The sequence below is a fragment of the Alkaliflexus imshenetskii DSM 15055 genome (assembly GCF_000517065.1).
Classification (GTDB): domain Bacteria; phylum Bacteroidota; class Bacteroidia; order Bacteroidales; family Marinilabiliaceae; genus Alkaliflexus; species Alkaliflexus imshenetskii.
In genome coordinates, this window is the sequence record NZ_KI912105.1 from 3,591,729 (window position 1) to 3,649,399 (window position 57,671).

Annotated in this window: 41 protein-coding genes (2 of these 41 cut by a window edge); 16 read left to right on the forward strand and 25 right to left on the reverse strand. The window is 43.6% G+C overall.

Annotated elements, in window-relative coordinates; translation table 11 throughout:
• Positions 1 to 1,216: the start of a T9SS type B sorting domain-containing protein gene (locus ALKIM_RS0114880; protein ID WP_026475339.1), read on the reverse strand. The gene continues 3,581 nt to the left of window position 1, outside the view; only the first 1,216 of its 4,797 coding nucleotides appear in the window; the start codon lies at positions 1,214 to 1,216; its stop codon lies beyond the left edge, outside the window.
• Between the two features lie 530 nt (positions 1,217 to 1,746).
• Here ALKIM_RS0114880 and thrA point away from each other — a divergent pair.
• Positions 1,747 to 4,176 carry a bifunctional aspartate kinase/homoserine dehydrogenase I gene (gene thrA / locus ALKIM_RS0114885; RefSeq protein ID WP_026475340.1) on the forward strand — a complete coding sequence of 810 codons (2,430 nt, stop codon included), beginning with the start codon at positions 1,747 to 1,749 and terminating at the stop codon, positions 4,174 to 4,176.
• A gap of 108 nt (positions 4,177 to 4,284) precedes the next feature.
• Here thrA and speA read toward each other — a convergent pair whose 3' ends face one another.
• The 4 genes from speA to ALKIM_RS0114905 form a co-directional block, all read right to left on the reverse strand.
• Positions 4,285 to 6,177, reverse strand: coding sequence for a biosynthetic arginine decarboxylase (speA, locus tag ALKIM_RS0114890; protein ID WP_026475341.1), 1,893 nt, complete (start codon positions 6,175 to 6,177; stop codon positions 4,285 to 4,287).
• 140 nt (positions 6,178 to 6,317) lie between these two features.
• Complete coding sequence (locus tag ALKIM_RS18785) at positions 6,318 to 7,322, reverse strand: glycoside hydrolase family 5 protein (protein WP_052345589.1); 1,005 nt, start codon at positions 7,320 to 7,322, stop codon at positions 6,318 to 6,320.
• Positions 7,323 to 7,343: 21 nt separating this feature from the next.
• Complete coding sequence (locus ALKIM_RS18790) at positions 7,344 to 7,919, reverse strand: membrane lipoprotein lipid attachment site-containing protein (protein WP_052345590.1); 576 nt, start codon at positions 7,917 to 7,919, stop codon at positions 7,344 to 7,346.
• Between the two features lie 319 nt (positions 7,920 to 8,238).
• Positions 8,239 to 10,236, reverse strand: a complete 1,998-nt coding sequence (locus ALKIM_RS0114905; RefSeq protein WP_026475342.1) for a glycoside hydrolase family 97 protein — start codon at positions 10,234 to 10,236, stop codon at positions 8,239 to 8,241.
• A gap of 576 nt (positions 10,237 to 10,812) precedes the next feature.
• On the opposite strand from ALKIM_RS0114905, the gene ALKIM_RS0114910 reads away from it, so the two are divergent.
• The 3 genes from ALKIM_RS0114910 to ALKIM_RS18795 all read left to right on the forward strand — a co-directional run bounded on the left by ALKIM_RS0114910 (position 10,813) and on the right by ALKIM_RS18795 (position 14,322).
• A complete protein-coding gene (locus ALKIM_RS0114910) occupies positions 10,813 to 12,054 on the forward strand; it encodes a DEAD/DEAH box helicase (RefSeq protein WP_026475343.1) in 1,242 nt (413 codons plus the stop codon).
• A 68-nt stretch (positions 12,055 to 12,122) separates the two neighbouring features.
• A complete protein-coding gene (locus ALKIM_RS0114915; RefSeq protein ID WP_026475344.1) occupies positions 12,123 to 13,388 on the forward strand; it encodes an MFS transporter in 1,266 nt (421 codons plus the stop codon).
• 124 nt (positions 13,389 to 13,512) lie between these two features.
• A complete protein-coding gene (locus tag ALKIM_RS18795; protein WP_157363930.1) occupies positions 13,513 to 14,322 on the forward strand; it encodes a murein L,D-transpeptidase catalytic domain family protein in 810 nt (269 codons plus the stop codon).
• A gap of 40 nt (positions 14,323 to 14,362) precedes the next feature.
• Here the strand turns inward: ALKIM_RS18795 and ALKIM_RS18800 are convergent, their stop codons facing one another.
• On the reverse strand, positions 14,363 to 16,036 hold the full coding sequence (locus tag ALKIM_RS18800) for a L,D-transpeptidase family protein (protein ID WP_052345592.1): 1,674 nt from the start codon (positions 16,034 to 16,036) through the stop codon (positions 14,363 to 14,365).
• A 233-nt stretch (positions 16,037 to 16,269) separates the two neighbouring features.
• Positions 16,270 to 18,075, reverse strand: a complete 1,806-nt coding sequence (locus ALKIM_RS18805) for a B12-binding domain-containing radical SAM protein (protein ID WP_044117999.1) — start codon at positions 18,073 to 18,075, stop codon at positions 16,270 to 16,272.
• 396 nt (positions 18,076 to 18,471) lie between these two features.
• On the opposite strand from ALKIM_RS18805, the gene ALKIM_RS0114940 reads away from it, so the two are divergent.
• The 3 genes from ALKIM_RS0114940 (at position 18,472) to ALKIM_RS0114950 (ending at position 21,876) form a co-directional block, all read left to right on the forward strand.
• Complete coding sequence (locus ALKIM_RS0114940) at positions 18,472 to 19,047, forward strand: hypothetical protein (protein ID WP_157363932.1); 576 nt, start codon at positions 18,472 to 18,474, stop codon at positions 19,045 to 19,047.
• A 283-nt stretch (positions 19,048 to 19,330) separates the two neighbouring features.
• The gene (locus ALKIM_RS0114945) at positions 19,331 to 20,056 is read left to right on the forward strand and encodes an SDR family NAD(P)-dependent oxidoreductase (RefSeq protein ID WP_026475346.1); all 726 of its coding nucleotides are present in this window, start codon (positions 19,331 to 19,333) and stop codon (positions 20,054 to 20,056) included.
• Positions 20,057 to 20,154: 98 nt separating this feature from the next.
• Positions 20,155 to 21,876 carry a cellulase family glycosylhydrolase gene (locus ALKIM_RS0114950; protein WP_026475347.1) on the forward strand — a complete coding sequence of 574 codons (1,722 nt, stop codon included), beginning with the start codon at positions 20,155 to 20,157 and terminating at the stop codon, positions 21,874 to 21,876.
• A gap of 103 nt (positions 21,877 to 21,979) precedes the next feature.
• On the opposite strand, the gene ALKIM_RS0114955 is transcribed toward ALKIM_RS0114950, so the two are convergent.
• On the reverse strand, positions 21,980 to 22,561 hold the full coding sequence (locus ALKIM_RS0114955; RefSeq protein ID WP_026475348.1) for a thioredoxin family protein: 582 nt from the start codon (positions 22,559 to 22,561) through the stop codon (positions 21,980 to 21,982).
• Between the two features lie 91 nt (positions 22,562 to 22,652).
• On the opposite strand from ALKIM_RS0114955, the gene hemF reads away from it, so the two are divergent.
• From hemF to ALKIM_RS0114990, 6 genes are all read left to right on the forward strand, one after another.
• Entirely contained in the window at positions 22,653 to 23,552 is a 900-nt protein-coding gene (gene hemF, locus ALKIM_RS0114960) for an oxygen-dependent coproporphyrinogen oxidase (RefSeq protein WP_026475349.1), read from the forward strand.
• Positions 23,553 to 23,727: 175 nt separating this feature from the next.
• A complete protein-coding gene (hemH, locus tag ALKIM_RS0114965) occupies positions 23,728 to 24,747 on the forward strand; it encodes a ferrochelatase (protein ID WP_026475350.1) in 1,020 nt (339 codons plus the stop codon).
• A gap of 75 nt (positions 24,748 to 24,822) precedes the next feature.
• Positions 24,823 to 25,794 carry a hypothetical protein gene (locus ALKIM_RS0114970; protein ID WP_026475351.1) on the forward strand — a complete coding sequence of 324 codons (972 nt, stop codon included), beginning with the start codon at positions 24,823 to 24,825 and terminating at the stop codon, positions 25,792 to 25,794.
• A 50-nt stretch (positions 25,795 to 25,844) separates the two neighbouring features.
• The gene (locus ALKIM_RS0114975) at positions 25,845 to 26,675 is read left to right on the forward strand and encodes a helix-turn-helix domain-containing protein (RefSeq protein WP_026475352.1); all 831 of its coding nucleotides are present in this window, start codon (positions 25,845 to 25,847) and stop codon (positions 26,673 to 26,675) included.
• Positions 26,676 to 26,857: 182 nt separating this feature from the next.
• A complete protein-coding gene (locus tag ALKIM_RS0114980; RefSeq protein ID WP_044118000.1) occupies positions 26,858 to 27,394 on the forward strand; it encodes a YceI family protein in 537 nt (178 codons plus the stop codon).
• Positions 27,395 to 27,766: 372 nt separating this feature from the next.
• Positions 27,767 to 28,486, forward strand: a complete 720-nt coding sequence (locus ALKIM_RS0114990) for a pirin family protein (protein WP_026475354.1) — start codon at positions 27,767 to 27,769, stop codon at positions 28,484 to 28,486.
• A gap of 162 nt (positions 28,487 to 28,648) precedes the next feature.
• Here the strand turns inward: ALKIM_RS0114990 and ALKIM_RS0114995 are convergent, their stop codons facing one another.
• The 13 genes from ALKIM_RS0114995 to ALKIM_RS0115055 form a co-directional block, all read right to left on the reverse strand.
• A complete protein-coding gene (locus tag ALKIM_RS0114995; RefSeq protein WP_026475355.1) occupies positions 28,649 to 30,688 on the reverse strand; it encodes a M13 family metallopeptidase in 2,040 nt (679 codons plus the stop codon).
• Positions 30,689 to 30,905: 217 nt separating this feature from the next.
• Complete coding sequence (locus tag ALKIM_RS19430; RefSeq protein WP_162148828.1) at positions 30,906 to 31,292, reverse strand: FMN-binding protein; 387 nt, start codon at positions 31,290 to 31,292, stop codon at positions 30,906 to 30,908.
• Positions 31,293 to 31,353: 61 nt separating this feature from the next.
• Entirely contained in the window at positions 31,354 to 31,842 is a 489-nt protein-coding gene (locus ALKIM_RS0115005) for a flavodoxin domain-containing protein (protein WP_026475356.1), read from the reverse strand.
• Between the two features lie 105 nt (positions 31,843 to 31,947).
• The gene (locus ALKIM_RS0115010; protein ID WP_026475357.1) at positions 31,948 to 33,084 is read right to left on the reverse strand and encodes a helix-turn-helix domain-containing protein; all 1,137 of its coding nucleotides are present in this window, start codon (positions 33,082 to 33,084) and stop codon (positions 31,948 to 31,950) included.
• A gap of 302 nt (positions 33,085 to 33,386) precedes the next feature.
• The gene (locus ALKIM_RS0115015; RefSeq protein WP_026475358.1) at positions 33,387 to 36,752 is read right to left on the reverse strand and encodes a sensor histidine kinase; all 3,366 of its coding nucleotides are present in this window, start codon (positions 36,750 to 36,752) and stop codon (positions 33,387 to 33,389) included.
• A 348-nt stretch (positions 36,753 to 37,100) separates the two neighbouring features.
• On the reverse strand, positions 37,101 to 38,006 hold the full coding sequence (locus ALKIM_RS0115020) for a diaminopimelate dehydrogenase (RefSeq protein WP_026475359.1): 906 nt from the start codon (positions 38,004 to 38,006) through the stop codon (positions 37,101 to 37,103).
• Between the two features lie 357 nt (positions 38,007 to 38,363).
• On the reverse strand, positions 38,364 to 40,433 hold the full coding sequence (locus ALKIM_RS0115025; protein WP_026475360.1) for a TonB-dependent receptor plug domain-containing protein: 2,070 nt from the start codon (positions 40,431 to 40,433) through the stop codon (positions 38,364 to 38,366).
• Between the two features lie 77 nt (positions 40,434 to 40,510).
• A complete protein-coding gene (locus ALKIM_RS0115030) occupies positions 40,511 to 41,017 on the reverse strand; it encodes a YfiR family protein (protein ID WP_026475361.1) in 507 nt (168 codons plus the stop codon).
• Between the two features lie 373 nt (positions 41,018 to 41,390).
• The gene (locus ALKIM_RS0115035) at positions 41,391 to 42,584 is read right to left on the reverse strand and encodes a saccharopine dehydrogenase family protein (RefSeq protein ID WP_026475362.1); all 1,194 of its coding nucleotides are present in this window, start codon (positions 42,582 to 42,584) and stop codon (positions 41,391 to 41,393) included.
• Between the two features lie 237 nt (positions 42,585 to 42,821).
• Complete coding sequence (locus tag ALKIM_RS0115040; RefSeq protein ID WP_026475363.1) at positions 42,822 to 44,540, reverse strand: DUF5689 domain-containing protein; 1,719 nt, start codon at positions 44,538 to 44,540, stop codon at positions 42,822 to 42,824.
• 564 nt (positions 44,541 to 45,104) lie between these two features.
• Entirely contained in the window at positions 45,105 to 46,757 is a 1,653-nt protein-coding gene (locus ALKIM_RS0115045) for an endonuclease (protein ID WP_026475364.1), read from the reverse strand.
• A 177-nt stretch (positions 46,758 to 46,934) separates the two neighbouring features.
• The gene (locus tag ALKIM_RS18815) at positions 46,935 to 49,601 is read right to left on the reverse strand and encodes a DUF6359 domain-containing protein (RefSeq protein ID WP_157363934.1); all 2,667 of its coding nucleotides are present in this window, start codon (positions 49,599 to 49,601) and stop codon (positions 46,935 to 46,937) included.
• A 56-nt stretch (positions 49,602 to 49,657) separates the two neighbouring features.
• Positions 49,658 to 52,369 (reverse strand): TonB-dependent receptor, encoded by a 2,712-nt coding sequence (locus ALKIM_RS0115055; RefSeq protein ID WP_026475365.1) that lies wholly within the window; start codon positions 52,367 to 52,369, stop codon positions 49,658 to 49,660.
• A gap of 126 nt (positions 52,370 to 52,495) precedes the next feature.
• On the opposite strand from ALKIM_RS0115055, the gene ALKIM_RS20165 reads away from it, so the two are divergent.
• Together ALKIM_RS20165 and ALKIM_RS0115065 are read left to right on the forward strand one after the other, a co-directional pair.
• The gene (locus ALKIM_RS20165; RefSeq protein ID WP_026475366.1) at positions 52,496 to 52,756 is read left to right on the forward strand and encodes a hypothetical protein; all 261 of its coding nucleotides are present in this window, start codon (positions 52,496 to 52,498) and stop codon (positions 52,754 to 52,756) included.
• 52 nt (positions 52,757 to 52,808) lie between these two features.
• Positions 52,809 to 53,870 carry an endonuclease/exonuclease/phosphatase family protein gene (locus ALKIM_RS0115065; RefSeq protein ID WP_026475367.1) on the forward strand — a complete coding sequence of 354 codons (1,062 nt, stop codon included), beginning with the start codon at positions 52,809 to 52,811 and terminating at the stop codon, positions 53,868 to 53,870.
• A gap of 15 nt (positions 53,871 to 53,885) precedes the next feature.
• Here ALKIM_RS0115065 and ALKIM_RS18820 read toward each other — a convergent pair whose 3' ends face one another.
• From ALKIM_RS18820 to ALKIM_RS0115085, 4 genes are read right to left on the reverse strand one after another with little or no spacing between them, the layout of a single operon-like run.
• Positions 53,886 to 54,533, reverse strand: a complete 648-nt coding sequence (locus ALKIM_RS18820) for a DUF2459 domain-containing protein (protein ID WP_052345595.1) — start codon at positions 54,531 to 54,533, stop codon at positions 53,886 to 53,888.
• A gap of 2 nt (positions 54,534 to 54,535) precedes the next feature.
• On the reverse strand, positions 54,536 to 55,129 hold the full coding sequence (nadD, locus tag ALKIM_RS0115075; RefSeq protein ID WP_026475368.1) for a nicotinate (nicotinamide) nucleotide adenylyltransferase: 594 nt from the start codon (positions 55,127 to 55,129) through the stop codon (positions 54,536 to 54,538).
• 5 nt (positions 55,130 to 55,134) lie between these two features.
• Entirely contained in the window at positions 55,135 to 55,701 is a 567-nt protein-coding gene (gene gmk / locus ALKIM_RS0115080) for a guanylate kinase (protein ID WP_026475369.1), read from the reverse strand.
• A 2-nt stretch (positions 55,702 to 55,703) separates the two neighbouring features.
• Positions 55,704 to 56,579: a YicC/YloC family endoribonuclease gene (locus tag ALKIM_RS0115085; protein WP_026475370.1), complete on the reverse strand. Its 876-nt coding sequence runs from the start codon at positions 56,577 to 56,579 to the stop codon at positions 55,704 to 55,706.
• Between the two features lie 293 nt (positions 56,580 to 56,872).
• On the opposite strand from ALKIM_RS0115085, the gene ALKIM_RS0115090 reads away from it, so the two are divergent.
• Positions 56,873 to 57,671, forward strand: the 5' portion of a protein-coding gene (locus ALKIM_RS0115090; protein ID WP_026475371.1) for a fasciclin domain-containing protein. It continues 539 nt past the right edge of the window; only the first 799 of its 1,338 coding nucleotides appear in the window; the start codon lies at positions 56,873 to 56,875; its stop codon lies beyond the right edge, outside the window.

Genomic DNA, 57,671 nt, shown 5'->3' on the forward strand with positions numbered 1-57,671 from the left:
TTTGATAATCAAACATCTGGAAGCTATTGATGTTCTTATATTGCGTCATTATCTGCATAAAGAACCGCTGGGTTAGCGTTCGCGTAATGGCAACACTGGTTGAGCCGGTACACGTAACTGGCGGCAGAATGGCGCTGCCTAGCTCGTTTCCTGAATTGGCATTGTTCGGATGGTTGATGCCTGATACCTGATAGGCATAGATGGGTTTGTCAGAACTGATGTGGATGGCATTTATCATCTGTCCGGTAGTCGGATTAGCAATATTCACGGCATACATCTCCCTTCTGTTGAGCGTTCGCGAATAGATGCCATTGATGTGGATGATAGTATTATCCTGTGTTGCAAGAATATATACTTTTTGGATGCTTTTGGTGATAGGATTTCCGTTAGGTTCATTTTGGTTGAATGCTGTGTGCATGGCAATGTACTCTGTCCCAATTATGTGGACGGGAATCAATTGATCCCCAATCAGGTCATAAGCTCCTAGAATGTTACTGCCGTTTGTGGTTTCGGCAATGGAGTCATCAGAAATTGTAACAGCAATCGGCTTATTGGAACGGATGTAAGTGCCTCCCAAGTGTCGCTGGGTTTGCCAGGCATCGGCTTCGAGGCCAAAAGACTGACCCCTGTTGAGGGTAATGGTGAAAACATCATTGGCCGGTCGACCTTTCACATTGTCAATATTACTCAGGTCGATAAATATTTCGGTGTTGTCTTCAGTGGCCACAATGTCAATACGCTCCCGGTCAGGCACCGTGAGGTTTCTGTTTCTAAAATCGTTTTGTGAAGGCACGTAAAACTCGTATCCCAGAGCATTCGAGCCTTTCAAAGTAAACTTATCCGGGTTCACACCGTTTGCTACTTCATAGTAAACCGAAACATGCTCTGTAGAAGTAATCAGTATGCCTTTGTTGTTAATGGTGTTATATGGGCGATTTTCAACCAGATTGAGGTTGGTAAATTGATATCGCTCTTGCGAATTGGCCGGAATAGACAATGTTACCGGCGTAAAGGCCGGATTTGCAGGTATCGAAATGGTAACCGTAGCCGGTTGATTAAAGGTTGTTACCCGCAAATAAACCGGATTATCTCCGTGTGTTGAACTTACTTCGGGTGCCACAAACCAAAAAGTTCGGTCTATTTGTGCATTGGCTCCAAATGTACCAAGTAGCAACAGGGTGTATATGGTGATAACCAACCATCTGTAATTTTTCATATCAGTAAAATAGGTAAGGTTCGATATTTGTTTTACTCTTTTATCTCCTTAGATTGATAAAACAATAATTCACGTTTGATAACAGTTTTTAGGTGCTATAATCAGTTAACCGACAAACATAGAAAAATACTATGATTTGAGTCCGTTTTCTGTAGAATTTTTTACGCTGGCATTTTAATTTTTGTTGCATATAAACACCTCTTTTTTTACAAAACATATAAAAATGTGACACTAATCATGATTTAATATACATTATGGATTAATTTTTAATGGATATTGAACAGGATGGGTAGCAAGTTAAATTGTTTTCTATCATGTTGTTAATTCTTCATTTCCATTATTGCATCAAAATGCTTTGTAACTTGTGTTTTTTGTGTATTTTTGTGTTTTACGCATAATTAGATGCCTGATATGAGACTTTGTGCATATTTATACAAAAAATTAGGTTTCTTTCTCACCACCCCTTAGGGGGGAATTTTAATCTTTCAGGCGTATCTTAAAACTATGATTAATCCATCCAATCTGTTTGTATGAGAGTATTGAAATTTGGCGGGACTTCTGTAGGTTCAGCTGAAACCATAATCCGTGTAAAGGAAATTGTATCATCCATCGACGAACAGGTGATCGTTGTAGTGTCGGCGGTAGGCGGAGTTACTGACCGACTGATTCGGGCGGCCAAGCTGGCTGGCGAAGGGGATCGCGCATGTTTTGACCAACTGGATGCAATTATAGAAACCCATCTGGAAATTATCAGCAAACTTTTTGATTCTCCGGCGCGACCCGAAGTTGAAAGGCTTATTGAACCTGATATTGACGAACTGCGGGTCATTCTCAGAGGCGTTTTTATGATTCGGGAACTAAGTCGTAAAAGCTTTGAAAGCCTCTCAGGTATTGGCGAACGGTTGTCGTCTAAAATTATTGCTATCTATTTGAATGCGCAGTGGTTCGATAGCCGTGAGTTCATCAAAACAAACTATGAATATGGTCGCAATCAGGTTATTGTAGATGAAACCAATCATCTGCTCCAAGCGGTTAGCGGGCATCTTGGTAAGCTTTCCCTCTTTCCCGGATTTATAAGCTCCAACAACAGAGACGAAAACACTACGCTCGGAAGAGGGGGCTCTGACTATACGGCTGCATTGCTGGCAGCTGCTTTTGGCGCCAATGTGCTGGAGATTTGGACCGATGTGGATGGTTTTATGACTGCCGACCCCCGCGTGATTTCCCGTGCCTACTGCATCGATAAACTGAGTTATTCCGAGGCCATGGAGTTGTCTCATTTTGGTGCCAAAGTGATTTATCCGCCAACCATTTTACCGGTTTATCAAAAGCATATTCCCATAAAAATTAAAAATACGTTTAATCCCGATGCCCCGGGTACTTTAATTTCCACCGAATCGGGTACCACCGGTTCGCGCCAGATTAAAGGGATATCCTCAATAAAGAATGTCTCTTTGGTTACAGTGCAAGGGATTGGGATGGTAGGTGTTACCGGAATCTCTATGCGGCTGTTCTCCTCATTGGCAGCACGTGAGGTGAATGTGATTCTTATTTCGCAGGCATCATCCGAAAACAGCATTTCCATCGTAATTGATTCAGAGCAAACTGCCATAGCCCAATCGGCCATTGAGCACGAGTTTCGTCGGGAAATAGCACACAAGCAGATTAACAACATCACAATAGACGATGAGATGGCAGTGGTGGCTATTGTGGGCGAAAACATGAAACATACCACCGGAATTGCCGGATTGCTGTTTAACAGCGTAGGGAAAAACGGGGTCAATGTTTATGCTATCGCACAGGGAGCTTCGGAACTTAATATCTCTTTTGTAATTAAGGAGCGGGACATTCGTAAAGCGCTTAACGTGATACATGAGTCCTTTTTCTTGTCGGATTATTTCAGACTAAATCTGTTCCTTGCAGGAAAAGGCACAGTGGGAAGCAAACTTTTGAAGAAGGTAAGTAGCCTGGCCGATAAGCTGATGAAAGAGAATCGATTAAAGATTCGTCTGGTAGGTGTTGCAGGCAGCCGTTCGATGCTTCTTGAGCGTGAGGGTCTGAACCCTGATACGGTTGTATCGCAGCTGGAGAAGGATGGTATTGCGGGTTCTATTAACGATTTTAAGAATAGAATTATTGAAATGAATGTGGCCAACAGCGTGTTTGTAGATTGCACAGCAAGCGAAGATGTGGCTGCAATATATCAGTCTCTACTCGACGCCAACGTGTCTGTGGTTACGGCAAATAAAATAGCCAGCTCCTCCAGTTATGCTGCATACAACCGGTTGAAGTCCACCGCGCGTGAAAAGGGTGTGAAATTCTATTTCGAAACCAATGTGGGTGCAGGTCTGCCAATCATTGCACCCATTAACGATCTGGTTCGTAGCGGCGATAAAATTGTGCGTCTGGAAGCGGTTGTATCCGGAACCCTTAACTATATAGTGAACACTCTTTCACAGGAACGTCCTTTGTCGGCTGTTATTGCCGAGGCTCGTGAAAAAGGTTTTAGCGAACCCGACCCACGTGTTGATCTCAGCGGAACCGATGTGGTGCGTAAACTGCTCATTCTTGCCCGTGAATCTGGTTATGTGCTCGAGAAGGACGATGTGGAGGTTGAACCTTTTGTGCCTGCCGAATACATAAAGCTTCCTTCACTGGAAGCATTTATGGAGCGCGTTTCGGAACTGAATGCTTCATTTGAGGAGCGACGTAAAAAACTCGAAGCTGAAGGTAAGCGTTTGCGTTATGCGGCACGTCTTTCTGATGGGAAGGCCCGGGTTGGCCTGATAGAAGTGGAGAAGAACCACCCATTTTATGATTTGGAAGGTAGCAACAACATTATTCTTATATGGTCGGAGAACTATTTTGAACATCCGATGCAAATCAAAGGATATGGTGCCGGTGCTGATGTAACGGCTGCCGGTGTGTTTGCCGACATCATTAAAGTGGCTAACGTGTAAACCTGATTCTCTACGAATCACAGGCATCAATAAATACTAATCCCGCCATCCTGAAGATAATTCCAGATGGCGGGATTATTTTTTTTAATACCCTGTTAGTTTGAAAAGCTACTCCAGGTAAGTGTATCCATAGAGACCAGACCGGTAATTTGAGAGGAACTCTTTTCCTTCTTCGGCTGATATTTTTCCGTTTTTGACAGAACTTGTAACCCAGGTTTCAACAGTGCGAACAAGCTTTTTGGGATTGTATTGCACATATTCGAGTACCTCAGCTACCGATTCGCCATCAATGATTTGTTCAATTTCGTAGCCGGCTTTGGTTACGCTCACGTGAACGGCGTTGGTATCGCCAAACAAATTGTGCAAATCACCTAGTATCTCCTGATAAGCTCCCACAAGGAACACGCCAATATAGTAGGTTTCCCTTGATTTTAAAGAGTGAACTGGCAGATAGTGCGAGATGTTGCGTGTGGCAATGAAATTGTCAATTTTCCCATCCGAGTCGCAGGTGATGTCCTGAAGTGTGGCATTTCTCGTTGGTTTTTCATCGAGCCTATGAATAGGCATGATGGGGAAAATCTGATCGATTGCCCACGAGTCAGGTAGTGACTGAAACAGCGAGAAGTTGCAGAAGTATTTGTCAGACAATATTTTAGACATGTTTCTGAACTCGTCAGGTGCATGTTTGGTGGCCACAGCCATTTGGTGAATGTCATTGGCTACGGACCAGAACAGCCGCTCAACTTTGGCTCGGGTAACCAGATCGAGCACGCCAAGGCTGTAGCGATCCAACACCTCCTCGCGTATTTGGAGTGCATCGTGCCAGGTCTCGAGCATACGGGTTTGGTTGAGTTTGTCCCACAAATCATAAAGCTCGTGAACCAACTCATGATCATCTTCCTGTATTTCGTCTTCATCCTTCCACATGGGAGGAGAAGTGGCTTCGAGTACTTCAAATATCAGTACAGAGTGGTGCGCTGTTAACGACCGCCCCGATTCGGTAATCACGTTGGGGTGGGGGATGTCCTCTTTGTCTGCCGCATCTACAAAGTGAGAAATAGAGTCGTTCACATACTCTTGAATCGTGTAGTTTACGCTACTCTCACTCATCGACGATTTGGTGCCGTCGTAGTCAACGCCAAGTCCACCGCCTATGTCCACAAAATCGATTTTGAAGCCCAGTTTATGCAATTGCACGTAAAACTGAGCCGCTTCGCGCAACGCAGTTTTAATGCGTCGTATTTTGGTAACCTGACTGCCTATGTGAAAATGGATGAGTCGCAAACATTCCTCCATTTTGTTCTTTTCCAAAATTTCGAGTGCTTCCAGAAGTTCGCTCGAGGTAAGTCCGAACTTACTGCTGTCACCACCTGACTCTTCCCACTTGCCGCTGCCGCTGCTTGCCAGTTTGATGCGCACACCAATGTTTGGTCTTATTTTGAGTCGTTTGGCTACTGATGCAATGAGGCGCAGTTCATTAAGTTTTTCAACTACAATGAAAATTCGTTTCCCCATTTTTTGAGCCAATAGAGCCAACTCAATATAATCTTCGTCTTTATATCCGTTACAGATAATGAGGGAGTCGGTTTCGGTATTGATGGCCAATACGGCATGCAATTCGGGCTTTGAACCGGCTTCCAGTCCGATATTAAACTTTTTTCCGTGACTCACAATCTCTTCCACCACCTGTCGCATTTGGTTTACTTTGATGGGGTAGATGATGAAGTTTTGCGCTTTGTACTGGTACTCTTCAGCTGCCAATTTAAAACAGTTGGATATGGTTTCAATCCGGTTGTCAAGAATATCCGGGAAACGGATAAGTACCGGGTTTGAGACGTCACGAATCATCAGTTCGTCCATGAGTTCTTTCAGATCAACCCCGCCGTTACCGGCTTTGGGCGTCACTGTTACATTTCCCTTCTCGTTGATGGAAAAGTAATCGACTCCCCAACCGTTGATGTTGTAGAGTTCAGCAGAATCTTCAATACGCCATTTTCTCACTTTCTGTCAGTCGATTTTAAAGTTTATAATAATGTGCGAAATAACCACTTTTTTATGAGAAAAGAAAACTTGCTGACCGATGTTTGGTTTTATCCATTAACATATATGGAGCACAGTTTATTAATATGGAATGTTCAGATTTATTTTATCCTTGGTTTTGCCGCGGTATTTTGTATCGAAAAGGGATGGGTTACGGCAACCTCTAACCCCCAGTCGGTAAGGCCTTCGAACATGCCTCTGTGTTCACCTTGCGTCATATCCATTTCAGGGCAGTCGCCGTTGCGTACTTTTCCCCATGACCATGCCAGCCATCCGATTTGATGTTTTTCGCATTGTTCCATGATGGTTTCGTAGTCGATGCTTCTGGCGCAGCCAACACCCATCGGGGCAAATTCTCCTACGATTATTGGCAAATCGAGTGCTACCGAACGTTCAATGCCTTCTACTATGCGTTGCGTAGAGCCGTCATCGGAAACCCACCACATGTGCACTGAGAAGATAAGGTTTTGCAACGGGTCGTGAGCCAGTAACTTTGGCCCTGTGGCAAGAAGTATCTCCAAATCCTGCCCCCAGCCCGAGGCATCAATCACCAGCGGACACCGTAACCCAGTGGCTCTAATCCTGTCAATGGCATGTTTGTATCCTTCTGTAAATGTTTCGGCATCTATGCCGTGGTCGCCACATTCGTTGGCAATGTTCAGTAGCAGATAGGATTCATGTTTTTTGAGAACAGCTACAATGGCTGAATCTGTCCAATAATCAACCTGCTCATTCAACTTTTCCCACTTTCCGGTTGCGCCATGCAGTTCAGGCATTGGAAACATGCCGTTGTCTGCAGTGTTTTGAATTATCCGATCTAAGTTTTCGGGTGTTGCTTTGCCGTTCTCATTGTTGCTTAGCCAAACAATGCGCAGCGTATTCGACCCCGTTTTTGCTATTTGGGGTATAGTTATTTCTCCGGTTGTGTCATCAGACCAGATAAACATCTCGTTTACACCGCGCATCACAAGCTGCTCGCCAAAAACTGTGTATATGTTCTTTCCGTTAACCCGAATTACATCCGAAGAAGGGTCACTTGTTTGTGTTGATATGCATGCCGATAGCCATACTGATAATATGGTTATCAGAATAGAGTTTTTTATCATAGATTGGATGGTTTAGATGGTTTATTCCAATGGCGTAGTAAGGTCAAATTCGGCACGAAATACAATCTCGCCTAAATATCCGAGTTCATAAGTCATGGTTGATAAGTCCTCGGAAAGGATGACATTCCACTGACGATCCAATTCATCGTTTAGCAGTGTATTTGTGTATTCATCGGCAGGAAACGATTGATTAAAAGCCGTGCCATTGCCATCAGCATATCCGCCATAAAGTGTGAGATCCTCGGGTGTGCCGTCGTCGAGGCGGTGATCGTGACGAAACCTGAGTTTACCATGGTCATTGATGAACATCCATGTGCGCGACTGGTCGTCATCAATATGAAATGGTATATGCACCTCGTCGTGTTCACAAGTGGTAATATAGATTACCATGCTGCGATGTGCCCATCTGTCGCGCCCTTCTTTGGTGTATGTCTCCTTACCTGCAAAGGATTTTCCACAAAGTGAGGCCAGATTATTCATAAAAGCCTGCTCTACTTCGGTGAGGGCTGGTGATTCAAGAACCTGTGACTGCTGCGGTTGATTGCCACAGGCAGATAATGCCAATGCGAGTACCAATGAAAAAAAGATTCGTCTCATTTCGGTAATGGTTTAATTGTGAATAATTAATAATGGTTCGTTAAATTATTGTATGATGAATGCATAAGAGTCAATAAGTCGACGATTAAGGGATTTGGTGCGGGGTTTGTGAAATTTAGCATTCATTTTCGTTTCCAAAATTGAGTAAATATCACACGCCCTTATTTTTACTCATTTTTCAAAGATATGGTCATTTATTAAGATGGTCATCGTTTTTTAGGGAAAACCATTGTGAAGAAGATTAAAAAGGGGATGCCTGTTAAGACACCCCCTTGGCTTAGGTCTAAAATAGTGTTCCGAAAGATTTATTCAAGCGGTATTAGTTGACAGGGACAAATCGAATGGCCTGTCCACCGCCTGCGGCCAGTTCCAGATTCAGAATAGTGTTGTTGTCCACTTCCATCTCGGTGATGCTAACGGGGGTTGGATTTGATTCCCAATCGGCATCCGCCCCATCGGCGTAAATCTGCGCTTTGTATTTTTTGCCGGCATCAAGAAATGAGAGTTTCACCTCTAAATTGCGTGGTTTTTCGTTTGTTAAACTGCCCAAATACCAGTCATTGCTGTGTCTGTCTTTCCTTACCATTGTAATGTATTGGCCAATTTCAGCATTCAGCACTTGCGTATCGAACCAGTCAACCGGCACATCTAACAAAAACTGGAAGGCAGGATGGCCGTCGTAGTTTTCGGGTAAATCGGCTAACATTTGAGTGGGTGAATGGATAATCACGTATAGTGCCAACTGTTTGGCAACGGTTGTGTGTACGCGGCGTCCTTCGCGGTATTTAATCATCACATCAAAAATGCCGGGCGTATAATCCATTGGTCCTGCCAAAAGACGGGTAAATGGAATGATGGTTTCGTGATTTGGCGGGTTGCCTTCGCTCCAGGCGTTGTATTCCATGCCACGACCACCTTCAGCTGTCATCAGGTTGGGATAGGTTCTTCTCAAACCTGTTGGCTTAATTGGTTCGTGGAAATTCACTGCCAGACGATTGGCATGGGCCTTCATCAGTACGTCATGGTAATAATTCACACCGAACTGTCCGTGGTGCCACTCTTTCATATTGAGTTTGGTACCAACCTGACCAATTTTAATATCGTTGATGCCCAGTCTTCGATAGAGTTCAAAACCTTCGTCTATTTGGTTGAGGTAGTTGACTAAGTTTGAGCCGGTTTCATGATACCCAATAAGTTTCACGCCTCTTTCATTACCATATTTTACAACCTCTTCGATGTTAAACTCGGGAACGCTTTGTGTGAAGATAAACTCGTGCATGGCATCGAGATACCATTCTGTGGTCCATCCGGGATTCCAACCCTCAATAAGCAGCAGCGGAATATTGTGTTTGGAGGCAAAGTCGATATAGTATTTGGCATTTTCGGTTGTAGCACCTAAATCGGGACCACGCCAGAAGGTGTTTTTGCCAATGTGGAGTGCCCACCAGATACCCATATATTTTGATGGTTTCACGTAGGAGATGTCATCAAGTTTGTTGGGTTCATTGAGGTTTAACCCCATATAGTTGGTGATGAGGTCGCCAGGTTTTTCAGCAATTTGAATGGTACGCCAGGGCGACTCCATTGGAGCCTGTGTTTTAACTTTTGTGCCATCAGCCCAAGGTACCAGGTCTGTTTTGAGTCGGTTACCAGGCAGCGATTCCACAACAAAGCTGGCAAAGTCAACCAAAGCTGCTTCATGTATAGAGAGGAAAAGTCCGTCGTTGGTCTTAAAAGTAACCGGAGTGTGTACAGAACCCATCTCACTCAGTTTGGTTTCGCTGTACAGATATTCGTATCGGTGCTCCTGATAGGCGGGAATCCACCATGCTGTATGATCATCAGCCATCACAAACTCCGTAATCTCGTCCATAATGACAAAATTGTTGAGATTTTCTTGCTGAGGAATAATGTAACGAAAAGCTACCCCATTGTCGAAAATTCTGAATACTACATTCATTTTTCGATTGTCACCCTCTTTTTCCTGGAGTTCGATTAGCAATTCATTGTAATGGTTACGTATAAACTGTTTTTCACCCCATACCTGTTCCCAGGTTTCGTCAAAAGTTGTTTTCGTGCTTTTTAGAATCCTGAAGTTGTCGGTAAGCGGAGCCATTTCCTGCAAATGAAAGCCTAAAGCCGATGGTTTTATCACGGCTTTTCCTTTTTGATTGATACTGTAAAATGGTTTGCCGTTGTCGATTTCAAAACGAACGTTGATACTGCCATCGGGTGATGAAACAGTCAGTACATTCTCATCGCTACAGGAGGTTAGGAATATTCCTGCCAAAGCGAAAAGCAATAATAGTTTTCTCATGTGTTTATGAATTAAAGTTATGCTAATTATTTCTAGCTTGGTAAATTCAAGGAAACTAAACTTTTATTGAAAGTTAAATTTACGTTTCTAAACACAAAACAACAAAATTAATGTTGAATTCATAGGTGCAGAATGTTTTTAAATGGGCTATGATTGTGTCTCAAAGGAGTAATTGGGGTGGTAAAATGTCATCCGGATGGGTTGATAATGTATTGTTATATATGTTTAAGGCTTTATATATAAGTGTGTTAATTTTTAAGTGGTTATTTTAATAGCTGTTTAAATTTAGTTTACGAAACATGAATTAGAGGCAAAGAGTGTTAGATTTTAGACAGATAGCGTAGTTGATAAAGCTGATAGATTCATCTTTTTTCTGTTTTATCTTGTCTATCAGTTTAAATATCTAGCATCTATAACTATAAAGTTGAGCTGTTACAAACTTTAAGCAGTCTCTTATTCCTCCATTTGTACCGGTTTGATTGTACAATGGGTTTTGTCCTTCGCTTTTAATACCTTTGTAGCCTGAAATTTTCATTGACCGCAGGATTCACGTTTTTTGCTTAAGCAGGATAAGTTATGAAGTTTACCAAGTATAATTTTCTCTCGGGATTGACCCGAAATTTAGAGTCTCTGGACTTTAAGCGTCCCACAGATATTCAGTATAAGTGTATTCCGCCGATACTTAAAGGCGAGGATGTTTTGGCCATTGCACAAACGGGAACCGGAAAAACTGCCGCTTTTGCCATACCGGTTATACAGTTGCTTTGTAGCTCCCGCGTCAGCATAGAGTCGGGAAGCATGCGATGCCTGGTGATGGTTCCTACGCACGAACTGGCCATTCAGGTAGCAAAAGTTTTTAAAGATTTGTCTGGAGGTCTTGGTTTTAAGGTTATTGGTTTATACGGTGGTGTGGAACAAGATCCTCAAATTGCCCATTTAAAGAATGGTGTGGATGTGTTGGTGGCTACACCAGGGAGAATGTTCGACCTTGCAGCTCAAGGTCATTTGTCATTCAAATCGGTTGAAATACTTATCCTCGACGAGGCCGATCACATGCTCGAACGTGGTTTTTATAACGACATGCAGCAGCTTGTGCAGCGTTTACCTCGCCGAAGGCAGACACTCTTTTTCTCCGCCACCATCGACGAGAAAATCAAGGATTTGGCCTATGGACTGGTAAAACACGCCGTTCGCATCCAGATATCTCCTAAAGACCCGGTGTCGAAAAACATTGACCATGCAGTTGCATATATCGAGATGGACGATAAGCGCTTCTTTTTGGAGCGTATCATTAAGGAGAATCCTGAAAGCAAGATCCTGGTGTTTGTGCGCACCAAAGTACGTGCCGAACGAGTTACCAAAGCGCTCGAAAGGGTAGGTATTACCAGTCAGACCATTCATGGCGATAAGGATCAAGGGCAACGTTCGCAAGTGATGGAGGATTTTCGCAGTGGTGCCAATAAGATTCTCATTGCCACCGATGTGAGCGCCCGTGGAATTGACATTCCAAGTGTGGAGTTTGTGGTGAACTACGATTTGCCTCAGGAAGCTGAGAATTATGTGCACCGTGTGGGTAGAACGGGAAGAGGGACTAATCGTGGCAAAGCCATATCTTTTTGCAGTAGTGAAGAGCGTGAAGTTTTAGATGAAATAGAATCCTATCTGGATAAACCTGTGGCTGTGATGACCATCAATAAAGATGATTACGAGGCAACCATTGATATTTCTGAGGCTGCTAAGCACGACTGGAAATCGCTTATCGAAGAGGAGCTTGCACTGGAGGAGCAGCCTGCTAAAAAACGGAAGAAAAGAAAGTAAAACATCCTAAATCCTAACCAAAATATTTGAAGAAAGTCATTCTTGTGAAACAGTAGAGGTGTTGGGTCATGTTTAAAATTAATGGATTGCGGTGGTGGATTATTGGATTGATTGGAATAGCTACTGTAATAAATTACATCGACAGGTGGGCGCTGGCTATCATGTGGCCGGGAATTGCCGGTGACCTGGGGCTCGACAAAGGAGATTACGCAATCATTCTCAATACTTTTATGGTGGCGTATGCTTTGGGGCAGATGCTTAGCGGTCGTGTATTCGACAAGGTTGGTACGCGACTGGGTTATGTCCTAAGTCTTTTGGTGTGGAGTACCTCTTCAATGCTTCATAGTTTTGGTCGCGGTTTGGTTTCTTTTTCTATACTGCGCGCCACGCTTGGACTGGGTGAGGCGGGTAACTGGCCCGGTGCTGTGAAAAGTAATGCTGAATGGTTTCCGCTGCGCGAGCGGGCTATCGCACAGGGAATATTCAATGCCGGAGCATCTTTAGGTGCTGTGGTGGCACCGCCTTTAATTGCTTTTCTTTTTGTGGCATTTGGCTGGAAAGTGACTTTTTTGATAGTGGGTTCGCTCGGATTTTTATGGTTGATTCCGTGGTTAATCATAAATAAAAAGCAACCTGCAAATCATCCTTGGATTACCAATGCCGAGAAACATCATATATGCGATGGAAAGGATTTAAGTTTAACAGCTTCAGATACTAAACCAGCACCTGGTGCGTTTGGAGTATTAAAGTACCGGCAGTCGTGGGCAGTGCTTATGGGTCGTTTTTTTACTGAGCCGGTGTGGTTCTTTTTCATGGGCTGGTTGCCGGTCTATTTATACGATGTATATGGTTTTGATGTGAAGCAAATTGGCATGTTTGCATGGATGCCATACGTAGGTGCGGCTTTTGGTAGCATTGCCGGTGGCTGGTTTTCCGGAAGGTTGCTAAAAATTGGACATTCGGTTGGTTTTGCACGCAAAGGCGCTATAATCGCAGGTGCAGTGTTAATGGTTGCAGGATTATCAGGTACCATCTTCTGGGCCGATACACCTTTGAAATTTGTGCCTGTACTGGCTACTGTTCTGTTTGGATTTCAGTTTTCCATAAGCAACATTCAAACCATTCCCAGCGACCTTTTTAGCGGGAAATCAGTAGGCACCCTTGCCGGAATAGGTGGAACCGTAGGTTTATCATCAGTTATTTTAATGAACTTTATTGTTCCCATAGTGACAAGGAATTCATACGTTCCAATTTTTACGCTGATTGCTATCTTTGTGCCTTTGGGTGTATTATCAGTGCTCTTTTTCGGAAAAAATATAAAGGCACTTGATTAGGTTTGTTTTGTGTCCATTCAGGATTGGTTTCAACGTTGGTTTTTTGAAAATGCAAAAAAAAGCAAACCTTTATTCACGCTTGTCCGTATTCAAGGTATTAGTAATCACCATTATTTGTTTTGTTATGATTAGAAAGTTGATGTTGGTTTGTGCGGTATTTTTTTTAGTAACTCCTTTTAGTTTCACCTATACAACTGAATCCACACATGTTGGATCAGAGTTCTCCACCGAATTTGAAAATTATATTGCGTTATTTTACGACAAGCTGCAAGGCGATGAAGGCAGACCTGCTTTCAATGTTTTTAAAAAAGCCATCACAGGATTTTTCCATCTCAAAACCACCAATGCCATCTCAAATAATCTGTTAACCGTCATCGATTTCTCCTTGTCGTCAAACGATGAGCGTCTCTGGATTATTGATGTGGATAAAATGAAAGTGGTGCATCAGAGTCTTGTTTCTCACGGCCAGAACAGTGGTGAGTTGTTTGCCACAAAGTTCTCAAATACACCATCATCTTATCAGAGCAGTCTGGGATTTTATGTTACTGGCAATATATATTATGGCCGTCACGGCATGTCACTGTATTTAGATGGCATGGAGGAAGGGATTAACGATAAGGCGCGTCAGCGTACCATTGTGATGCACAGTGCCGATTATGTGAGTTATGATTTTATTCAACGTCATGGCCGTTTAGGGCGCAGCCACGGCTGTCCTGCCATCCCGCAAGTTGACCATGAACGCATTATTCGCCAGTTGGCTGGCGGCTCTTGCCTCTACATCTATCATCCCGAAAACCAATATCATCAAAAAACCAAATTGCAGGTGCGTGAAAAGGCCATTCAGGGTTTGTCGGCATTTTTCACAGAAACGCCATCATTTCTCGCTTCTAATCCTGAATTAAAGGCGGTTTTGTCTCTTCATGTGCAGTTGTAATCAGTAAATATCAACAACCCATTTCGGATTTGTCGGATGGCTATTCGGTAGTTTCTTCTGAAAGGTGCTTCTTTCTGAGGGCTGTCAACAGCTGATTGTCACGGTCATACACATCTCTCCTGAAATAGGCAGCACCATCTTCAGTTGCCATCGCCGTAAGGTAAATGATGTGTACGTGCACTGGTTTGTTAAGATGCACGGTTCGTTGTCGGCCTTGGTCTAACACTCGCTTAATATTTCCAGGCGTCCACGCTGGATCGCTGCTTAAGAGCCAATGAGTGAGTTCAATTGGCTTGTTAATGCGGATGCAGCCTGAACTAAATGTACGGTCGGTGCGGCTAAAAAGGTTGCGGGTAGGTGTGTCATGGATGTAGACATTGTGCGGGTTCGGAAACATGAATTTGACACGACCAAGGGCATTGTCGGCTCCCGGATCTTGTCTAATCATATAAGGAAATCCCGATTTGTTGGCTCTGCTCCAGTCAATGGTGGATGGATCCACCTCTTTGCCTGCGTTTGTTATCACGCGCATCCTCTTTTCTGTCAGATAGTTTTGATTTTTGGCTACCTCCGGAATCACATCATTTCGCAGTATGGTGGGAGGCACTGTCCAGTCGGGATTCAGAACCAGATAAGTCATTAAACTACTAAACACAGGCGTTTTACGATAAGGTCTGCCCACAATGGCATCGCTCACAAGTACCAGAGTATCATTTTCAAAAGCTTGTAGCTCAAAGTTGGCTATGTTCACAATGATGTAACGCTGTCCCAAGTCTTCGCTGAGCCAACGCCATCGTTCCAGATTAATTTCGATGGTGGCAATGCGTTCTTCAATGGGAATGTTGAGAATTTCGATGGTTTGCCGCCCTATTACTCCGTCACTTGTTAATCCGTTTCGTGTCTGAAAAATTTTCACATGACTCTCCAGGGTTCTGTCAAAATAGTTGGCGTCGGCCGAGTCGGGTCGTATCTCGCCTTGCGTAACAGACAGTCGCTTTCTCAACATGGCCACATCGGGATGCGTCATACCAAATTCCATCTTTTGTAAGTTGGTTTCAATCCGCTGCCATCCGCCATTTTCTGCCAATTGTTGATAAATAGCCAGCGCTTTGCGGAGGTTGTCATATTCATGGTGGTTGGGAGAAAGTTTTCGCAGGTTTTTTGTTACATTTTTAAGTGTAAGTGTGGAATCCAGAAACTGATTCCATTCAATTTGTAAATCCCGGCGTGCGGCATTCCATTGTGGGTCAATTGTTTCAGCATCGGTTTTACCTCTGGCCAAATGCGATGATAACAACAGAAAGGCATCGGTAAGTAAAAGCTCCAGCCGAACGATTTCTTCAGCTTCGGTATTTCGGGTGGAGACCATCTTATTATAGAGTTTCTCAATCTGAGTGAGGTGATAATCCTCGGGGTTCAGACCATCCTGATTTATTGTGCGGATGAAATTGACGAACTGTTCTACGTTCTCTTTACTGTCCCATTTGACAGTTATAGGTTCACCGTCTTTCTGGTAAAGTGATGGCAGAATTTCGGGGCTGTAGAAGTGGTCACGTTCCATCGCCAGTGAATCTTCGTGTAGCGCCTCAATCTTCGATTTGAGTGTTTCCTGTACCTTATTCTTAAGTGCGCGCTGGCTGCAACTGCTGAAACCGAGCAGCAGAATTGCAACCATGCAGGATGTAAGCGGTTTTATGTATTTGGATTTTATCATAGCAGTATTTCGTTTTTATGTTTTAAGCCCGCATTAACGAAGCCCGAAAGCACGAGCCTTCTATATGACCATTCGCCCTTTAAAATAATGGTTTTATGCGTAATTTGTTCAATAAAACGCCGAAAAAATAATACAATTACATTCATACGGCGAGGCGTTTTTCAACGTCTGACAGCAGGTGTGGATTGTATGGAATTTTACATCAAATAAATACAATTGGCAGCTAAACGGGTTTATTTTGCAAACCATTTTTTAGCAGGCCAGTCGAGGCAATGTCCATGCATGAAATTGTATGTAGCTTTTCGCAGTGCTTCTCCTATGTGGTCAAGATCAATATTCTGATGGTCGGTAAAAGCAATCTCATTGTTGGCAAAGTTGTCGGGTTCTTTAACGATGGATTCAGCACCATAATGTTGGGGGTTAAGTCCCGATGGACTATGCACCGTCATGGCATAGCGATGCCAAAAGGCTGACTGGATTACGCCTTCTTCAAACATTTGGCGAACAGACTCAAGGCCTTCAATGGTTTCTTTCAATGTTTGTGTCGGAAAGCCATACATGAGGTAGGCGTGCACCATAATTCCATTTTCACTCAAGTGTCTTGCCGTGTTAAATGCTTGATCTACGGTTACGCCTTTATTTATAAGTTTGAGCAGTCGGTCAGAGGCAACCTCAATTCCACCCGAAACGGCAATGCAACCGGCTCTGGCCATAAGTTGGCATAGGTCAGGTGTAAAGGTCTTTTCAAAACGGATGTTAGTCCACCAGCTGATGGTGAGTTTGCGTTTCAGAATCTCTTCAGAGAGGGATTTTAGCAGGCGCGGAGGGGCTGCTTCATCGGTAAAATGGAAGCCGCTGCATCCGGTTTGTTTCATTACAGCTTCAATGTGGTCACATATTCGTTCTGCCGGAAGCGCTTCATAACAGTTGATGTATGGCAGTGATGTGTCGCAAAAGGCGCATTTAGCCCAATAACAGCCATGTGCCAGTATGAGTTTGTTCCAACGGCCATCGCTCCACATTTTATGCATCGGGTTGGCCACCTCAATGGTTGATATGTAACTGTTGAGCAGCAGGTCGCTGTAGTCGGGAGCAGGCATCTCCACAAAAGGGATGCTAAGTTCTTTCCTGCCGGGATAAAACTCTACTGCTCTGTTTTTGTTTCGCCTAAATGTCTGGTGTAATGCTGAGGTATCTTTTTTTTCTGTAAGATGGGATATTAGGGCTCTTAGTGCCGGTTCGCCATCGTCCAGAACAATGTAGTCTGCATAATCAAACACACGCCCATCTTTTAGCTGCCGCAATTCTGTACTCACAAAGCCACCGCCCCATACGATAGTGGTTTCCGGAGCATTTTTGCGGATGTGTTGGCTGCAACGAAAAGCACCCATTAAATTACCCGGGAAAGGGATTGAGAAACATACCATTTCGGGGTTAAATGTTTCACACTTTTCCTGAATAAGTTCAGACAGCCAAATGTCTGGCAAAGATTCGGGTTGCGACAGGGCAGTTAGCAGTGGATCAAGTTCAGGGAGACGCAGGCACAAATGTTCTGCATAGCGGCTCAATTCAAAGCTTGGTGTGATGGTCTCCTTTATGAAGTCAGCCAAATCTTCGATATAGAGTGTGGCCATGTGCTTGGCCATCTCACTATTTCCCAGCGCGCCAAATGCCCAATCAACATCGGCCATGTGCTCAAAACGCGAACCTTGAGGCAGCCATTCGCCATTGCAGATGCGCATTGCCAGGGTCGGTTCCTTGCCCTGCAGATACCGCATCACCATCTCTATTGTATCAATATATTCATTTTGGCGGATTAGCATTTGCCGGGCACTGCGCGAGGTCTTACGGCTTGTTTTGCAATTTTGAAATATCGAAGTGAGTCCTTGTTTCGAGAATATTCTGTTGATGAGTTCAATGCCCAAATCAGCCTGAAACACAGTATGACCTTCAGATACCAGAAAGCCTTTCAGGTAAGGGGTTGCCGGATACGGGGTGTTCAATTGCGTGAGTGGTGGCGTAATCAGGAGGATTCTCATAGACAGTTACTCTTTTTTGCAAACATAGCTATTTTTGACCATAGCACCGACCTTTAATCACTCACCGGGAGATTATTGGTGGCTGGCAAATCAAGTGAAATCAGGTGTTACAACTGTTGGGGATGTTAAATTGGTTTTTAATTCAATTTACTTGTCATAAAATATTGCTTGTTGGTCAAATATTTCTTAATTTGATGAAAAGATATCTCGTTCCTTGTAACGAACCGATGCCCTCAAGCGTATAATATAATAACAGCAGGGCAAATCAGAGAATAACATTCGTTCTTTGTTTCTGTGTAAAGGAGTTGGTCGTGGCGTATGTGAAAAGTTACATTCAGCCTGCTTATCGGGTTCTCATATCCGGATAATTTTCATCTTTTAAATGGAGGAACGGTCATGAAAACGAGAGCAACTTTCCTAAAACTTTTCGCCGGTGCGATAATGATTACATTCATACACCTCGCCGGTTTGTCGCAGGAGCAAATGGTTTCTGACCACAAAGCGTCAGAGCCGATGTATTTCAGTTACATGTATAATAGTACAATCGCATTTGAGGAGCCGGTTGCTTTGGAAAAATGGATGTTATGCGATTTGGCGTTTGGAAATTTCAGAGATGTCTGTTTTTTCATTGAGGAATGGATGATGGATAACATGGCAGAGGAGTTGTTCATGATTCGAGACATGATGGAACTCTCGGACTGGATGCTACCCACTGATGAGCGTATCGATTTTGAGATTGCATTTATGGAGTGGATGTTTGATTTTGAGCCGGAGGTGGTGGATGAATTACTTCACCGCAATGAACTGCCCGATGTTGAAAAGTGGATGTTTGAATCGGATCAAATCGCTGAACTATCACCCTGGGAAGCATCAATTGATTTAATACCCTGGATGTGGTGTGTTGAGTTTGGTTTTGTGGATCCGGATTCGGAAGTTGAGAATTGGATGTTTAGTGCCTTTTCAATGAATTAACTGCAATTCACATTTTAATCGTTTTTGACCGGGACTTTCATAAAGTGTTGTTAAAGGTTTGAGAAACAGATAAGATTTTGATTCTATGGGGATTGTGATGAGCAGATTGTCTTCGGACAGTCTGCTCTCATAGTTTTGTAGCGTTTAGTATTTCGCTCATTGCACGGAGATGAATTTTATTTAAACAATTTACTGGAAGATGATTGGCTGTTGTGGGTAATCAATGATTTATATATTTTTAGACTCTTTTTAATAAACGTTTTAATTTACCAACAATTCGCAAATGAAAGGTAAAAAGGTAGTGGTTACAGGCGGAGCCAACGGCATCGGGTATGCCATTGCTGAAGCTTTTGCCTCGCTCAGTGCAGAAGTGTGGGTTGTGGATAAGGATGAAGCAGGCATTCGTCCGCTTTTGGCTAGGTATGGCTCATTGCGCTTCACGAAGCTGGATATTTCTAACTCAGATGACATTGTTACTTTTTTTCAACGCCTTCATGACGATTGGGGCTTTTGCGATGTGCTGGTCAACAACGCTGGCGTGAGTTGTTTTTCTGAGTTGGAGGCTTGTTCAACTGCATTCTGGGATGATGTGATTGCGGTAAACCTTCGGGCGCCATTTGTTTTTGCCAGGGAATTTGCACGGTTACATCCCAAGGGTTGTTATGGACGAATCGTCAACATAGCCTCGACCCGTTACATAATGTCAGAACCCGGAGGTGAAGCCTATGGTGCCTCAAAGGGTGGTTTGGTATCGCTCACACACGCATTGGCAAACTCGTTGGCAGGAACCGGCATCACTGTAAATTGTATTGCTCCCGGATGGATACATACGGGAAACAAGGATGAACTTTCGGAGGCAGATCATGCACAGCATCCTTCAGCAAGAGTTGGGACATCCGCCGATGTGGCTCGTATTGTGATGTTTTTATGCCAACCCGATAACGATTTCATCAATGGTGAAGAGATTCGTGCCGATGGCGGAATGACCAGGAAGATGATTTATATTTGATATTCAATTTCCGGGTTCCTGTTTTTCTTGTTTATCAGCTTATATGGTGATTTATGCCAAATCTTTAGTGTTATATTTTACACCTAATTCAAATTTCTATGAAAAGAGTTTTTACACTGTGTTTTTTAAGTATTTACATTTTTTTATCCATGTTTGCTCAAAATCGCGAGAATGCTTTTGAGGTGAATCAGCGATTAGGACGTGGCATCAATATGGGTAATGCATTTGAAGCACCATCTGAAACAGCTTGGAGCAACCCCTGGAAGCCCGAGTATTTTGACATCATGGAAGATCTGGGCTTTAAACACGTGCGCATACCGATTCGCTGGGAGCCGGCCGATCGCAGCATGGCGAATGCGCCCTACACCATTTATCCCGTGTTTCTGCAACGTATAAAGGAGGTGGTTGATAAAGCTCTTGACAATGGTATGATGGCCATCATCAATATGCACCATCACGAAGATTTTTTTGCAGATCCGGCTGGTCAAATGCCGCGTTTTCTGGCTCAGTGGCAACAAATTGCTGATTTCTTTAAAGATTATCCTGAGGATTTACTCTTTGAGGTGTTTAACGAGCCGCATGGCAACATCACACCCGCCATGTGGAATACCATGTTCTCCGATGCGCTGGATGTGATACGCGTGACCAATCCCAACCGGGTAGTACTGATGGGAACAGCCGATTTTGGCGGGTTAAGCGGGGTGCAGCACATTGTTTTGCCTGATGATGAAAACATCATTCTGTCGGTACATTATTACAGTCCGTTTGAGTTTACACATCAGGGCGCAGAGTGGGTAGGTTCACATACCAATGAATGGCTGGGAACAAAATGGAATGATACACGCGCTGAGCGGGAGTTAGTGATAAGCGAGTTTGCCGGAACCATCGCATTTTCAAAAAATCAGAAAATACCCATTCACGTGGGAGAGTTTGGTGCATACAGCAAGGCTGATATGGCATCCAGAGCTCGCTGGACTACCTTTATGGCCAGATGGTTCGAGGAGCAGGGTTTTAGCTGGGCATACTGGGAGTTTAGTGCTGGGTATGGTATTTATAATCCACAAAATGGGTCACTCTACACTCCTCTGGTTGATGCACTTTTAAATAATGAAATGCCCGAACCGGTGGAGGTGGTTTCAACTCCAATATATCAAAGCGACTTTACCTCAGGAAATACAGGCTGGTTCTTGAACATTCAGGGTGGTGCACAAGGCAATTTGTCGAATAACGGGACTAGCCTCGTAGCTGCAGTAAATCTTGCCGGAACTCAAAGCTGGCATGCACAGCTCACCAAAGGCAATATATCATTGCAAAAAGATAAAACATACCGAATTGTAATCAGAGGTTCCTCGCCGCAAGGCCGTGCCTGTACCGTGTACCTCGGTAGAAGTGTTGATCCCTGGGATGCGTATAGCGATTATTACGCGATAAGCTTTGGAACTGAGGAACGCGAATTCTCCTATACTTTTACCATGAGTAAGGCTTCGGATGCGGCCGCCAGATTGGCATTTGATTTGGGCACAGCAGCCGGAACGATCAACCTTAAGGAGGTTAGGGTAGAGCTGATTGAACTTGCAAGCTCTTCACCCGATTATCTTTTGCCCGATGTGCGTGTTTTCCCTAATCCGGTGATTGACAGTTTTTTTGTGACTGATGGAAGCGATAGCGACAGATTGATGCTATATGATGCCGCCGGAAAGGCGCTTTTGTCAGTTTCCGGAACAACCGGAGGAATCAATGTGTCTCACCTGCCAAAAGGGTTTTATTTGGTGGAGTTGGTTCGAAACGGACAGCGATTTGTTTTTAAACTGGTTAAATAACAGAGTCAGATAAAAGTTGAAAACGGATTTATGATATCAAGAAGAGATCATAAATCCGTTTTCTGTTTTAAGTGATTTTTTGCCTTCACAGGCAGTTAATTCGTTATATAAGATCGCAGGCATCGGCTGGCATCCAGTGTGCATCTTTACCATCCCATTTTACGTTACACCCAATGGGGTTTGTCATTGTAAGCGGAGGTTCCTGACCCGATGTGAGTGCCTCAAGCACATTGTCTAAAGTGTTTTCAGTCATTCTTGATGTGTCACGGGGAGAGTCCACTCCACGCCCTGTGTAAACCAGCTCTCTTTCATTATTGAAAACAAAAAAATGTGGCGTACGCAGCGCACCATACTTCAATGCCACTTCCTGACTTTCATCGTGCAGATAAATCCAAGGGAATTTAAACTCATCCATGCGCTTAACCATGTTTGGGAAACTATCCTCTTCGTAAGTGTTTCGGCTGTTTGAGTTTATTCCAACAAATTTCACACTTTTGTCTGAATATTTCAAAGCGGTGCTGCGCGTGACTTCATCTGAGCCCACAACATATGGACAATGGTTGCATGTAAAGAAGATTACAAGCCATTTCGCATCGCTGAAATTGTTGAGCGAATAATTTTTGCCGTCGGTTGCCGGAAGCGTAAAATCCGGCGCTTTCTTTCCTATTTCGATTGTAAATGACATAACTTTTTGGTTTTTGTTGTTTCTAATGGGTAAACAACTTGATGCCAAAATGGTTTTATCTGCATGTTTTCAACTTTAATGTGTTGTATAGATGAATAGCAGGAAAACCGAGTTTTTGGCGTTTATTGGAGATTTGCAGAATAACATTTGTAAAGCATTGGAAGATGAGGATGGAAAAGCCTTGTTCAGGGAAGATCAATGGCACAGACCCGGTGGTGGCGGTGGGCGTACACGCATCCTTACAGAGGGAAAGGTATTTGAGAAAGCTGGTGTAAACACATCTGCTGTGCATGGTGAGTTGCCGCCTTCCATGCAGGCTTATCTCAAAACCAATCATCAGCGATTCTTTGCATGTGGCATCTCTTTGGTGATACATCCTTTTAATCCGTTTGTGCCCACTGTTCATGCCAATTACAGATATTTTGAGCTTTACGATGACAGCGGTGATGTGGTTGATTTGTGGTTTGGTGGCGGAGCGGATCTTACGCCCTACTATCTTTTTGATGAGGATGCCGTGCACTTTCACAGTTTGCATAAGTCAGTTTGCGATAGGTTTTCGCCTGAGCTCTATTCTCAATTAAAAAGAGCCTGTGATGCCTATTTTTTCAACCATCACCGAGGAGAGGCCAGAGGAATTGGCGGTTTGTTTTTTGACCGGATGAATGATGCCGATGACAGAGGTTTTGATGTGGCAACTGCCTTGGGCGATGTTTTTATTCCTGCCTATCTGCCGTTGGTGATGCAACGTAAACCCACCATTTTTACCGATGAGCAGAAACGATGGCAGGAGATTCGCCGGGGCAGGTATGTGGAGTTCAATTTGCTGCATGATAAGGGCACACTGTTTGGATTGAAGACCAATGGCCGGGTAGAATCAATTTTGATGAGTCTGCCGGCAACAGTTAGATGGGAGTATGATCACCATCCGCAACCCGGAAGCCCCGAAGAACGATTGCTTAATGTGTTGAAAGCGCCTGTGGATTGGGTGTAGTTGGCAAATTAATTGTGATGTACTGGTCTTCTCTTTTAAGTTATAACTACCATATTTGTAGATGTTCGCTTTTATCGCATGGTTTTTACCCACAATAATTTGGAGATTATTTCGTAAATTGATGATTATTTGCAGATAAATAATGAGGTTTAAGTTACTATAACCAATTGCATACATGTCAAAAAAAGTAATACTACTAACCAATCTTGGTTCCCCTGATTCTACCGCTGTAAAGGATGTCAGAAAATATTTGAATGAGTTTCTGATGGATGAGCGCGTAATTGATTTGCCCTATCTGGGACGTATGTTGCTCGTGAAGGGTATAATAGTGCCATTCAGAGCCCCACGAAGCGCCGCAAAGTACAAAACCATCTGGACAGAGGAAGGCTCTCCTCTGATTGTTATTACCAACGATTTAGCCGTAAAGGTGGCCCATAAAACCGGGCTTCCGGTATATATCTGTATGCGTTATGCCAATCCTACTCCAAAAGCGGCATTTCAGAGAATAGCGCTGGAGCATCCCGATGTCACTGAAGTGATACTGGTTCCGCTCTATCCGCACTATGCCATGAGTAGTTATGAGACGGCTGTTGAACATGTTCTATCTACACATAAGCGTGGAGGTTATGGTTTTCAGTTAAAAGTAGTGCCGCCGTATTTTAACGATGAGCGATATATCAAAGCACTGGCTGAGTCAATACGACCATTTTTAAACAGTGATTTCGACCATTTGCTGTTTAGCTACCATGGAGTGCCCGAACGACATATTTTTAAAGCCGATGTTACAGGAAATCATTGCCTTAAAACGCACAACTGTTGCGAAACGGCTTCTCCGGCGCACAAAAAGTGCTACCGTCATCAAGTGAAGGAGACCACACGGTTGGTGGCCAATTTGGTGGGGCTTTCGGAGCAAAGGTACAGCATCTCCTTTCAATCACGGTTAGGAACCGACCAATGGCTGGGGCCTTCTACTGCAAATGTGTTGGCTCAATTGCCAAAGGATGGCGTCAAGAAGCTCGTGGTAGTTTGTCCGGCTTTTGTAAGTGACTGCCTAGAAACACTTGAAGAGATACACGAAGAGGGGCGTGAAACCTTTATTAAAGCAGGTGGAGCGTCATACACTGTTATTCCCTGTTTAAATACCAATGACGAATGGGTTGATGCCATCGATGACCTGATTCAAACGGCCGAATAGAAGCCCGTAAACAACCACGCAGATTTTTTTTTGGCAGGATTGTTGTCTGATGTTGTCAGATAAAATTGTAATATTATGACAGTCAGATTGTTTGTTTTGTTTTTGGGGATGTCTGTGTTGTTTGGTTGCAGCAGCAATGACACAGATATAGAGCAGCCCGATTTTTTTCAGATTGGTCTGGAAAAGGGTGTGAATTCTGGATTGGCAGCCGATTATCCCGGCGACAATGGCATTGAGAACAGCTCGTACGTGCTTGCAGTTGAGAATTTTGAGTCGGGTCGTGTAACCATACCCACACAACAAAACCGCTATCGGGATAACGTGGGAGTAGTTGAGCGGCCGGTATTTTCTGGTAAATACGCCGGAGAACATGCCTGGCCTCAAGGATTTCAAGGCCCTACGTGTCGTTACAATATTCCAGCATCAGCACACACTGGCAGTCAGCCCACCTATTTTGTACGCATGTATTTTCGATTCGACAGCAGTTTTCATCCGGGTTCGGGTATGGAACCTGTTGGTGTAAAGGGATTTGGCATCTATAATGAGAGCTCGTCATCGGGACCAAGTGATGGCACCAACTGGTATTCGGTATCTTGTCAGTTTACTGGATGGGGCCCTTCGGTTAAGAAGGAGGCCAACAATGGTTATCTCTGGTTTGGGCACATGTACAGCTATTGCCCCGATGCTGCCAGAGCTGAAGCCGCTGTTGGAACCATAAAACTCACCGACTTTGGCTCGGTGCCTTCGTATCGTTTTTCAATATACAGTGATCCATACTTTTATATTAAGTTTGATGAGTGGTACTGTTACGAAATAGGCCTTTATCTGAATACGCCGGGTAAAAGTGACGGGGAGGCGAGATTTTGGATTAACGGTGTGCTTCAGTCGCGAGCAGTAAATATGCGTTTCAGAGATATTGAATCACTAACGCCCGAGACAGTACATTTAAATCTGCACCGAACCACAGAGCAATTTCCGCACACAATGAAACGGTATGTTGATAATATTGTAATTGCCACCCGATACATTGGGCCAATGAAGCGATAAATCATGTTGCCGCAATTAATTCTATCTTTAAGCAATATTTGAAACATCTTATGAACCATCAGTTTTCGATACATTCCATTGATTCAGCCAAAGTAATTGACACTTTTGATGAGGGTGCCGAAGCAAACAGGCATGAATTTGAGGAACTCCTGATTGGTGTTGAGGGTGGTTTGGAGCACTTTATCGATTTTCGTACGGTAGTTTACGATGCGCCTTACATAAGCTTTGTTTCTGCGGGTAAGTTGCATCGAATCAGGCCAATATTAAAGAATGACAAATGCTTTATATGGGTCATTCGTTTCCAGCCCGGGTTTTTACCTGACTGTGCCTTCAAATTGCAATCTTATTATCCTGTGGCACCAGATCTGAAACTTAACAACGACAGTGCTTTTCGAAGGATGGTCGCGCTTTGCGAAATGATGGATGAAGAGATGAACGCGCTTTCTACAAACATGCGGGTGGTGCAGGATCTGTTGCGTGCGTTGTTTTCGATGATTGAGGCGGCGCGTGATAGCATAGAACAGCTGAGTGGGATGGGAGGCAACAGCAGAAGCACTACTTTTAGCAAGTTCCTGGATTTACTCGAGATGAATTTTCGAAACCAGCCCGGTGTTGAGTTTTACGCCAGTGAGTTGGGGATGACTGCCCGTAATCTCAACAACATTTGCCACGGTATGGTTAATCGTAGCGTTTCAGAATTAATAGAAGAGCGCAGAATGGCCGAAGGCAAAATTTTACTTGTGAACACAGATAAAACTGTGGGTGAAATAGGTTTTGATTTGGGATACAACGAAAAATCATGCTTTACAACCGTTTTTAAAAAGACAAGTGGCCAAACGCCTACATCGTTCCGCAAGCAGATGCGCAAGATGCTTTCCTAAAAACACAACACTCTTTCCGAAAACCATTACCCACTGCCTCTTTTAACCCTATATCTTTGTACCATGAGTTTATTTAAAATCAGACAGATGATACGGATTTTTTTTATGTGATAATTTAAGACAAAAACATCCGAAAAAACAATCTATCGTCAAGTAATTAATAACAACTAAATAGAAGAATCATGGGAACAAGTAAAGTTAAGTGGGTTTCGGACCCATCACACAGCGAGATTCTTTTTAAAGTTAAACACCTTATGATAACCAATGTGAAAGGTGAATTCCGCAATTTCAAAGTAGAGACCGAGTCGGTTGGAAGCGATTTCTCGGTTGGTGCAACCAAAGTTGTAATTGATGCAAGTTCAATTTTTACCAATAATGAGGATCGAGACAATCACCTGAAAAGTGCTGATTTCTTTGATGTTGACAACCATGCTGAACTGGTGTTTGAAAGCACTTCGTTTAAGCAGGAAGACGATGAAGATTTTAAGTTGAAGGGTGTTTTAACCATTAAAGGGGTGAGCAAGGAAGTTGAGCTTGATGTTGAATTTGGTGGTATCAACAAGGATCCATGGGGAAATGAGAAAGCAGGATTCTCGGTTTCAGGCAAGATTAACCGGAAGGAGTGGGGTCTGAATTGGAATGCTGCCCTCGAAACCGGCGGTGTGCTGGTTGGCGATGAGGTAAAATTAAGCGCAGAGATTCAGTTGGTTAAGAGTTGAGCTGCATTGTAAGCCAACAATGTTAACCGCTTGATTACAACACCATATCTCCACATAAAAAGTTTATTATTTCAATAGGTTTTGCTTTGGGCGTAAATTCACCTGATGACTCTGTGTTGATCTGGTTTGATGAGGGGAGTGTTTTCAGGTGAATGGCCCAAAGCATATTTTTTTATCGAGACATAACCTACGTTCCACAAATCCAAAACAGATTTGCAAATGGTGTTGTAGTTATATTTCATCAAATAGAGAGAGTTAAGATATGAAACGAGCCATGTCGAACGCTTCGACACACAGGCGCATGATTATTGGCGAGTTCCATCCCGATATATCGGGACACGCTCAGGCAACTGAAAAACAAAATATAAACAGATGAAAAAGACCGTATTACATACAGCCGATAGCAGAGGTGAAGCAAATCATGGTTGGTTGCATAGCCGTCATACATTCAGCTTTGCCAATTATTACAACCCAGAGCGCATCCATTTTGGTGTGTTGCGGGTTCTCAATGATGATTACATTGCACCAGGCATGGGTTTTGGCACGCATCCGCACGACAATATGGAGATTATCTCAATTCCCTTGGAAGGCGATCTGGAGCACCGGGACAGCATGGGCAATGTGGCCGTGATTCGACATGGCGATGTGCAGGTGATGAGTGCCGGTTCGGGTATTACGCATAGCGAATACAATAAGAATGAGGATGCTCCGGGTAAGTTTTTGCAGATTTGGGTTTTTCCTAATAAGAAGAATGTAACACCACGATACGATCAGATTACGCTTGATTTAAAGGAGCGGCACAACCGATTGCAGCAGATTGTTTCTCCATCTCCTGACGATGATGGGGTTTGGATTCATCAGGATGCATGGTTTCATTTGGGACGATTTGATAAAGGTTTTTCGTTACGTTATGATTTCCAAAAACCTGGCAACGGACTTTATGTTTTTGTGTTAAGTGGCGACGTAACTGTTGATGGCACTGAACTTCACCAGCGCGATGGATTTGGCGTGTGGGATGCCAGTTCAATCGACATTGTTTCTGATTCTGCCGATTCAGAAGTTTTGCTGATGGAGGTGCCGATGCAGGTTTAGTAAAACATGTCCGTTTAACCAGCGTGGGTTGATTAACTTCAGTTATGTAGGGAGGGAAATAAAATTAGGTGGACAGATGAGTCGGGCATCAAGTTGTAATAACTTTTTATCCTTTATGACTCCTCTCTCCACCTAATTGTTTTATCAGGCAGGCAATCTCTGTTACCAGATTTTTGCTCTGCTTTCGGCAGGTATGAAGCGCTGTCCTGTTTCGTTAATGCCAAATGCTTTGTAAAACTCCTCCATATTATAAACGATGCCGTTTACACGTGCTTCGCCGGGTGAGTGTGGCCCTTCATTAAGTTGCTGGCGAAGACGTTGTTCGCGCATGTGGTTACGCCACACCTGAGCATAGGAAATGAAGAAACGCTGTTCGGGTGTAAAACCATCGATGAGTCCGGGGCGTCCATCTTCATTCAATTTGTTTTGCAACGCCTCATAGGCTATGTTCATTCCGCCAAGGTCAGCAATGTTCTCACCCAGACTTAGTTTGCCATTGATGGTTAATGAATCCAACATCACATAATTGTTGTACTGCTCTACCAAAACCTGAGCTCTTTCATCAAATCGCTGGCTGTCATCGAGTGTCCACCAGTCGCGAAGGTTTCCATCCAAAGCATATTGGCGGCCTTTGTCGTCAAATCCATGCGTCATCTCATGACCTATAACCATACCGATGGCACCATAGTTCATGGCGTCGTCACCATCCAGATAGAAGAATGGGGGCTGAAGGATGGCAGCCGGAAACACTATTTCGTTCATGGTAGGGCTGTAATAAGCATTTACCGTTTGGGGGCTCATAAACCACTTTTCGCGATCCACAGGTCCGCCAATCTCTTCCAGGTTGCGACGGATGTTGAATGTTCTGGCAGCTAGTACGTTCAGGAAGTAAGGTTGGTCTTTTATCTCAAGTTCTGAGTAGTCTACCCATTTGTCGGGATAGCCAATTTTTACATTCATAGCCGCCAATTTGCCATAGGCTTCTTCTTTAGTCTCATCGCTCATCCAATCCAGTTGAGCTATGCGCTGATGAAAACCAGTGCGTAAATGCTCCACAAGGTCAATCATTCGTTCTTTGGCCTGTGGTGGAAAATGTAGCGCCACGTATTCTTGCCCTACGGCTTCGCCCATACTGCCGTTGAGAACTGCCAGAGCCCTTTTCCAGCGGTCGCGTTGCACCTGGCTTCCAGTCATCACAGTACCATAAAAGGTAAAATTGGCCTCTTCAAATTCTGGAGACAAAAAGGCCGCAGCGCTATTGAGAACGTTCCATTTCAGATAGGATTTCCAATCGCTGATAGAGACATTCTGCACCATTTCAGATGCATTGCTGAAGAAATTTGGTTGTGATACGTTCAAATCTTCGATGCTTACGCCACGAGTGTCCAAATAGCTGTTCCAATCAATTGCAGGCGCCAGTTTACGGAGTTCCTCCACACTCATTTTGTTGTACGTGGCATAGGGGTCGCGCAAGGTCAGCCTGTCCATTGATGCTTCGGCCAGAGCCGTTTCAATTTGCATTACGGAGGCAACAGCAGCGTTGGCTTCTGATTCTGAGGCTCCGGCCAATGAGAAGAGTTTGTGGATAAATAATTTGTAGTTATCGCGGATTTCTGTGCTTCTGGCGTCATTCTTCAGGTAATAATCGCGATCTGACATGCCCAATCCACCTTGTCCCACCGAGGCAATTATCATTTCGGTGTTTTTGCGATCCTGTCCGGCACCCATTCCAAAAAGCGCGCGGATGCCACTATGATGAAGTTCGGCAATGGTACGTGTGAGTTCATCCTTTGAACCAATGGCATCAATTTTCCCAAGCAACGGCCCAATGGAGCTGATGCCTTCGTCTTGCAGGCGTACTGTGTCCATGGCGCTATTATAGAAATCGCGTATTTTTTGACGATTGCTGCCGGGAGCCGCATTTTGATCGTTGCGGATGGCCGTAAGCAGGTCAAAAAGTTTCTGCTCATTTTCTTCGTTAAGTTGCTCAAAAGCGCCGTAACGGCTATAATCGTCGGGAATGGGGTTGTTGATGAGCCATCCGCCATTTACATAAAGGTAGAAATCGTCAGCAGGGTTTACGGTTGTATCCATGTTGGAGGTGTTGAGTACAGATTTACTGTTATTTACCTGGCAGGAAAATAACATGGCTGCTGTTAGTAATACCAGAGGAATTTGATACAAAGTGGTTTTGTTCTTCATTTTAAGTAAAGGTTTTTATTTAGTTTAATCAGGTTGAAATGGCATTGGTGAGATACACCAACACCCTCAACAGCAAAAGTATATAAAATGAGAAGTTAATTCATGGATATTTGTCAGCAATCGGCGTGAAAAATGGTTAATTATTCTGCTTTGGAAACTACCATCCCAAATTTGCGTCGATTTTGGTATATATTAATGTAATGGATTTTTTAAGGTATCAGTATAGTGCTTTTCGAAGGGCATCAACTGTTGCATTGATGATGGTATTGCTTGCCGAGGTGGCACCACTTACTGCATCCACATAGGGTGTCTGCAATTTTACAATGCGTGCTGGTATAGAGTCGCGTGCCTTTAGGCCTATGGGCGAGGCTTCAAGCGTTAGAATGTTTATGGCCGTAATTTGATTTTCCGATATTATTACTTCAACGCTGGCGCTGTTGATGTGTTTAAAGTAACCTTCATACACACCATCTTTAAGTTGGTGCGTTTCAATCTCGGAATGGTAAACCAGCGTAGGGCGACAGGCTGCAATAACCAACAGAGCTGTAAGGCAATACAGAATCATGAAATTAGGCATACAGATATATACATTTGGAATTCTCATTGTGTTTTGTTTTAGCGTTTGGTAATCAATTTTTTGTTGTCGAATGCTGATAGCTATGTAGTTAAGCGCCATTGGCTTGAAGCATACGGTCAATAAATGCATCAATTTTTTGTTGGCTTATTGTGGATAGGGAATGGTCAATGCCTGAGACTCTCTTCACGATGGCCTTCTCAATAAAATTCATCCTGTTGAAGTTAAATTCACCTCCCGGACATACTGTTGCAATGGCATGATTTCTTAATAGTTGCGGAAAGGCATTGTTGAATTGGCTTTCAGCATGTTTTTCATCCATACAGCAGAGAAACAAACCAATACGCTTTTCTAGCAATGTCACCATTTGTGAGGCCATAAACTTCTTCATCCTGCTCTGGATATTTCCGGCATGGATTGATCCTCCAATGATGATTTGCTCAAATGTTTCAAGATTTTGAACTTTATCTTTTTTGAGGTTGAAAAGCGACACTTCCGTGTCATGAAGCGCATTGGCAATGCACTGAGCCACACTTTCGGTGGTTCCGTGATTAGATGTGTAGATAATTGCAGTTTTCATTGCATTCATTTTTTTTGATGCAAATAAACATACCCTGCAATTGTCAGGAGTCTCACTGTTGTAAAAAGAGGTCTTACTTTCTGAAAAGAGCGATGAAAAGATGTCTCAGTTTTTTGAGACTTCCTTAACGTATTCACCAGGTGTGAGTTTGGTGCTATTCTTAAATACCCGGTTAAAAGTTGCTTTTGAGTTAAAACCACACTCCATAGCCAGCCCCATAAGGGTATAATTGTTGCTGCCCGGTACTTTGCAGCGCTCCTTAAACTCGTTAATGCGATGGTGGTTCACAAAGTCGAAGAAGTTCATGTTTAGCCTACCGTTGAGAATGCTGCTCATATACTCCGGCGTCACCTTTAGCTCTTCACTCAGAATGGCGATGGTAAGCTCCGGGTTGAGGTGCGGTTTGGCTGTTTTCATATAGTGCAGCAGCGAGTGGATAAAAGCCTCTTCGCTATCGGAGACCAGAGCATCATCAAATCGAATGGTATCAGATTTTTCAAGGTCGATACGAGGTTTGCTGCTCGAGGTAAAGATGTTTTCATGCATGAGACCAAAAAAGCCAAGCATCAAGATAAAGATGGTTCCAATGATGTAGGCCAGCAACTGCATGGTGCCATAAGGCATTAAGCCATGAAAGTAGTCGATAATATACGTAAGGCTGTTAATTCCATAAGCCACAATGGCCGTGTAAATCAGAAAATGAAGCCAATTCAGGTTGATGGGTTCTACATTCGAGAAGTATTGTTTTATGCGCTTTCGGTAACGCCTGAGGAGCCACAACCCTGAAATTAGATATGCATGTGAAGAGATAAAAACGCCTGCAACAGTAAATGGATACATCCAGTTGTTTTTAAACGACTGGTGAACATCCATCTCTATTCGTGCTTCTGCCGGTTGCGACAAAATCCCGACTATAAAAAGTCCAAATATCAGCACAAATGGCAACAAATGAATCAGATGGTTGGTTCTGAGCTTGAAATTCTGAGTGGTGAGCGATAAAATATACAACCAAACTGTGGGGCCATGTAAAAACAGAAATGGAGCCGAAAGATGCAGAAACATTGGATAGGGATAACCATTTTGCCGATTATAGATTTCCATCAGACTTATGAAAGTGGTAAGAGATGTAAGCAGACAAAACAAGGCCAGCAAGTAGTCGGCAGCACTTTTTCGCTTCTTGGCAAATAACAGCAGTGCCAAAAAAACGCCTTGAAATACTCCTATTGCCAGTAACGTGTTCATTTGTTTTTGAAAAAAAATGGGTCTGAAGCCGGTGGAATACCCTCTACCTGCAAAGATGATAGAAAAAAGTATTAATTGAAATCACCAACTTTAATTAATTTATTCATTTTTATTATTCTCACATTTTCTCTGTTAGGATAATTTACAAATAATCAGTGTTTTAGGTGTAATTGGCACTTTGTTTTTATCTTATCTTGTAGAAAAGCGATTTATGTTGTTTATCTGTATATATATCAAATACAAAGCCGGAACTACCTGATTGGTGGTTCCGGCTTTTTTGCAGTTTTATTTAACTAAATTCTTTACTCCTCTGGTGTGTTGACATTTATAATGGGTATGGTTACCGAAAATTTGGTCCCTTTGCCCGGTTCCGATGATACCTCAATGGTTCCGCTCATTTGCCCAATAATTTTTTTACTTAATGAGAGCCCTAGTCCTGTACCCCTGTATAGTTTGGAGATGTCGTTTTCTGCTTTGTAAAAGGCTTTGAAAATGTGTGGTAAATCTTTTGGTTGAATGCCTATGCCGCTATCTTCAACCACTATTTTCACCTCATTACCTGTTTTTTTCCACTTAAAATGAACATGGCCTTTTTCGGTGAATTTAATGGCATTGGAAATCAGGTTGGATACAACTTGTTTGATACGAACCTGATCGTTGTATAGCACTAAATCGGGGTTTTGCATGTCATGAAAAGCCTTTATTTCAATATGTTTTTTATTCTGCATATTAAATGACATCTCAAGTTCTTCAAACAGGTTCTTTATATGAAATTCTTGATTATAAAGCTTGAATTGGTCGGTTTCAATAAGTGAAACATCAAGTATGTCATTAATAAGTGTGAGCAGGGTGTTGGTATTTGAATTGATGAATGTGGTATATGTCTCTCGTTCTGTGTTGTCCACATCGGGTTGACAAAGCAGGTTTGAGAAACCTACAATTGCATTCATCGGGGTTCGCAGTTCATGACTCAGGTTGGCCAGAAATGCCGATTTCAGGCGGTCTGAGTTTTCTGCCTGTACTTTGGCTTTTTCCAGCTCCTTGGTACGCTCCCACACCAACTCTTCCAGATGGGTGCGATGCCTTTGTAATTCATGATTCTGACAGGTTATTTCCTCCTGGGTCTCTTCCAAAAGGGTATTGGCTTCTGACAATTCCCGGGTTCGTTCGTCAACCTTTTTTTCCAGCTCTTCGTTGCGCTGTTTAATTATTTTAAATCGTTGCTGAATAGCCAGATAGGTTAAGAGTATTAGTGTAAGGTAAAGGGCAACACGAAAAAGAGTGGTTTGCCACCAGGGGGGCACTATGGTAATAATGAACTCCTTAGGCTCATTGCTCCAAACGCCATCGTTGTTGCTTCCTTTCACTAAAAATGTATATACACCCGGATTTAAATTTGTATAGGTGGCAAAGCGGGCTTCGTTTAATTCGCGCCAGTCAGATTCATGTCCTTTAAGCATGAATTTGTAGCGGTTCTTTTTTGGATTTATGTAATTAATAGCTGTAAAGTGAATTCTGAAATTGTTTTGCTTGTAATTTAACTTTATGTTTTCAATGTTGTTGATGTTCATTGATTTAAGAACGGGAATGGAGTTGTTTCCGCTGCTGCCTATCAGTCTGAAATCAGAGATGACTACAGATGGCGGCACATCGTTATCTTTTATATTATCCGGATGGAATCGCGTGAAACCTCTTGATGTGCCGAGATTGAAAAATCCATCGCTACCTTTATGTGCCGACCTTATTATAAAGTCATTTGATGGCACGCCGTCGTCTTTATCGTATACTCTGAATTCTGGTTGTTGCGGCCTATTAACACCGTTGATAAATTTGACAAATCCCTTGTTTGTGGTTAACCATAGATTCTCATGGTCGTCTTCTAAAATACCTTGAATTGAGTTGTTGGGCAAACCATCTTTGGTAGAGAAGTGTTTAAATGTGCCCTTTTTTTTATCAAATAGGTTTAATCCCATATTTCCGGCAATCCAGATGTTGTTCCGGCTATCTTCAAAAACAGCCGAGGTTTGTCCTCTTCTCAAGCTGGTGGGGTTATCCGGCTCATGCACATAATGGGTGAACACTTCAGTCTCGGGATCAAATATTTCGAAGGCAATGTAATTGGTTAGCAGAATTTTATTGTCTGATGATACGGTAACATGGTTTACCGAATTGTGCCGGATGCTATTTGGGTTATTGGGGTCGTGGGTATAGCTTTTAAATTGTTCTGTTTTTGGGTCAAAGCGGTTTAGTCCTCCGCCGTTTGTGGCTATCCATAAATATCCTTGTTTGTCTTCAACAATAGAAATGATATGCGGACTGTTGATGCTTCCGGGTTTATTGCCAGGCATAAAAGATTTGAAAGTATCTGACGATGGAAGGTAAAGGTTTAGGCCACCATTCCATGTTCCCACCCATAGGTTGTTCTTGCTATCCATAAATAAAGACATCACACCTTGTCCCGACAGGGTGTAATGTTCATCTATTGAGTTTGACATGTAGGTGTATATGTCACCGGTTTCCTTGTCAAGACGATCCAGACCTACGCCTGTCCCAATCCAGAGGTATTTGCCTGCGTCCCAAAAGCATGTAATCAGGTGGTTACTGATGGATTTTCCGGGAACCGGATTAAGTATGTAGTTTCGAAAAGGTTTATTTCTCTGGCTATAGAAACTAACCCCTCCTGCGTAGGTACCTATCCAGATGTCGCCGTACCTGTCTTCAAAAAGGCTTATAATGCTGTTGTCGCTTAATCCCCATTGGTTTTGGGGTAGGTGTTGGTGTGTTGTATATCGTAAACCTGTCGGGTCATCCACCGAAGCCAGCTCCAACACGGTTAAATCTCCTCCTCTGCTTTTGCCAACCCACAAACGATCCTGCTTGTCAACCAATAATCGATTGATAGCACCATCCAAAACAGGGCGAAAAATCCCTTTTTCGGGTTTCTCTTTATAGTTTTCAAAAATTTGAAGTCCACCTCCGCCTGTTCCAACCCAGAGACGTCCCTGCCTATCCTCGGTAATTGTTCGTACCTCATTGCTCAGAATGGCACCTGGCTCTCCTGTATTGGTATATAGTTTAAATGAGTTGCTTTCGGGCATATAAAGCGCCAGTCCAACATAGGTGCCAATCCATAAATTCTCCGACGAGTCCTGATATATTACACGAATTGATTGATTCCCGGATGGACTCTCAATTCTAAATGTGTCAACTTTTTGCTCAAGTGGGTTATACCTGTATAGACCGGTTTGTGAACCAAACCAAAACGCGCCATTTTTCGCTTTAAGGCAGAACTCAATGTTCATGTTACGGAAATACTCGAACGGGTATATCTGGTCGGTACATAAGTCTAAAACCGAGACCCCCAGGTCGGTGCAGATGAATAGCTGCCGGTCGTTTTTGGGTACAATGTGGTTGATAGATGAGTGAATGATGCCTTCTTCGGGGGTGTCGCCGGCAGTGTACACCTTAAATTCGATGCCGTCGTAGCGGTTTAATCCATCCGCTGTGCCAAACCACATATAACCAAAAGCATCCTGATAAATTGCTTTTACCCGGCTTTGCGACAGGCCCGACTGCGTCGTTATTTGAATAAATTGCTTTTCGTGCTCCTGTGGACATACTGTATTAACCACCGATAGCAGGAAAAGTATTAATACGGCTCTATACATAATAAGTGTTTTCAATTACTGTACCTGAGGTTCAGTAGTTGGTTGGGATTGTGCCTGTGTTTGTGATACAGATGGTTGCCTGTGTTGTTGCAATTTGTATGCATCAACTAGCATCTGCATTATTATATTGTTAGCGACTATCTTGTAATCTTTAAGATAATCACCAATTTTCACTTTTCAAAATGGTTAAAGTATTGTGTACGAGGTTTGGCGATTTTGGTTATAAAAGTGACTGCTAAAATTCATTTCTTGTGAGTTTCAGTTTTATCTTCATCAATTCAGGAAAAAGAAACACCCGGACTCAATTACGAGGTCCGGGCGTTTTAAGATATTTAAGTGAATTATGGATTACACCAGTTTTCTGAGCAACGCTTCTTTGTCGCCTGCCAGATAGTCGATAGGAGCAATCTCGGGCATTGTATAGGCTCCGGGCAGCTGCTTTACCACAGCACGAGCGCAGGAGATAAGTATTTGAGCGGTGAGAGCAGGATTGTTGATTTTCATTCTGAACTCAAACAGCTGGTTTTGGCTTTTGCCCGAAACGCCCTTGTGCTCAATCAATACACCATGCCCCATGTCTTTAAGTACATCGATGGAGGGAACCGGAATCACATGGGTTTCATCATTGCAAAAGTAGCTGTCTGCTTTTATTTCAGCGGTTACTTTTGATGCATCGGCGCCATTCTCCAGCTCCACATAAACCATGCGTCGGTGAATACCTGTTCCTGTGGGAATGGTCATCGACAGCGCATCCTTTACGCCAGGTTTACCCTTTGCCACCACGGAGTGTCCCATGCTCATTCCGGGTCCAAAATTGGTGTAAGTCAGTCCTTTGGGAGCCATTGCCAGCATTAATGTCCGAATAACAGAGTCGCTACCGGGATCCCAACCTGCTGAGATAATGGCTGCTGAATTGTGCTTTTTGCCTGTTTCGCCCAGCAATGTGCGCAGTTTCCACATCTCTTCGCCATGAATGTCAAAGCTGTCAACGGTGCATATACCCTTTTCCATGATGGCTTTGGCAACTTCCGGAATACTGCGGGTAGGAGAGCACAACACTGCCACATCCACTTTCCCTAGCTCCGAAATGTCAGAAACTACTTTTACGCCGATGAGTTCAGTTGGAATCTCTCCTGCAGAACTGGCGCGGCGAACTACACCCGCCAATTCCATGTCGGGGGCTGCCTGAATGGCTTCAACCGAGAATTTTCCAATGTTTCCGTAACTTACTACTGCAACTCTGATTTTATTCATTTTTACCTGGTTTTATGTATGAATTCTTTTTTTGATGCCCAAAGTTCATAAAAATGCCTGAGAATAACAAATTGAAAGTTTTTTACTCTCTTTTTTGATATTTTGATTTTTATTTCAGTTGATTTACTCTCTTTTTATTTTGGATGTTGTGCTGTTTTGGATGAGGTGTCGCAAAAATCATCGTTGAACGGAGAGGTTAAATAGTGCCTTCTGTGAGCTTCCACAAATTGGGGTTGCTAAAGCAATTAAGGGCTTCACAATGAGTGAAGCCCTTAATGTAGGTTTGTGGTTTACTGAAAAAATACATGGTTGATATAAACCGGCCTTGCATTGTTTATTTCCCGGCTATGTTCTGTGTCAGAAGCTGTATAATACTTTGATTCGGGTCTCAAAGGGTGCACCCGGATAGGGCGCCTCGGCCATGTTTGCCATTCCAAACGGCTGAATGTAAGCGTAAGTTTCATTCAAAATATTTCTGAAAGAGAGAGTAAAATCAAGGTTTCTGATAATCAGATTTTTTGCCCGAAATGTAATATCTGCCAGTAAGTAGGCATTCATTTTTTCCTGTTCCTCATCTGAGGTTACAAATCCATATTGAGCACTGTGCCACGACAATGATGTGGTAACAAAGAACCGGTTATTGATGTGTGTTGTGCCCTGAAGGTGAAGGATATGGGCCGGCGCACCCTTTAACAAGCGCTTTTTTTCATTCCCATCGATGAATACGCTGTAATAGTCCGTTTTATTGTTACGTGCAGCTGTATAGTATGCGTATGAGAATGCGCCACTCCAACGGTCAAAAACTGTTTTAACCTCCATTTCAACCCCCGATGTGCCTGCCTGGTTATCATTCAGGTAAAATTCCGTTTCCGTATCGTAGTCAAATGAGTAGACAATCGGATCTTTAATTACTATGTCGAAAAGGCTAACATTGGCATATACATTGTTACTCAGGCGATAGCCCAGTTCCAACTCGTTAACGATGGTGCGTTCAGGCTCAATCTCCTCATTGGCATTTATATTCTCGATGGATGGCGATCGGAAAGCATGACTGTAAAGATATTTAAGATTGAAGCGGTTGAATACCTTTGTGTATCCAAGTCTGGGTGCAATATTACTCCCGGTAACCGAGTGGTCTTCAAATCTAAGGCCACCAAAGAAGTTCCCTATTGCTCCTGAATAACTTGCCTGTGTATAAAGAAATACCGTGTTGTGGGTTAGCTCGAACTTGTCGTTGTAAAATTCTTCTCCCACCTGGTTTTGTTCACTTTTGCCAATACGTGCAATGTCTTGTCGTGTACCAACTCCACCCAGCAACTGAAACCCGCCTCCCATCTGCCAAACCATATCTACCGAACCATTGATTTGGCTCACATGGCGTTGGTAAAACCAATTTTCCGATTTAAAGTTGTAGGGAGTCTGTGTTTTGTAAAATAGGCTTGGGGTAATTCTTATGTTATCAGTTGGTTGAAATGCGTAACGGACACGCCCCAGAAGATTTCTGAAACGGTTTGGTACCATCTCATCGTAACCGGTAGGTACAATATAATAGTTGCTGAAAAACAAGTTGCTGTCGAAACCCTTGTGGGCATATTTGAGGTTGAGTTGTAATTGTTCCGTGTCTGACCACCCATTGTGCATGGAGTAGGTGTCGCCATTAAAATCAGTGAAATCACCAGATGTTCGATGACCTTTGTTCCAGGTTGCCAGCAAAGAGAAGTCTGACTGACCAAACAGATTGCCGGTTGCGAAATGGGCGCCGGTATTGCTGATGCCATGAGTAAATGTAGCGGCTGAACCGCCTATTTGGGTACCCTTTAGGTCGTTTCCATTTTTTGTGATTACCCTGATAACGCCCAACTCAGCATAACCTCCATACAATGCCGAACCGGGGCCACGGATAACTTCAATACGGCTTATTTGTTCTGCTGAAATATGTTTGATAAGAGGTACCACAGAGTACATTCCTTCGTTCAGTTCCATGTCATCAATCAGGAATAGTACCTTTCCCTCATGACCCCAGTTGCCACGCATGGTGATGCCAATTACGCCATCCACATCATAACCAAAATAGATCCCCGGTACGGTACGCAAAAGCTCGTATAAGTTACTGGCGCCGCTGTTTTGAATCTGTTCATCGGTTATGATGGAGATAATTCCGGGTGTCTCGCGAGGGGTGAGTGCCGATTTGGTGGAGACGGATACCGAGGCCTCTAACAGCTCATCGATGGAAATTCCAAACTTTCCGGATATGTAAATGATGTCTTCGAAGGATAAGTTGGCAAGTTGCTCACGCGAAAGGGATAATATTTCCCTTTTTTTCAATGAGCGCACGTCAATATCTGAATGGCTTGCTTCCTGGGCTACTGTTGCAAAAGAAAACGTTCCGCACAGTAATAGAAACACCATTAAGGGTTTGAGTTTCATAATATAGTAATGAGTTAATTTATTGAATGTTGATGATTTTCATCCTGATTGTTGGGAATGTATGGAATGCCTCAATTTCACTCAATCTGGACACCGTAGTTTAATATGCTGCTCGATACGCGAAGACCGTTTTGCTCCACATGTTTCCGGCATATTTCGTAGGACAATTTACCTGCATTGGTGATAAAGTTGATGCCGGCTCCTGCACGGCAGCCATTCTTTGTATCGGTCACAATAAGTGATTTTGTGAGATGTTCAGATGACAATAGCTCGGGCAAAAGAGCACTTTTCTCGGTACTTAGATATACCAATTCGTGTGAATGTTGCATGAAAGTTTCGGCGTGTTCAACAACTATGGGGCGGTTGCCTATACTTGTATGTTTGCTAAGTGCTTCAAGCTCTTGAAAAATGGTTTTATCACCTACTATTAATATTTTAAGGGGTTCATTTGCCGGGGCTTCGAGCCAGCGTATGTTTTTGGCAAAGTTGAGTAGAAAAAGCGCTTTGAATTTCTCGTTCTGCGCCAGTGCCGGAACCGTAAACAGCCACAGCAACAATAAGGATACAGTAAAGGTCTTATGCATAGTTAGGGTTGTATATATTCAAAAAATTATGTTCTCTATCTTTATGCTGTGCAAATTATGTTTTTTTTCAACATCTGAAACGCTCTTATTGGTGGCGGGTTATATTTTTTTGACGAATGGAATGTTTGCCCGGCTGAGGGTGTTAAATTGTGGCTATTAGCAATAAGTTTATTATTCTGTAACAGTGTTGATGGTATCCACCCAAGGATGATCTTATTATAATTGGCATTAATAAATCTATCCGCACTGTTCGTAACAGTATTCACTCAGAGGTGATTTAACCTTTAACTGTTGATAGATTTTAAAAAACAACAAAGGGATTGCCCGTCCAGACAATCCCTTTGTGAAGTATTAACGTAAAAACGTTGCAAAACTAGAGTTCCAAATCCACATCGTGCAGTTCTACCCACGGAAGTCCGTGCTTGTTCAGTTCGTCCATAAAGGGATCGGGGTTGAACTCCTCCACATTGTAAACACCCGGTTTTTTCCATAGGCCTTTCAGGTACATCATGGCGCCAATCATACACGGAACACCAGTTGTATAGCTAACTGCCTGTGTGCCGGTTTCTTTAAAGGCTACCTCGTGACTGCAATTGTTATATACATAATATGTTTTCTCTTTGCCGTCTTTAACGCCTTTGATTCGGCAGCCGATGGATGTCCATCCTTTGTAGTTTTCGCCCAAATCGCCCGGATTGGGCAATACGGCTTTCAAAAACTGGATTGGCACAATCTCTACGCCATTGTACATTACCGGCTCAATGCCTGCCATGCCAATGTTTTGAATCACGCGCAAGTGTGTCAGGTACTCCTGCCCAAAGGTCATCCAGAAACGAGCCCGTTTCAGTGTCGGAAAGTTCTTTACCAACGACTCAAGCTCTTCGTGATAGATGAGGTACGACTCTTTTGGTCCAATTTCGGGATAGGTGAGGGGTTTGTGGATTTCGTGCGGTTCGGTATAAACCCACTGGCCGTTTTCCCAGTATTTACCCTTTTGTGTTACCTCGCGGATGTTGATTTCGGGGTTGAAATTGGTGGCAAAAGCCTTTCCGTGATCGCCTGCGTTGCAGTCCACAATGTCGAGATAGTGAATTTCGTCAAAATGGTGTTTGGCAGCGTAGGCCGTGTACACGCTGGTAACGCCCGGGTCGAACCCGCAGCCGAGAATGGCCGTTAGACCGGCTTCCTTGAAGCGATCCTGGTAGGCCCATTGCCATTTGTATTCAAACTTGGCTTCGTCCTTTGGCTCGTAGTTGGCTGTGTCGAGGTAGGCAACGCCGGTTTCCAAACACGCATCCATGATGGTCAAATCCTGATAGGGAAGCGCCACGTTTACCACCAAGTCAGGCTTATAGCTGTTGATGAGTTCAACCAGTTCGGGCACATTGTCGGCATCCACTTGCGCAGTCTTAATGCGGTTTCCACCTATTTGTGCAGCAATTGCATCGCACTTGCTCTTGGTACGGCTGGCCAGCATGATATCGGTAAACACATCCGGCAGTCCGGCCATTTTGTGAACCACTACGGTGCCAACGCCACCGGCTCCAATAACTAATACTTTACCCATTTCGAATTATCTGTTTTTCCGGTTAAAATTCCCCTGCATCGGGAGGCACAAAGGAATAAAAAATATCGTTTCGCTGATTCAAAAAGTAAATCAAATTGGATTAAAGTTACACAATTATCGTGGGAAATGAAAATGAGTGTTTTTAAAAGGAGTATATAACAATTGTATCTCCAACTACTAAATCAAAAGGGGCTGCCATTTCTGACAACCCCTCTTGATTTTGAGCGTTTTCTTTTACTATTGTTTCACGATTCTGCTAATAAAGCTATCACCAGATTCAGTAGTGATTTTCACCAGATATACACCTTGTGGAAGCGCACTGGTGTTGATGGTGTTCTGAACCGGAGCAATTGTACTGACTACATTCCCAACTGTATTCATTATCTCTACAGAAGCGATAGGCTGATCTACTTCAATGTAGAGGATGTCTTTTACAGGGTTGGGATAGATATGCAATGATTTGGAATTAGAAGTTCCTATATTCACTGTACTTGAAGGTTCAAAATCATTCATTGAACGTGGCACTAATTGTATGTCTGATTGATATTGAAGGATGATTCCCGTAATGTCTTGTTTGGTATTTGGGATTGCATTTCCTGTGAGTTCAGCTGAGTTATAATGATTTCTAAGAATTCCTACTCCAGACTCATCCGTAATAGGATAGTTTGTGCTATTGGCAAAATTGCCAACTGCATTTGTAATTGTAACATTGAGTACTTTTACTAATTTGCCTTGATAAGAAGCATCAAGTTCATTAAGAGTAATGATTTCAGGATTTGGAATATAGCCGCTCGTTTGAGTAGGTTCTCCGGGATCGAATGCAGGCACGAACTGTAACATATTGTTGTTATCATTTAGTGTTCCAACCAGACCAGTAAATCCATCTCCTAGAACATAGTTAGTTGTAATCTTTCCTGACAAATCATCGATTTGAATTGCTCCAGATGCATCTTGTATGAATTTCTGATTTCTAAATGATGTTTTAAAGGTTATAATCGCTTCGCCGGTGAGTTTATAAACTGTAGTATTATCAACACTTCCTGAACGTAATTCAGCGATGGTTGAAACATCTGTTATTGTTGGAAATGTATAAGTAGCGCTTGCGATTTCGCTATTATCTAATCCAGTTTTCTGCGCATAAGCCCATATTGAAGTAGTTTCGCTGACAGAAATAGGCTCAGAATATTCCTGCCATTCATAAGGTTCTTCAACAAGACTATAAAAAATAACTGCATCGGTTGTTGAAGTTTGGATTGAGACGTCAATAGGAGAAAAAAGTTGATTGCTAGCAGTTGGTGTGAACTCTGGGGTGTTAACTTGCGTAATATCTGGTAAAGAGGTAATAGTGATTCTATCTATTCTATTTGTTCCGGTACTAGCGACAGTTCCATTATTAATACTGGTATTTGAAGATTTCTTCCATCTAAGAAATAGTTTAGACTGATTATTACAAGTTTCTGGCAAGGTAACATTCAGTATACCTGAAGTGAAATTATTCGCTACAATAATATCTGCAACTTTTGTCCACTCTGTTCCATTAATGCTGTATTCAAAGGAAAAATCTTTTGGACCGGTGTTTGACCCATTTTGAATGGAGTTTACATTTATATTATTGTAGCCTTCAGTAGAGATTTCGATAATCCAATAAGCGATTTCTTGCTCCCAGCCATTTGTGCTTGGGCAAGTTCGGCTACTTCCGTCTGAGCTATTTACCCAGCCTGTAAATGTTGGTTTAGAATCACTTAGTTGAAGTTTGCTAATGTCTTTATTGGCAATAATTCCATCATCTGCTGTATATGGGTTTGCTCTGAATGATGCATCATTTGTTATAAGGCTCTTTTTTGTAACATCAGTAAATTTCCATTCAGCTATAATTGTTTGGGATGTTGACGTTGCACTAAAGATTACTAAACAAACAACTGAAAAGATGATTCTTAGTCGTAAAAAGTGTTTCATGATCGTGTTGGTTTTAGTTAATATTGGTTATTGTTTGAACGATTAATGAGTATTCTAAATTATAAATTCTCAATGGTTAAAAACGTGATTTTAGTTTGTTTCTAACTGATTCACTAAAATATGGTTTATATGTTAATTTTTCAACTTGTTTATGCTAAGATTCTATTATTACTGGATAATGTCTCATTTTAATTCTTGAACAATTAGCACATAGTTCCCGAACATTTTCTTCCCGATTTAATATTGTTTTCAAAACATGCAGCATCTTTCACCCAAAACATGCTGTGATTTCACCTGAAACATGCTGTGGTTTTACTCAAAACATGCTGTGGTTTTGACCAAAACATGCTGTGGTTTTGACCCGAATATGCTGCATGTTTTTGCATGACCATAAAATGCCCCGATTTGCATTTGAAGATTATTAGATACTAGACATTTAGACTGACAGACAAGGTTAAACAGACAATAAGATGCATCTAATCATCTTTCTCAACTACTCAATCTGTCTATTATCTAACACTCTTCTAGTCTCTAACATGTTTTATAAATTAAAACAGTTACTTACTATCTCACCACAATCTTTCGGATATCTCCACCGGCATCTACAAAATAGATACCGGCCGATGGCACCACAAGCGAGGTTCGTCCCGTTAATTCAGGCATCTGCAATAGCATTGTACCCGACACATTGTAAACCGAAACCGGTTCGAAAAAGGCCGCACGGTTTTCGATGTGAATCTCGTTGTTGTTGGTCCACACATCAATGTGCTCTTTTTTGATAACACTGCGGCTGCTGGTGGTGGTGCGCACGGTGATCGAATTTGAGGGAAGGGTGATGATGCCTTTTACCTCACGCTGCACCACATAGATGTATTCGCTGGCACCAGTTAGTCCGGTGACTTCGTAGCTGCCGGTATTAAACAGGTCTTCGATGGTTTGCACCAAACTGGATGAGCCGTTTTCGATGGCGTGAATGCTTAATATGTACGAATCGTTGTTGGATTGTTGTTGCCAGTTGGCCGTGAAGCCCGACGCCGTTACGTTGGTTGCTTCAAGGGCTACGGCTGGCGCCAGATCTGCTTCGGTGATGCTGGTGCCCGAGATGTTTACGGTTACGCTACCCGGTATTCCACCATCGTAAATAATGAGTGTGGCCTTGTGGTTGTTGCTTGCGACCGTAGGTGAGTAGGTTACTTTTAATTCGTAGCCCGATGCGCTGTTGGCAACTGCTGCGTTTATTTTTGTGGTGTTGATGCGAAACATACTGGCATTGTCGCCATAGAGCAACACGGTGAGTTCGCCATTCAGGTTACTTCCGCGAACAAAGAGTGATTGTGTTTGGCTCAATCCGCTAATTACGGTACCATATTGCAGGGTGGTCTGGTTGGTAGGCGTGGTTAATAGAGCCTGATTGTTGCTGGTTTCGATCTCAAAAGCCACATTTTGCATATTGCCCCAGATGTGCTCCACCAAGTCGGGATAGTCGATAAATGGGTTTCTGTTATTCTGAATTCTAAAAACGGCTTCGTTTCGGTTAATCTCTTTTGTGCTCACCGGATCTTGTCTGTGCCATTGCAACAACAGGTTAATGGCCCAACTGTTAAGTGTGGGGTAGGTGGTGGTTGACACCATCGAGAGATTTCGCCAACGGTTGTAGTAGTCCTGATAGCGTGTAACCATATAGAAATAGGCCCGGGCAAAGTCTCCTTTGTACTCGTCGTAGGGTTCAAACACTGTTCCTGAATATCCGGGAAATGCGTTACTGCCCACCTTGGTCATGCCGTTGTTGTAGGTTGGGTTGCTGCCCACCACACCAAGCGGATGGTTCGATTTGGCCGAGTTGGCCGCCGCATCCGACGGATAAATGTGGTTGATATCGGTATAGGGCGGCAGACTTTCGTTGCGTGTACCGTCCCACCAGCTCACGGGAAAGGAGTGTTCGCGATTGAGTCCAGAGGTGGTGTTGAGCGTTCTCACAATGGGCGAATACATGTCCCACACTGTGCCGTCCTGCCGTTCGTCGGTTTGTCTGAAAACCACCCAAAGGGAGCCATAAGTGAGGTTTGTATGGTGGCGAATGATTTCGTGCAGAGATGTTTTGAGTTGTTCTCTTTTTTTGCCACTGGCGCTGTTGTAATACCCATTGGGATTTTGCGACAGAAGAACCGCCGCAACAAGTAAAAATAGAAAGGTAAAATGTAAACGTAAAAAACGCATAAGCCTGGTTGTTTGTGATTGGTGTGCATCAGAGGCATTAACCCTAATTTTTTTAGTGATGTAAACCCGAAGCAGCAAAGCGCACAACTATTTTATGCTGTGTGTTTTTGCTTCTTCGGGTTTTAATCTTAATTCCTGTTTTTCTTTATACCATTAAATTTGGTTAAAGGTTGGAATTTATTCCTGAGTTCCGGTAAGCTTGATGTTGTCAAGACGGAAACCTACGGTATTGCTGCTTCCTGGGGCAATGAATTCAATTTTAAGTGACTCAGATGCCGGAATGTTGTCACCAACAGTAATGGTCGAGAAGGTGTTGGAAGCCACAGTTACCGATGGAACACTCACTTCATTGCCATTTACTTTGATGGTTAAATTGTTGGCATTGGTGCCACCATTTCCTGTAAAATCAAACTGAAGTGCAATGTTCGTATAACCAGATGTGTTAATACCTTCTACAATGACATAAGAATCGTTGTTTGCAGGCATCCAAACATGCGCATTTAATGTTGAAGTGGTTCTAATGGTACACTGGTTGGAAGGGTCTGAATAGGTCACATCCTGATTGTCATAACCCGTGAAGTCTGCAATCTTGGGTCGTGTTTCAAGCGTGGCGTGGGTGCCATTCCCAAATGTCTCCAAAAATATCTGTACCGCTTCCGGGTCTGTTGGATCGGTAGGGTCAGTCGGATCGGTCGGATCTGTTGGGTCGGTGGTGCCGCTGCCTGAGAGTACAAAGTCAGCTTGTTCACCTTCGCTATCTCTCAAGCCCGGGATACCAAAGTAAGTTCTTAGGTTTCCTTTCACTTTAAGTTGTTTGCCCAGGTTGGATGGGTTATCCATCAGGTTAACCTGACTACGCAATGGTTTCCCGGCAGGTAGGTTTACCACCAGAACTTTGGTGAAATCGGTTTCAGTGGGGCTGTCGGCAAGCAACACGTTGGTAGCAAGGGTGAATGGTTGGCTAAATGAGACTTGTGAGGCATTTGTAACGGTTGATACATTTTCTTTTACGGCTCCTACAATGTAGCCTTCCACCCAGGTTACCAGATTTTGATTTTGACTGGTCATGGCTTGGGCAATGGTTAGCGGCGTGTTGAAATTGTCATCGCCGGGATCAGTACCACCGCCATCAATACCGGGACCGCTAATCACTTTAAGGTTTCGAACTTGCCATGTACCGGCGCGACTGTCGGTAGAGAGGTATTTAAAGGCAATGCGTACATTGTTCACACCCGCATATTCAGCCGGAATGTTGAGTTTACCGCTGTTGGTCCAGTCGTTCCATGATGTGCCTGATGAGTAGGTGGTGATAGCAATCTGTGTCCATTCTGCATTGCCGGGATTACCATCGGTATAGTTTTTCGATATCCAGAGAGTGAAATCCTGTGTGTTGTTGGCATATCTGTTTATCTGCTCAAAAGTGATGTGCGCGGCATTGTAGCTGCTTAAATCAATCACCGGAGAGATAAGCCAATCTTCGTTGGCGTAGTTTGCTGAGTTAAAGAAGCCTGTCATGCGGGCACACACATAAGTGCCATCAAATACCCACTGCTGATTTCCTGAAACGCTGATGCCGGTGAATGGCAACAAAGTGTTTGAAAAGGCCACGCTGAGTATCTCTTCGCCCACGCCGCCCAGCTTAAAGTCGGCGGCACTGCCTGATGCCACACGCAATCCAGCAGCCCCCAGCATCTTTTCAACTGCGCCTCTGATGCTTACTTCTACACCTAAAAGGGTTGGATTGTCCTTCAAATTGAGTGAAGTGCGCATTACTGAGCCTGATGGAAGGTTCACAACGAGACATTTCTCCCAGTTGGTTTCATCGGCCGTTTGAGCTATCACAATGTAGTTGTCCATGATGAACGGCGCCTCAAAGGCCAGGTCGCTGTTGCTGTCGATGGGGTTTGTTTCGTTAATACCGGGTTGAACGGCGCCAACAATGTAGCCTTTCACCCAGCCAGAACGCTGCTTGTCCTGGTTTTCCAAAGCCCAGCTCACCGTCCACGGACTGTTTTCCATTCCCCATCCGTCGGGGTTGGGCTCAAAATTCACATCCGGAAGGCTGCGCACCAATATCTGGTTGGTGGTATTGAATTTGGTTAAAATACCGGTTACGCTTCCTATTCCTGAAGGTATAATTTCAGAAGCAAAGTTGGCAGCACTGCTCATACGGGCTGTAATGCCTACACCGGGGTTTGATGAGAAGCGGATGACGCGGTTCAGCGTTTGCACGCTGCCTTCGTTGGATGTGGAGTAAGGCTCGCCGGCGTTTTCAAAATATACGGCATCGAGAATTACCAATCGTCCGAAGTGCTCTTCCTGAATGTTGCCGGGACCAATGGCTGTGGGCACCACTTCATCGGGTTTTGGATAGTCGTGCATAAACAGCTTCTGGCGGGCAGTCTCCCAGGTCATCTGACCAATGGAGAATACGCCATCGTTGTTTCTCGAAAAACGAAAGCCCAACTGGTGCATGCCGCCATATTTGCCCATATAGAGGCCTTTGGCTTCGATGAACACGCGTTGTCCCACCCGTATGTCGTTATAGATGTTGTTACGGTCGATGGCCAGCATCAAACCACCGGTTTCATCCTCAATAAAAATTTGCTTGTATAGGTTTCCCGAAATGTCGTTGGCGGTTACAATACCTGTAATGATATCGTTTTCGGTAATCTGAACCAACTCGCTGTTGTATTTGGCTTTAAAATCGCGAATGGTGATGTTGGCCTGCCCTTGATATTCGGGCTTTTCGTGTGGCGGCGCGTCAAATTTCTCGTCCAGGCAGGCGGTGAGGCCAAATGCCATGGTCAGGATTAAAATTGAGTAAATCCAGAGGGTTCTCATATGGAATGTTTTATGATGTTTTATTACGTACATGGTTCAATTCTTTTATGGTCAGGTTAAAATCTAAGGCCTACGTTCAGGAAGAAGTTTCGTCCTTGCGCATAGTAGTACTTCGGAGGGAAGCTGTCAATGTTGTTGTTAACAAAGTCGTATCGTCCCTGTTCAAATCCTCCGGTGCGCAGGTTGGTATTGTCGAGCACGTTGTTCACGCTCAGGTTCATACTCAGGAAACGTCCGTGTTGTAAGCGCATCGAGCGTCCGATTGACAGGTCGAGGGTGCCGCCAGCCTTGTATTTCTCCTGGTTCACCGTTCTTTTTACCCGTTCTTCGCGTTCCTCCTGGCTGTCGGCAATAAAATTCACTGCTGCTTCGGTACGTCTGATGGGCATTAAATCCACATAGTTTCTATCGTAAAAACTGTAGTTTACTTCAAAGAACCAGTAACGCGGATGGGCATAGTTGAGCGAGATGCTGCCAGCTGTCTGCGGCGAACCGCCTACGAAGAAGTTTTTGAGATAGACTGTTTCTGTGGTATCGGGGCGGCTGGCATTTTCGTATGTCACGTAGCCCAAAGGTCTATTTTTGTATCTGTATTCGGCAATGGTTCCAATGGCTTTGGCCGTGAGGCGTGGCGTCACCGGCACCGAAATGCCCATCTCTACTCCTCGATGCACTTTGCGAATACCGGTCATCACATAGTTAACAAATGTTCGGTAGCTGTCATGGTAAAAACTGGTAAGCTCATTCTGGTCGTAGAAGTTTGTCTGGTAAACCGAGATTCGACCAGTTACATGGCGTGTGGAGAAGTTGTAGTTTAAATCGCCGGCAGCCACTTTCTCGCTCTGCAACTCGGGAATGGCGTTGTCCTTTGTACGTGCCGAAAGATAAGAGTTGAACGGCAGTGGCGCACGGGTTTCGTATATGGCGTTGGCCGAAACCATGTGGCGTCCGGTTATTTTGTAGACACCGCCTGTTTTAATGGCCTGATCAATAAAATGGTGCTCCTTGCCTTTGCCGAATGAGTTTTCGGGTGCACGGCCATTTTTCATGTGACCCTCGCGCTGAAATCCGGTGTAGGATAGCTTGGCTGCATAGTAGAGTTCGGTTCGTGGAAAAACATACTCGTTCTGAAACCAAATTTCGGCGCTGTTCACATGAATGTCATAGTCATAGCCAAACACATCGCCTTTGGCAACCATTTTGTCGGGATTGTTCATGTCGTTCTGCGACCGTTGACGGTCGCCTTGAAAGTCTCTCTCAGCAAATTGGTCAATGTCGAGCCAGTATTGTGCACCAAGCAGGTCGCTAACGGTTTTGTAGTGCATCCCTTTCGATTTTCTCACCTCAAGCCCAACCGAAACTATCTGATTGTTCTGCGGTCTGGTGCGAAAAAGCGAGTTCATGGTAAGTTCCATCAGGTCGCTGTGGCGCTCTTCAACCATATAAAGCCCTCTTTCACGATCCCTGTTCACGGCATAAAGCCTGTGCCAATCGACCTGCCTTACGGAAGGATCCGTTTGCCAAACATGCGTGTATAAGTCGCGCATCTCCTGCGTGTTTTGGTAGTTTGGCAAATATCGGTAGTAGTCGGGGCGCGGGTCGGCTGCATTTTGCCAGTTTAGCGCCGTGGTGCCGTATTGGTTGTATCTAAAGCCCATTCCTGTAGTGAGATCACTGGTATTGTTAATTTTCCAGTTATGAGATAGGATGGCCGCCGGATCATAGGATGTGGCAACTCGGGCATTTCGTTTTTCGCCGTTTTGATAGCCCCAGTTTGGGTTGTAATGGTTGTTGCCTGTGAGGTCATACACCTCCTGAAACGATGGCGCCTGCTGTCCGCGTTGGGTTGGTGCGCCAAGGGTGGTAAACGAAAGAGAATGCTGGTTGTTGGCTCCAAAAATTTTCTCTATTGAGGCAAAGTAACCAAAGCTGTTATAAAATGTACCCTCCACATAGCCTTCATCGGCCCAGCGATATCCCATTGAGCCGGTTACGGCCACATTGTTTTCCATCAATCCGGTGGAGTAGGTGGCCATGCCGCGCAATTTGTAGTTACGATTGGTATAGGATGTGGAAACCCTGCCTCCGGGATTGTATGCCGATGCACGGGTGTTGATGTGACTCACGCCACCCAAATCGCCAAAGCCGTATCTCGATGGGGTTGTAGCGGTGGTCACATCCCGCATGCGAACCACATCGTTGAGCCCACCAATCATGGAAAAGTTGAAACGACCTCTTATCTGGTCGTTAAATTTTACGCCATTGATGTAGGTGTGTGTATACTCGCTGTCGAGGCCGCGAACGGCAAAGCGCATGGCGCCAAACTTAAATGCCGATTCAGACAGATAGATGTCCTGCGATGCGCCCATCAAACCGATGATGTTTTGTGCAGCAACACCACTTTCATCGTCCGTATCCAAAAAAGCAATGGTTGGGATGTCTTCAAAAATGGGAATTTGAGCCATTAAATAGATGTTTCCCAGATCCTGTACCCGTGCGGCATCGGTTCTAATTCTGATGGATTGCAACTGATAATCGGGGTGTGTTAAAGTGACTACTAAATCCAAATCAGCCGGAACCGGGATGTGAAATGTTCCATCCGGGTTGGATTGAAAAGTTTCAGCAATTTCTTCTATTTCAATAATTACATCCGGAATGCCCAGTCCGGTGGCAGGGTCAGTTACTTTACCCCGAATGCCAGACTCCTGGGCAAATGTCAGGATTGCTGAACTTAAGAGTACCGTAACCAGAAAAGTAAATTTATTCATTCTGTTTAAATTGGTTTGGTATGGTTTACTTATCGATTGTTATATTGCTTTTTCTATATTGTCAACAATCAAAGGTTGATGCTGAATGCTTCCAATGACTGAACAATAGCATTTAAAATAGGTTCAATGCTTACTAAAGTTCCTACTATCAATGAAAATATCTTTGCAATTTGCAAAAAAATAAACTTCTTTGTTGTTGACAATTGTCATCAATCTCAATCTGATACATTGATACCTTTATGCGTAGCTATAATATTACTTATTGTGTTAATTGGGTTTGTGGTTATGGCATTGAAACTAACTGGTTTAATTTTCTCGACCATTGAAATTGGGATTATTAAATTATTAAATATTTTTGGTATTGCGTTCAATTTTTTAAAATTGTAATATATTGTTGCCGGATAAACCTTTCATTTACTTGATTATAATAAAAGCATCTATGCATAAATACAGTTTAAAATTGCTTTTTGGAGCCTGTTTTGGGGCATTCTTACTCATAGGATTTGTTCATACTTCGTCGGCACAACAGAAGCGGGCTGGGGTAATTGCTTTTTATAATGTTGAAAATCTTTACGATACAATAAACGCTCCAGGGGTTAACGATGTGGAGTTTTTGCCCGAGAGCGCTAAAAGATGGAACTCCGAACGTTATTGGGCCAAGATTGACCAGCTTGCCGAGGTAATATCCAAACTGGGATCGCCTGAGAATGTGCCGGGCCCAGCAATTATTGGGCTGTGTGAGGTAGAGAACCGAACTGTTTTAGAGGATCTTGTAAAATCTGAACGTATTCGTCACCTCAACTATCAGATAGTTCACTATGACTCGCCCGACCGCCGCGGTATTGATGTGGCGCTGTTATACCAACCACGTTATTTTCAGGTAACCAACTCGCGTTCGGTGCCTCTGATGCTTAAACGGGACGATGACAGCCGCCTATATACACGTGATCAATTGGTGGTTTCAGGCATTTTTGATGGGGAGCCTATGCACTTCATGGTTCACCACTGGCCATCCCGTTTGGGCGGAGAGGAGCGAAGCCGTGGTCACCGCGTTGCAGCTGCCAGGCTGGCACGCTCATTGGTGGATTCGATCACCCGCATCGAACCAAATGCCAAAGTGGTGGTGATGGGCGATTTTAATGATGACCCTAACAACGAGAGCATCCGCTTACATTTAAACGCCCGCAACGACCGTAACAGATTGAAAGAGGATCAGATGTTTAATGCCATGGGAACGCTTTTCCGGCGTGGAGTAGGTACACTGGCGTATCGCGATAAGTGGAATCTGTTTGACCAGATTATCCTCACTCAGAGTTTTCTGGATAAAAATATTGGTGGCTATCGTTTCCACTCGGCACGTGTGTTTAACGAGCCTTTCCTGGCTCAGCAAGAAGGGCGGTTTAAAGGGTATCCCTTCCGTACATACGTGGGAAATACCTATCATGGTGGATATAGCGACCACTTCCCGGTTTATATTCTCCTAATTAAAGAGGTGCCGTAGGGTGATTTTTTTGCATTACTCAAATTCTGCACCTTCAATTTTTCTCAACTGCCTGAATAGTTGATTGGCATTTAGTATGCAAAAACTTCGAATGTCATATCCTGCAACTTTAAATCCTTTGGCAACCCAAGTGTTACAGGTTCTGAAAAGGTGATAGTTGCGGTTGGCTCTGAAATAAAGTGAGGTTTCACCATACAAGTTGCTGGTTTGCACGTTGCCGTTGGCATCGCGCTTATAGCTGCCGGAGAGGAATATGGTCAGATGGTCAAGTGATTGCCTGTCTATCGGAATTTTTAATATCCGCGCTTTTTCACCATAAGATCTGCGTAGCGGGAGGTTGAAGGCGTATATCTGCAAAACACTCGAAGTTGGCCATAACGCAGCCCTCAGTGCAAGAGGCACCAGATTGTGTTGAGCCTGGTAGAACTTTTCATCACCCCAACCAATGTCAATGTATTCGCGATGCGTGTAGGCAGAGATCTCTGGCCATATCAACGAATCTATATCACTGGTGCGAAGTATAATTCCTGTGTGCCATCTGCTTTGTACCACATACACCACATATTCTCTTTCGTCCATAGCTGCATCATGTGCATGCTCCGCTCTGAGTTCGGAATGGCACAATATCAACACAATTGTTATAAGCGACTTAAGAAGGAGCATGGCTAATCCTTTTTAGTAACGGCTCTATATAAATTATGTTTTGAAATATACTGGAAAACGCCGTGTGGCAGCAAATAAGGAATGTTTTTTCCTGCAGCAAGCGCTTCGCGAAGCAACGTGGCCGAAATGTCAAAGACTGGTGCATTTAGCAGTTGTAGTGCTTCCGAGCCATTTTCGATGGCAACCGGAGAACCGGGGCGCGGGTACACGATGATGTTCTGTGTGTTGGTAAGGCGGTGATAATCTTTCCATCGGTTCAGGCTAAGGTAGTTGTCGGAGCCCATCAGCAAAGTGAAACGATGGTTTGGATATGCTATTTTAAGTTCATCCAAAGTGTCTATTGTGTATGATGGCCTGGGCATGGTAAGTTCAATGTCACAGGATTTGAATCTGCTTTCTCCGGCAATGGCGGTTTTTAGCATGGCCATACGGTGGGTTTCATCAATCAGCTCATCCGATTCTTTAAAAGGGTTGTGCGGACTTAACACAAACCAGATTTCATCCAGATTGCCATATTCGAGAATGTAATTGGCAATGGCCAGATGACCAATGTGTATCGGATTGAATGAACCAAACAATAAACCAGTCCGCGTCATAGTTGTCAGCCGTTAATGAAGGATGTCACAAGTTCTTCGGTCTCCTGGCAGGCTTTCTCTAGAATGTCGTTTACAATTATATGGTCAAATTGTGGCGCAAAAGTAAGTTCATATTCGGCCTTGGCCACACGTTTTTCTATCACTTCCTGCGAATCGGTATTTCGGTTGTTAAGCCTTTTACGAAGCTCTTCTACCGATGGGGGCTGAATAAATAAGGCAAGTGCTTCTGCGCCATAATGCTTTTTGATGTTGATGCCGCCTACCACGTCCACATCAAACAATACATGCTTACCACTGTTTTGCAGACGTTCAACCTCGCTTTTGAGCGTGCCGTAGCATGTGCCCGGATAAACTTCTTCCCACTCCAGAAAATCACCCTTAGCCACTCTTTGCATAAAGGTTTCATTGTCCAGAAAGTAATAGTCGCGCCCATCAATTTCGTTTACCCGTGGTTTCCTGCTGGTGGCCGATATGGAGAATGAAAGGTTAAGCGCTTTGCTTAAAAGATGTTTTACAATGGTGGTTTTGCCCGATCCCGAGGGTGCCGAAAATATGATAAGTTTACCTTTCATTATCAGAGGATGTTTAAGGTCTGCTCTTTAATTTTCTCCAGCTCATCTTTCATGCGGATAACCAGTTTCTGAATCTCTGAGTCGTTGGCTTTGGAGCCAAGGGTATTTATTTCTCGTCCCATCTCTTGGGTGATGAAAGCGAGCTTTTTACCAACCGCCTGATCTTCTTTCAGCGTTTCCAGGAAATATTCAATGTGATTCTGAAGTCTCACCTTCTCTTCTGAAACATCTAGTTTTTCAATATAATAAATCAGCTCCTGCTCAAATCGGTTTTCGTCAATTTTGTTCTTGTCGGCCAACTCAGCAACGTTTTCTCTTATGCGGCTTTTGATTTTTTCCAGACGCAGTTGCTCATAGGGCTCTATCTCTTTAAGGAATGTGCCAATCAGGCGTGTGCGCTCCGAAATATCCGCTTCAAGCACAGCGCCTTCCCGGGTTCTGAACTCATCTATTGCGCGAATGGCATCGCCAATGGCGTGTTTTATCATGGCCCATTCGTTTTCGTCAAGCTCTGCAATCTCCACTTTGAGTGTGTCAGGCAGCGATAAAATGGTGCGTATGTAGTCAGTTCCCGTTGAGATGCCAAGTTTGTCAGAAATGGTTTTCAGCTGGTGATGGTAATTTTCAAATACTGTTTCGTTAATTTGAGCCAGCTTATCGGGTAAAAATGACTCTACTATCATGGTCACATCCACTTTTCCACGATAAAGTGTATCTGCAACTTCATTGCGCAACTCTAGTTCTTTTTCCCGGTAGATGGCAGGAATGCGTGTATTGATGTCTAACTGCTTGCTGTTTAGCGACTTTATTTCAATATGGACTTTCTTGTTTGGGAGTTCGCATACGGCTTTGCCAAATCCGGTCATTGACTTTATCATGAGGGATGTTTTTACTGTTAGTATTATATCATGCAAATTTAGTGATTTTTTGTGTTGTAGGAGTATTCTGGTGGCTTATGCTCCAATTGTCTCGGCTAACTGCCATTGGTTTGTGAATTGTTTTCAGGATTAACGCATTTTTTTAAAATATTTATCAGGCGTAATATGTTGATAATGAGAAAGAAAAAAATAAATGTTTAAGTTTTTTAGAAAATGATTAAACAAAACTGAGCGGCCTGCTGTTTAAGTTAGAAAGATTCCAAATAATGAATTTTCACTTAAAACAAAAAGTCATGAAAAAGTATCTGAATTATTTTCTGTTGGCAGCTTTGGTGTTGCCATTAACACTTGTCTCATGTGACAACGACGACGAAAAGGATGATCTTACCAATGGTAGCAACACAATTGTGGATGTGGCAGTTGCCAACAGCGATTTCTCCATTTTGGTTCAGGCCGTTCAAAAGGCCGGTTTGGTTGATGCCCTATCCAACCCCAACGCATCTCTTACAGTTTTTGCTCCTACTAACCAGGCGTTTGCCGCCCTTTTAACCGAATTAGGCTTTTCCAGCCTCGATGATATTCCAAACAGTGTGTTGCAATCTGTTTTACTTTACCACGTGCTGGGCGAACAAAAAACCTCCACTCAGCTAACTGATGGTTATTATTCGTCATTGCTGGCAGGACCAGCGCAGGGACTGAACGTATCAATTTATAAGAATGGTTCAAAACTTAACAACCGTGCCACCATCACCACGGCAAATATTATGGCCGACAACGGTGTTATTCACGTAATTGATAAGGTTATCCTTCCCATGAGTATTGCCGACCATGCCATTGCCAATAGTAGTTTTAGTTCATTGGTTGCCGCGGTGTCTAAATCGGGTCTTGTAGAAACGCTTGATTCGGATGAGGTGGCATTTACAGTGTTTGCACCAGTTAACGCTGCCTTTACGCAACTGCTAACCGACCTTGGTGTGACATTGGATGATTTGAGTGCAGAAGCTTTAACACCCATATTGCTCTATCACGTGGTGAATGCTATTGTGCCTTCTACTGCTGTAGCCGCAGGTTATGTACCCACACTTTCAACCG

Bases quoted from the DNA above. Each gene is read 5' to 3' on its own strand.
- ALKIM_RS0115040 (WP_026475363.1), bottom strand. From the start codon at position 44,540: ATGAAACACTTTTTACGACTAAGAATCATCTTTTCAGTTGTTTGTTTA.
- ALKIM_RS0114905 (WP_026475342.1), bottom strand. From the start codon at position 10,236: ATGAGAAAACTATTATTGCTTTTCGCTTTGGCAGGAATATTCCTAACC.
- hemF (WP_026475349.1), top strand. From the start codon at position 22,653: ATGAATAGCAGGAAAACCGAGTTTTTGGCGTTTATTGGAGATTTGCAG.
- nadD (WP_026475368.1), bottom strand. From the start codon at position 55,129: ATGACGCGGACTGGTTTATTGTTTGGTTCATTCAATCCGATACACATT.
- ALKIM_RS0115030 (WP_026475361.1), bottom strand. From the start codon at position 41,017: ATGCATAAGACCTTTACTGTATCCTTATTGTTGCTGTGGCTGTTTACG.
- ALKIM_RS0114975 (WP_026475352.1), top strand. From the start codon at position 25,845: ATGAACCATCAGTTTTCGATACATTCCATTGATTCAGCCAAAGTAATT.
- ALKIM_RS0114950 (WP_026475347.1), top strand. From the start codon at position 20,155: ATGAAAAGAGTTTTTACACTGTGTTTTTTAAGTATTTACATTTTTTTA.
- ALKIM_RS0115025 (WP_026475360.1), bottom strand. From the start codon at position 40,433: ATGAAACTCAAACCCTTAATGGTGTTTCTATTACTGTGCGGAACGTTT.
- ALKIM_RS18805 (WP_044117999.1), bottom strand. From the start codon at position 18,075: ATGAGAATCCTCCTGATTACGCCACCACTCACGCAATTGAACACCCCG.
- ALKIM_RS18790 (WP_052345590.1), bottom strand. From the start codon at position 7,919: ATGAGACGAATCTTTTTTTCATTGGTACTCGCATTGGCATTATCTGCC.
- ALKIM_RS0115035 (WP_026475362.1), bottom strand. From the start codon at position 42,584: ATGGGTAAAGTATTAGTTATTGGAGCCGGTGGCGTTGGCACCGTAGTG.
- ALKIM_RS18795 (WP_157363930.1), top strand. From the start codon at position 13,513: ATGATTAGAAAGTTGATGTTGGTTTGTGCGGTATTTTTTTTAGTAACT.
- ALKIM_RS18800 (WP_052345592.1), bottom strand. From the start codon at position 16,036: ATGATAAAATCCAAATACATAAAACCGCTTACATCCTGCATGGTTGCA.
- ALKIM_RS18815 (WP_157363934.1), bottom strand. From the start codon at position 49,601: ATGAGAACCCTCTGGATTTACTCAATTTTAATCCTGACCATGGCATTT.
- ALKIM_RS0115055 (WP_026475365.1), bottom strand. From the start codon at position 52,369: ATGAATAAATTTACTTTTCTGGTTACGGTACTCTTAAGTTCAGCAATC.
- ALKIM_RS0114970 (WP_026475351.1), top strand. From the start codon at position 24,823: ATGACAGTCAGATTGTTTGTTTTGTTTTTGGGGATGTCTGTGTTGTTT.
- ALKIM_RS19430 (WP_162148828.1), bottom strand. From the start codon at position 31,292: ATGAGAATTCCAAATGTATATATCTGTATGCCTAATTTCATGATTCTG.
- ALKIM_RS0114955 (WP_026475348.1), bottom strand. From the start codon at position 22,561: ATGTCATTTACAATCGAAATAGGAAAGAAAGCGCCGGATTTTACGCTT.
- ALKIM_RS0114915 (WP_026475344.1), top strand. From the start codon at position 12,123: ATGTTTAAAATTAATGGATTGCGGTGGTGGATTATTGGATTGATTGGA.
- ALKIM_RS0115010 (WP_026475357.1), bottom strand. From the start codon at position 33,084: ATGAACACGTTACTGGCAATAGGAGTATTTCAAGGCGTTTTTTTGGCA.
- thrA (WP_026475340.1), top strand. From the start codon at position 1,747: ATGAGAGTATTGAAATTTGGCGGGACTTCTGTAGGTTCAGCTGAAACC.
- ALKIM_RS0114995 (WP_026475355.1), bottom strand. From the start codon at position 30,688: ATGAAGAACAAAACCACTTTGTATCAAATTCCTCTGGTATTACTAACA.
- ALKIM_RS0115020 (WP_026475359.1), bottom strand. From the start codon at position 38,006: ATGAATAAAATCAGAGTTGCAGTAGTAAGTTACGGAAACATTGGAAAA.
- ALKIM_RS0114980 (WP_044118000.1), top strand. From the start codon at position 26,858: ATGGGAACAAGTAAAGTTAAGTGGGTTTCGGACCCATCACACAGCGAG.
- ALKIM_RS0115045 (WP_026475364.1), bottom strand. From the start codon at position 46,757: ATGCGTTTTTTACGTTTACATTTTACCTTTCTATTTTTACTTGTTGCG.
- ALKIM_RS0114910 (WP_026475343.1), top strand. From the start codon at position 10,813: ATGAAGTTTACCAAGTATAATTTTCTCTCGGGATTGACCCGAAATTTA.
- ALKIM_RS0115065 (WP_026475367.1), top strand. From the start codon at position 52,809: ATGCATAAATACAGTTTAAAATTGCTTTTTGGAGCCTGTTTTGGGGCA.
- hemH (WP_026475350.1), top strand. From the start codon at position 23,728: ATGTCAAAAAAAGTAATACTACTAACCAATCTTGGTTCCCCTGATTCT.
- ALKIM_RS0115015 (WP_026475358.1), bottom strand. From the start codon at position 36,752: ATGTATAGAGCCGTATTAATACTTTTCCTGCTATCGGTGGTTAATACA.
- gmk (WP_026475369.1), bottom strand. From the start codon at position 55,701: ATGAAAGGTAAACTTATCATATTTTCGGCACCCTCGGGATCGGGCAAA.
- ALKIM_RS0115005 (WP_026475356.1), bottom strand. From the start codon at position 31,842: ATGAAAACTGCAATTATCTACACATCTAATCACGGAACCACCGAAAGT.
- ALKIM_RS18785 (WP_052345589.1), bottom strand. From the start codon at position 7,322: ATGATAAAAAACTCTATTCTGATAACCATATTATCAGTATGGCTATCG.
- ALKIM_RS18820 (WP_052345595.1), bottom strand. From the start codon at position 54,533: ATGCTCCTTCTTAAGTCGCTTATAACAATTGTGTTGATATTGTGCCAT.
- ALKIM_RS20165 (WP_026475366.1), top strand. From the start codon at position 52,496: ATGCTTACTAAAGTTCCTACTATCAATGAAAATATCTTTGCAATTTGC.
- ALKIM_RS0114940 (WP_157363932.1), top strand. From the start codon at position 18,472: ATGAAAACGAGAGCAACTTTCCTAAAACTTTTCGCCGGTGCGATAATG.
- ALKIM_RS0114990 (WP_026475354.1), top strand. From the start codon at position 27,767: ATGAAAAAGACCGTATTACATACAGCCGATAGCAGAGGTGAAGCAAAT.
- ALKIM_RS0114945 (WP_026475346.1), top strand. From the start codon at position 19,331: ATGAAAGGTAAAAAGGTAGTGGTTACAGGCGGAGCCAACGGCATCGGG.
- ALKIM_RS0115085 (WP_026475370.1), bottom strand. From the start codon at position 56,579: ATGATAAAGTCAATGACCGGATTTGGCAAAGCCGTATGCGAACTCCCA.